This window comes from Polaromonas sp. P4_F4 (assembly GCF_056401355.1).
In genome coordinates, this window is record NZ_JBFUJO010000027.1 from 1 (window position 1) to 57,205 (window position 57,205).

Here is a 57,205-nt window from a genome sequence, read left to right on the forward strand (position 1 = left end):
GCAACTCCGGACTCGTCAGAACGTTGAAGAATTCCACCGCCTGGGTCGATCTCGCCCGGCGTCCAATGCTGCTGCAACGTTGATGCAAGACGCTTTGGGCATTACGATCCATGGTGGCTGGCCTTTGGGAAGATGGTTTGGGTGCTTCGTAAACAACCATCCTATCGACCCTTTGGTCAGCCATCTCCCTTTGCTTTCAAGCACTTACGCACGTCGCCGAAGGCCAACCTGCCAAAGTAAGTGCCATTCTCCTTAAACGCACTTGCGAAGTGGGCGGATTGGCAGCGCCGAGGGCAGGCGGTGGCCCGCAAATGCGACAATTCAATGCATGACTTCAGCCACTTCCCCCCAGGCCCTCACCCTGACCATCACCCGCCCGGACGACTGGCACCTGCATGTGCGGGACGGCGATGCATTGAGCACGGTGGTGCCGCATACCGCCGCCCAGTTTGGCCGGGCCATCATCATGCCCAACCTGCGCCCGCCGGTGACCACCGCGGCCCAGGCCGTGGCCTACCGCGAGCGCATCCAGGCGGCCGTGCCGCCGGGTGTGAGCTTCGAGCCGCTGATGACGCTGTATTTGACCGACAACCTGCCGCCCGACGAGATCAAGCGGGCCAAAGAGGCCGGCGTGGTCGCCACCAAGCTTTACCCGGCCGGCGCCACCACCAACAGCGACGCCGGCGTGACCGACCTGCGCAAGACCTACAAAACACTCGAAGCGATGCAGCGCGAAGGCCTGCTGCTGCTGGTGCATGGCGAGGTGACCTCGCCCGACATCGACCTGTTTGACCGCGAGGCGGTGTTCATCGAGACGCAGCTGATTCCGCTGCGCCGTGATTTCCCGGAACTGAAAATCGTGCTGGAGCACATCACCACGCGGGAAGCCGCGCAGTATGTGCATGACGCCGACCGTTTCACGGGGGCCACCATCACCGCGCACCATCTGCTGTACAACCGCAACGCGATTTTCACCGGCGGCATCCGGCCGCACTACTACTGCCTGCCCGTGCTCAAGCGCGAAACGCACCGCGTCGCGCTGGTCGCGGCGGCCACCAGTGGCAACAACCGGTTTTTCCTCGGCACGGACAGCGCGCCGCACCCGGCCCACCTCAAGGAGCATGCCACCGGCTGCGCCGGCTGCTACACCGCCCATGCGGCGATGGAGCTGTATGCCGAAGCCTTTGAAGCAGCCGGTGCACTGGACAAGCTCGAGGCTTTTGCCAGTTTCAACGGCGCAGACTTCTACAGCCTGCTGCGCAACCAGGGCACCATTACCTTGAAGAAAGAAAACTGGACGCCGCCCGAGAGTTATGCGTTTGGCGAGGCCGAACTCAAGCCCCTGCGCTCGGGTGAAAGCCTGCCATGGAAGCTTGACACCACCCGGAGCGAATGATGGACCACAAGCCGCGCGTTGCTCTGCTGATTGACGCCGACAATTCGCCGGCGTCCAAAATCGACCTGATCCTCAACGAGTTGTCGACCTTTGGCGAGACCAATATCCGCCGCGCTTACGGCAACTGGAAAAAGAGCGAGCTCAAGGGCTGGGAAGAAGCGCTGCATGAGCATGCCATCCGCCCGATGCAGCAGTTCGACTACAGCAAAGGCAAAAATGCCAGTGACATGGCCATGGTGATTGACGCGCTGGAGCTGCTCTACACCGACCGGCCCGATGCCTTTGGCATTGTGTCGTCCGACGCCGACTTCACGCCGCTGGTGATGCATTTGCGTGCCAAGGGTGCTGCCGTTTATGGGTTTGGCGCGCAGAAGACGCCCGAGCCTTTTGTGAATGCATGTTCGAGGTTCCTGTTCCTGGACAAGTTGCGTCCCCTGGCTGTGGGCGATGCCGCAGGCGGCGCTGCCGGAGACACCCGCGATGACGGCGAGGCGGTGACTGCGGCTCCCTTGCGTGCCACGCCGGCGCAGCTCAAGCAGGACGCCAAGCTCGTCATGCTGCTGCGCAATGCCGTGCAGGCGGCGGCCGACGACGAGGGCTGGGCGCGCGTGGGAGCGGTCGGCACCCAGATCGCCAACCAGGCCTCGTTTGACCATCGCAACTATGGTTATGCGACGCTGACCAAACTGCTGGTCGCCACGCAGCTGTTTGAAATCGCCGACGAAGGCAAGTCCACCGTGGCGGTGCGCGACAAGCGGCTGAACAAAACGGCCCGGGCCTGAGGTTGAGCCGGGTGCGGCTGCAGGGGTGAATGACCCCGCAGCTTTTCAAATCACTTTGCCCGGATTCAAAATGTTCTTCGGGTCCAGGGCCGCTTTCAGCGTGCGCATCAACGCGATTTCCTCCGGCGAGCGGGCATGGGCCAGCCAGCGGCGCTTGAGGGTGCCGATGCCGTGCTCGGCCGAGACGGTGCCGCCGTATTCGCGCACCAGCCCGTAGACAACCTCTTCTACGGCGTCCTTGGGCTGCGCAGCCACGCCGGGCTGGTAGGCGACGATGTGCACATTGCCGTCGCCGATGTGGCCATAAAACACCGCTTCGCAGCCCGGCACTTGCTCGCTGAGCACGGCCTTGCATCGTTTGGCGTAAGTGTCCATGGCTGCCACCGGCAGGCCGATGTCGAACGCCAGGTGGCCGGGCCAGAGCTGGTGGAATTCCGCGCAGGCATCGCGCACGCCCCAAAAAGCCTTTTCATCGGCGAGCGACTGCGACACCACCGCATTGGGCACGGTGCCTGACTCCAGCAGCCGCTCCAGCCACGCTTCGAAGCGCGGGCCGTCGATGGCCGGGTCGGTGCCCAGCGCCTCCACCAGCACATAGGCGCCGTAGCGGCGGCCGTCGCCCGCGAACGGATTGCGCACGCCCTTGACGCGTTCGGTGGCCATGTCCCAGTAGTCGGGCCACATGACTTCAAAGGCGGAGAGCATCGGGCCGAGCTCGCCGCGTGCTGCTGCCAGCAGCTTGAGCACGGTGCCGTAGTCCTCTGCCGCGCACAGCGCCACCATGGTGGAGGCCGGTTTGGGGAACAGGCGCAGGACGATGCGCGTGATGATGCCCAGCGTGCCTTCGCTGCCGATGAACAGGTGCTTCAGGTCGAAGCCCGCGTTGTTCTTGATCATCTTGTTCAGGCTGGTCATGACGGTGCCGTCGGCCAGCACCGCTTCCAGCCCGAGCACCATGTCCCGGGCCATGCCGTAGCGGATCACCCGGTTGCCGCCGGCGTTGGTCGACAGGTTGCCGCCAATGGCGCAGGAGCCGCGCGCACCCAGGTCCAGCGGGCAAAAGAAGCCGGCGGCCGCGGCGGCCTGTTGCACCACCTCCAGCGGTGTGCCGGCCAGCATCGTCATGGTGGCGGAATTGGGGTCGATCTCCTCGATGCCGGCCAGGCGCTCCAGCGACAGCGCGACCTCATGGGCGCCGGCGCGCGCTCCGCCGCACAGCCCGGTGAGGCCGCCCTGCGGCACCACGGCAACGCCGTGCGCGTGGCAGATGCGCAGGGCGGTGGCGACGCCCGCCGTGTCGGCGGGGCGAACCACGGCCAGCGGCTGCGTGGCGCTCATCCCGCTGTAGTCATTGCGGTTTCGGGCGGGCACGGCGTCCGCGGTGAATACGCAGGCCTCGCCCAGCTGGTTGCGGATCTCCTGCAAGGCTTGTTCGATTGCGTTGGGGGTGGCGACAGTGGCGGCAGTGACGTTAGTGGACATAAGAATCGACCAAAATTAAATGATGTATGTAAGGTACCGGGTACTGTACACTATTGTGGCGAGGCCGGTATAAGAGCCTTCATTTCCGGCATTCCGATAACTTTCAGACCCTCAATGGAGACAGCCATGATCTTTAAGCGCAGAGCCATGATCGCCACGGTAGCGGCCTCGGCCCTTTTTCTCAGCCCTGAACTGTGGGCGCAGGCCCAGCCCATCAAAATTTTCAACGTGGTCGAGCTCTCCGGCACCGGGGCAACGGCGGGCACCATGTTCAAGTCCGGCATTGAACTGGCGGTCAAAGACGTCAATGCCTCCGGCGGCATCCTGGGACGCAAGCTTGAGGTGACCAACATGGACACCCAGACCAATCCCGGCATTGCCAAGGCGCTGGTGGTGCGCGCCATTGATGACGGCGCGTTTGCCATCTTCGGCCCTGTCTTCAGCGGCTCCATCCTGATCAGCCAGACCGAGACGCGGCGTGCCGAGGTGCCCAATTTCACGGCCGCTGCCGGGGCCCTGGTGACCCAGCAGGGCAGTCCCTACATCTTTCGCACCGGCCTGACGCAGGTCAACAGCATGCCCAAGGCCGCGCGCTACATCGCGCGAAACCTGAAGGTCAAAAAAATCGCCGTGCTGTTCGTCAACAACGACTTCGGCAAACCCGGGCGTGATGCCATCGTCAGTGCCCTGAAAACCCATGGAGTGGAGGTAGTGGCGGACATTTCCACCGAAGCAGGCCAGCTCGATTTCTCCGCGCCCATCATCAAGGTGAAGCAGGCCGGCGCCGAGGCGGTGTTTGTCTACCTGAACGAAGAAGAGTCGGCGCGGGCGGTGCGCGAACTGCGCAAGCAGGGCTGGGACAAGCCGATCGTGGGCGACGTGACGCTGCTGAGCCAGAAGGTGATCGACCTGGCGGGCGACGCGGCCAACGGCGTGGTCGGGCACTCCGAAATGTCGGCCGACGCTCCCATCGCAGGGGTGAAGATGGTGCGCGACAAGTTTGTGAAGGAATACAACTTCATTCCCGACCACAACGGCATCAAGGGCTACCAGGGTGTTTACATGCTCAAGGCCGCGATCCAGAAGGTGGGCAAGTTCGACCGCGTGGCAGTGGCCAAACAACTGCACGGCATGACCATCAAGGTGGCGGACGAACCCGGCGTGCTGATGGATGTCACCTTCGATGACAAGGGCGACATCGACCGCGAGAGCTTCCTCATCGAGATCAAGGGCGGCAAACCCGTGGTCAAGGAAGTCCTGCCGCCCTTGGGCAAGAACTGAAAATTTGTAGCTACTCAGTCCTTCCGTCTTGAACGGCGACGTTTCCCTGTTTTACTCCTTCCCGCCTTTGGGGGAAGGTTGGGATGGGGGCCGCGACCGATGCAAAAGGCTGCAGCCTTTTATACGCCGCTGGCCCTCACCCCAACCCTCTCCCAAAGGGCGAGGGAGCAAGAAAAGCGTATCGCATGCATTGAGCTGAGGAGTTCCTGAAATTTAAGGAAAAAGTGGCTGTGGCGCTTATTCAGACTGCAGGAGGTGCTTCAGTTTTAACCGCATGGCCTGCCGCTCTGGCAGTGCAAGCTCTACCGGAACGTCCGCGTTGAGGATGAAGGGCTGGCCCCAGGCCGGGCCGCCTTTCGTCTTCGGCACGACGTGCACATGCAGGTGGTTGGCCTTGTCGCCATACAGCGCGTAGTTCACCTTGTCGCAGGCGCTGACTTGCGCCACCGCGGCTGCCACCCGGGCGACCTCGCGCATGAAAATGCGCAGGTTTTCGTCCTCCAGCTCGAACAGTTCCCGCGCGTGCTGTTTCAGCAGCACGACGCAGCGGCCCCTGTGCGTCTGGTCCCTGAACAGGAAAACCCGCGAACGGTCCAGGTCGGCGACATGGAACATCACGTCCTCAAGTTCCGCCACCGTCGCCGTGCAGTAGCGGCAGGCGGGGTCGAAAGGTGGCGTCACCCCGCTCGGCCGCGTGCCTGTCTCAGGCGCCAAACCGGTCATCCAGGTCCTTGTGGAAATCCAGGTCGACCAGCGTGCTGAATTCGGCATAACTCACCATGGCGCGCTCGCTCGCCTTCGGTGTGCCGGAGCGCTGCAGTTCGGCGAGCGCATCCGAGACGGCTTTCACCGCGGTGAAAAGCGCCGTCACCGCATAAAACACCACGGAAAAACCCATGTCCTGCAGGTCTTTGGCCGTCAGCGCGGTGGTTTCATTGCCATCGACGATGGAGACGACCTTGGGTCCCTGGACCGCCCTGGCGATGGCTTCGACTTCGGCGATTTTTTTGATGCCGTCGACAAAGACCAGGTCCACGCCGGCCTCCTGGTACCCATGGGCGCGCCGGATGGCTTCATCCATGCCGGCCGCGGGCAGGGCATCGGTGCGGCCGATGATGAGCAGCTCATCCTTGCCGCGCGCCTCGATGGCGCATTTCAGCCGCAGCACGTTTTCCTGCGCGTCCATCAGCCGGATGCCGGCCATCTGGCCGCAGCGCTTGGGCGCGACCTGGTCTTCCAGGTGAATGGCGGCCACGCCGGCCTGGATGTACTCGCGTACCGTGCGGTGGATGTTGGACGGCCCGCCGTAGCCGGTGTCGGCATCGGCAATGATGGGGATGTCAACCACCCGGGCCATGTCGCGCGCGTGGCTGGTCATCTCGGTCTGGCTCAGCAGGCCGATGTCGGGCGTGCCCAGGCGGCTGGCGGTTGCGCCGAAACCCGTCATGTAGATGGCCGGAAAGCCCGCCTTCTGGATCATGCGTGCGGTGATGGCATCGGGTGCGCCCGGCGCCATCACGATGTTGCCGGTCTTGAGCAGTTGCTGGAGTTGTTGGGCGGGTGTCATGGTGTCTTTAAAAAGGAGGCGGGAGGTGGCTCAGGTGGATCAGGTGCCCGCGACGTTCAGCTTGAGGGGCGCGGGGGCGGCTTTCAGTGCCGCAGCACTGGCCAGGCGAAAGGCTTCGACCGTCCTGCCCACATGGCTCTGGATCAGTTGCTCCAGCCGGTCAAAGTCGCCGTCGTCGATGTACTGGATCATCTCGCGGTGCTCCTGCAGCGACACCTTGCGCGCATCGGAAAACTGCTTGGCCATGTTGGTGCGCAGGGCGGCGATCTTGCTGGAAACGAGTGCGTAGGCATTGACCACATAGGCGTTGCCGCAATGCGTGAACAGCGCTTCGTGAAAAGCCGAGTCGCAGTGGCCATAGCCGATCTCGTCGTCGGCTTCGCTGGCGACCTCCATCTGCGCAAAAACCGCTTCCAGCGCGGCGATGGTGGCCTGCCGGTTCACGGCGCGGGAGCGCTTGGCGGCGTGCAGCTCCAGGGTGGCGCGGAAGTCGCAGATGGCGCGTACGTCATCTTCATCCGGCTGGAAGACGAAGCTGCCGCGTTTGGAGCGGATGTCCACCAGCCCGGTGGTTTGCAGCAGCGTCAGTGCATCGCGCACGGGCGTGCGGCTGACGCCAAACGATTCGGCCAGGGTTTCTTCCGAAATCATCTGGCCCAGGGCAAACTCTCCGTCAATAATCGCCTGCCGCACGCGCTGCGCAACAATCTCCGTCAGCGACTTCGGCATCTCTATTTCGAATTTTTTAGCCATGAACCCTCGAATCCTGAAAAAGGCGCGTCACATTGCCGCAGCACCCCGCATTGTAATTTTTATTGAGCGTAAGGTTCTGTATGCAAGATGCGGAAAGGGCTATTGTCGGTACAGGGAGCCAAGCGCCATGGCGGTGCTGCGGGCGTTGCGGCATATTGCGGAGCCCCCATGCCTGACGCCGTGAGCCCGCTGGCGGCCATCGACTGGTCCCAACCCTGGTTTGCGCCCCTGCGCCGTGCGGGCGAGGCGGCCGGTGCGCTGGCGCTGCAGGGCGCCGGTGTTGCGCAAGCCCTCAATGCCGTGGCCCAGACGCACGGCGCGGCGGCTGCGAATGCGAATGTCATCCGGGCGGGCGATGGGGAACATTGCCCCGTGCGCTTTGTGCCGCAGGGCGATTTGCCGCCCGGCGAGGCCTACGAGCGCTATATCTTCAACACACGCGATTGCCCGACACGCGACGGACTGCATGACTTCTTCAATGGCCTGTGCTGGTTGCAGTTTCCCGAGACCAAGACCCGGCTCAACCAACTGCAGGCGGCCGAGATTGAGGCGGCAGGCATCCGGCCGGTGCGCGGCCCGGTGCGCGATGCGCTGACGCTGTTTGATGAAAACGCCGCCTTCCTGCTGGCGCCGCAAGCCCTGTGGGATGCCTTGGTCGCCCGGGACTGGCAGCAACTCTTCATCGGCTTGCGCCCGCTGTGGGCTGACACGCAGCTGGTGCTTTTTGGCCATGCCTTGCTCGAAAAGCTGGTATATCCGCGAAAACCGATCACGGCCCATGTGTATCGGGCGCAACCAGCTATTGATTCAATAGCAGAGCTGGATGCTTGGGTGGCTGCTGATTTGAGCGCCGACAAGCTGGCCGGCAAGCCCTTTGCACCCTTGCCGGTACTGGGCGTGCCGGGCTGGTGGCCGGAAAACGAGAACTTTTCCTTTTATGATGACTCCCTTGTATTCCGTCCACGCAGGTAGAAACAACACATAAAAAATCCTGCGCCGGCAGCCGGCCCGAACGGCTTGATTTGGGAGGAAACCCCCCAACTTGTCCGGAACGCAACTCTCACGGCAGCATGGCTGCTGCCCTTGCCCCTGGTTATCGACCCCCCACGGAGAATTCATGAAACGCATCTTTTTGTTTATCCTGACCAACATTGCCGTCGTGGCCGTGCTGGGCATTGTGGCCAGCCTGCTCGGCGTCAACCGCTTCCTCACGGCCAATGGCCTGAACCTCTCGGCGCTGCTCGGCTTTGCGCTGATCATGGGTTTCGGCGGCGCGATCATTTCACTGCTGATCAGCAAGCCCGTGGCCAAGTGGAGCGCCGGTGTGCGCATCATCAACGATGCCCAGAACGCCGACGAGGCCTGGATTGTCGAGACCGTCCGCAGATTGGCTGACAAGGCGCAGATCGGCATGCCCGAAGTGGGCATTTTCGAAGGCGCGCCCAACGCATTTGCCACCGGCGCGTTCAAGAACTCCTCGCTGGTGGCGGTGTCCACCGGTTTGCTGCAGGGCATGACCCGCGAAGAAATCGAAGCCGTGATCGGCCATGAGATCGCCCACGTCGCCAATGGCGACATGGTCACCATGACGCTGATCCAGGGCGTGATGAACACCTTTGTGGTGTTCCTGTCGCGCGTCATCGGCTATGCGGTGGACAGCTTTTTGCGCCGCGGCAGCGACAGCAACTCCGGCCCCGGCATTGGCTACTACGTCAGCACCATCGTGCTGGACATCGTGCTGGGTTTTGCCGCCGCCATCGTGGTGGCCTGGTTCTCGCGCCAGCGCGAGTTCCGAGCGGATGCGGGTTCCGCCCAGCTGCTGGGCCGCAAGCAGCCCATGATGAATGCGCTGGCCCGCCTCGGCGGCATGCAGCCCGGCGAGTTGCCCAAGGCCGTGGAAGCCATGGGCATCACCGGCGGCATCGGCAAATGGTTCGCGACGCATCCGCCGATTGAAGAGCGCATCGCCGCGCTGCAGAACGCGCAAGGCTGAGCGCCGAGCGGTTCGGCTGAGCGGTTCAAGATTCCGCAACAAGAAAGCCGGTGCATGCACCGGCTTTTTTCATGGCATTGACCCGTGATGGCGCTATGCCGCCTGGCCGCCCCGGTCCCGGCGCGCGCCGTCCAGGGCCTGGCTGACTTCCGCCAGGTCCATACCGTACATGTCGGCGAACTGCTCTACCGTGCGCCCGCTGGCTTCGAAGGCCTTCATCAGGGCCTCGCGCTTCGCGGCCTGGCGTCCCAGTTCGCTGAAGGCATCGTCCAGCAGCGCGTTGGACGCTTCATCCTGCGTCTGCACGCGCAGCGAATAGTCTTCCCGGCTCAGGCCCGAGGCCTCGATGGCCTGCATCAGCCGCAGGCGCAGCGCGGGCCGCAAGTCCTCGCGCGAGCGTGCCTGGCGCCGCCGGAACACTTCGAGAATGGCATGGTGCACATGCTCGGGCGCCACGGGCTCGACAGGCTCGCCCTGCAGGTCATGGCGCGGAAGACCCGCCGCCACGCTTTCGAGGTAGCGCGTTGACCGCGCATGCAGGCCCAGCGCGACTTTCAGCTCGTCGCGGTTGAATGCATCAGGGTGCTGGGCGAGCAGTTCCTGGAACACGCCAAGCTTGAGCGGCAGGAACTGCGCCCCGAACATCTTCGGATATAGCTCGAAAAGTTTTTCCAGCGCCGGGTGCACCTGGCGGGTCCGCGGCGGCGTGCTGGGCTGCTTGCCGGGCTGCCTGCCGCGCGCCCGGCCAGCGGCCCTTGGAGGGCGTGTGGAGGTGGCGGGTGTATCCGGGCTGGCCGGGGTCGCCGCAGGAGCCACTGTAGAGGAGGCAGGAGGGGTATTGGTGTCGGTGTCGGTCATCAATGAGTTCTGTGAAGTCTTGGGCTTGGGCGCGGGGCAAAGCTTCACCCCCTTCCATGCGCATCATGGCGATACAGGCGATTGTCGCGGATAACCCGGGCCACCTGAACCGGGTTACCGGACTGCGTTACCGCCAACCTCTGGCCCGTCGAGTCAGGCCTGGGTTTGCGCCAGCAGGCGTGAGCGGGCGGCGATGAAGGCCGCGGCGGCCGTCTCGCGCAGCGGATGGCGGCTGCCCTGGCGGGTTTGCTGAACGCCGCCGACCCAGACTGCATCAAGTGCGGACGTGCGGTGGCTGGCGAATACGTGAGCCGACAGCATGTCGGACGCGCTCAGCTCGCACAAGGCCGGGTGCTGGGCGTCCAGCGCCGCAAAATCGGCGCGCTGGCCGGGTACCAGGCCGGCAGCGCCACGCGGCAAAGCGCGCCCCGAGGCCCGGGTGCCGCCCTGCACGGCCTGCAGCGTCATCGCGGTGGCGACTTGCGGTTGCTGCGCGGTGGCCAGCACATTGCGCTGGCGACCCTGCAGGCGCTGACCGTATTCAAGCAGCATCAGCTCTTCCGCCGCGTTGACGCAGGCGTTGCTGTCCGAGCCCACGCCCCAGGCGCCCCCGGCGGCGCGCCAGCGCGGCAGGTCAAAAATGCCGTCCCCCAGATTGGCTTCGGTGGTGGGGCACAGGCCGGCCACGGCGCCGGTGCGGGCGGCGCGCTCATATTCGGCGTCGGTCATGTGCGTGGCGTGCACCAGGCACCAGCGTGCATCGACGGCGGCATGGTCCAGCAGCCACTCCACCGGGCGCTGGCCGCTCCAGGCCAGGCAGGCATCCACCTCGGCCGTTTGCTCGGCAATATGGATGTGGATGGGCGCGGTGGGGTCGATGGCGTCCAGCCCGGCCAGGGCCTCGCGCAGGCTGTGGGGCGGCACGGCACGCAGAGAGTGCGGCGCCAGTCCCAGGCGCGCGCCCTGCACCTCGCAACAAGGCTGCAGGCGCTCCAGCAGGCGCAGCATCGAGTCGGTAGACCGGATGAAGCGGCGTTGCCCCGCATTCGGCGGCGTGCCGCCAAAACCGCTGGTCTGGTAGAGCACGGGCAGCAGCGTGATGCCGATGCCGGCGCGCTCTGCGGCACGCAACAGGCATTGGGCCAGCGTGGCGTCGTCGGCATAGGGCCGGCCGTCCAGGTCGTGGTGCACGTAGTGGAATTCGCACACCGAGGTGTAGCCGGCCTCCAGCATCTCGATGTAAAGCCAGGTGGCGATGTCTTCCAGCAGTTCGGGCGTGACCTGCGCGGCGAAGCGGTACATCAGCGTGCGCCAGCTCCAGAAGCTGTCCTGCGCCTCGGCGCGAAACTCCGTCAGGCCGCCAAAGGCCCGCTGGAAGGCGTGGCAATGCAGGTTGGGCATGCCAGGGATGAGGGGGCCGGCGGCCCGGGGCGTGCTGCGCGGGGCGCTGCTGTCCGGCGTGACGGCCAGCAGCTGGCCGGCGGCGTTCCATTCCAGCAGCACGTTGCGCGCCCAGCCGTCGGGCAGCAGTGCATCGGTGGCAAACAGGCTGCCCGTGGCTTGCGCATGGGAAGTCGGGGCGGCGAGGGGGGCGATGTCGCTCATGGGGTGGTCTCGGCGTTGGGGGCGGTCTGAAGCCCGTCGAGCACCACGCGCCCCTGCCGCACGATGGTGCGTGGCGCCTGCTGGCCCAGCCAGTAGGCCAGCTCGGCGCTGTCATTCAGCCGCCACAGCACGAAGTTGGCGGGCCGGCCCACGCCGAGCGCACCGTGTGTGTCCTGCAGTCCGAGCGCACGGGCTGCGTGGCGCGTGATGCCGGCCAGCGCTTCCGGCACGGTCAGGCGAAACAGTGTGCAGGCCATGTTGGCCATCAGCAGCAGGCTGAGTGCGGGCGAAGTGCCGGGGTTGTGGTCGGTCGAGACGGCCATGGGCACACCGGCTTCGCGCAGCGCGGCGATTGGCGGCAGTTGGGTGTCGCGCAGCGTGTAGTAGGCGCCGGGCAGCAGCACGGCCACCGTGCCGGCCGCGCGCATGGCGTCGATGCCGGCCTGCGACAGGTGTTCGATGTGGTCGCACGACAGCGCGCCGTAACGCGCGGCGAGCGCGGCGCCGCCCATGTCGGAGAGCTGTTCGGCATGCAGCTTGACCGGCAGGCTTAAGCGCTGCGCGGCCTGGAACACCTGCTCGGTCTCGGCCAGTGAAAACGCGATGCGTTCGCAAAATACGTCCACTGCATCGACCAGGCCCTCGGCGGCGAGCGCGGGCAGCATCTCGCGGCAGACCAGGTCGATGTAGTCCTGGCTGCGGCCCGCATACTCGGGCGGCAGGGCATGCGCGCCGAGGAAGGTGGTGCGCACCGTCACGCCATAGTGATCGCCAAGGCGCCGTGCCACGCGCAGCTGCTTGCGCTCGTGTTCGAGGGCGAGACCGTAGCCGGACTTGATTTCGATGGCGCACACGCCATCGGCCAGCAGTTGTTCCAGGCGCGGCGCGGCCTGCGCATAGAGCATGTCTTCATCGGCCGCACGGGTGGCGCGCACGCTGGAGACAATGCCGCCTCCGGCCCGGGAAATCTCCTCGTAGCTGGCGCCGGCCAGGCGCATCGCGAACTCGTTGGCGCGCTGGCCACCGTACACCAGATGGGTATGGCAATCGACCAGGCCGGGCGTCACCAGCGCGCCGCCGCCGTCAAAACGCGGCAGCGCGCTGAACCCGGCGGGCAGCGCAGTGCTGGCGCCGATCCAGCGGATATGGCCTTGCGCGACGACGATGGCGGCCTCGGTGTCTGTCGCCAGGTCGTTGCCGTCGGCCAAGGAGCCGGGCATCAGGCGCAAATGCTCCCAGATGCCGTCGGCACAAGGGTGGGGGGCTGTGGTCATGGGGTTCACCAGCGGGTTGTTGAAACGGGCTATGGAAACGTACTTTGAAAATCGACTTGCTATGAAATAAATAGCTGCTTGTTGGACCGATATCTCGTCTGGAGGCTATTTTGATGCCTGTGGCCGGTCGTGTTCAAGGCTGCTGTACCGGCAGCAGCCGCACCACAACCAATGCCGCATCGTGTGTCTGCGGCGTCGCCTGCCAGCCCTGCATCGTGCTGGTCCACCAGACGCCCGTGCCGGCCTCACATGTCAAAGAGGGTTCGACTTCTGTTTGCAAGTGCCACGGCCCAAGCAGTGCCAGCAGCAGGCCGCGCCCGGCCGGGTCGATGTTGCCGGCCGCGTGCAGCACCTGTACCTCGGCCCGCAGCTTGCCGCGCCGGGTCATGACGTTGAAATCGGTGGAGGGGCCACCCAGCAGATCGCAGTCCAGGGCCACATCGCCGGCAAAGGCAAAGGGCAGCAGCGGCGTGTCCAGCCGGTGGTCCACGCCCGACGCGCGGGCGTGCAGGCGCACACCTGCGCCCTCCAGCAGCATGATCACGCGGTCCACGCCGGGAAAGGCCGAGAACGGCCCGGCCGCGGCGATGGTGGCGATGCTGACGCGCCAGTCGAAGCCGTCCATGCCGGTGCCCGGCGGCCGGCAGACGATTTCGCGTGTGGTGCCGCCGCCGTTCTTCCACGGCATGGGCTTCAGGTCGTCGATGGCGAAGCGCTGCAGCACGGTCATGAGCTTATTTCACCATTGGCAGGTGCAGCCCCTGCTTCTTCGCGGTGGCAATGGCGATCTCGTAACCCGCATCGGCATGGCGCATCACGCCCGAGCCGCAGTCGTTGACCAGCACGCGCGCCAGCCGCTCGGCGGCAGCATCGGTGCCATCGGCCACGATGACCATGCCCGCGTGCTGCGAGTAACCCATGCCCACGCCGCCGCCGTGGTGCAGGCTGACCCAGGTGGCGCCGCCCGAGGCGTTGAGCAGTGCGTTGAGCAGCGGCCAGTCGGACACGGCATCGGTGCCGTCCTTCATGGCCTCGGTCTCGCGGTTCGGGCTGGCGACCGAGCCGGTGTCCAGGTGGTCGCGGCCAATCACGATCGGGGCCTTGAGCTCGCCGTTTTTCACCATCTCGTTGAAGGCCAGGCCCGCAATGTGGCGTTCACCCAGGCCGAGCCAGCAGATGCGCGCGGGCAGGCCCTGGAAGGCGATGCGCTCGCGCGCCATGTCGAGCCAGCGGTGCGTGTGCTTGTTCTCGGGGAACAGCTCCTTGATCTTGGCGTCGGTCTTGTAGATGTCTTCCGGGTCGCCGGAGAGCGCGACCCAGCGGAACGGGCCCTTGCCTTCGCAGAACAACGGGCGGATGTAGGCGGGCACGAAGCCGGGGAAATCAAAGGCGTTTTTCACGCCCTGGTCGAACGCGACCTGGCGGATGTTGTTGCCGTAGTCCACGGTCGGGATGCCCATGGCCTGGAAGTCCAGCATGGCCTGCACATGGACGGCGCAGCTGCGGGCGGCTTCGTCCGTCAGGCGCTTGTGTTGCGCCGGATCCTGCTGCGCGGCCTTCCACTGCGCCACGCTCCAGCCGCTGGGCAGGTAGCCGTTGATCAGGTCGTGGGCCGAAGTCTGGTCAGTGACCAAGTCAGGCTTGATGGCGCCGGCCCTGGCGCGTTTCACCAACTCGGGCAGCACGTCGGCGGCATTGCCCAGCAGGGCGATGGACACGGCCTCCTGGCGCTCAGTGTGGTGCTTGATCAGCGCCAGCGCGTCGTCGATGTCCCTGGCCTGCTTGTCCACGTAGCGGGTGCGCAGGCGGAAGTCGATGCTGCTTTGCTGGCACTCGATGTTGAGCGACACCGCGCCGGCGAGCGTGGCCGCCAGCGGCTGCGCGCCGCCCATGCCGCCCAGGCCCGCGGTCAGGATCCATTTGCCAGCGAGGCTGTTGTTGTAGTGCTGACGGCCGGCTTCGACGAAGGTCTCGAAGGTGCCCTGCACGATGCCCTGGCTGCCGATGTAGATCCAGCTGCCGGCCGTCATCTGGCCATACATGAACAGGCCCTTGCGGTCGAGCTCGTTGAAGTGTTCCCAGTTGGCCCACTTGGGCACCAGGTTGGAGTTGGCGATCAGGACGCGGGGCGCGTTGGCGTGGGTTTTGAACACGCCGACCGGTTTGCCCGATTGCACCAGCAGGGATTCATCGTCGCCCAGCTCTTTCAACGTGGCCAGGATTTGGTCGAAGCAGGCCCAGTCGCGTGCGGCGCGACCGATGCCGCCATAGACCACCAGGCTTTGCGGGTTCTCGGCAACCTCGGGGTCGAGGTTGTTCTGGATCATGCGAAAGGCTGCTTCGGTGAGCCAGCTTTTGCAATGAAGCTGGCTGCCGCGCGGTGCGCGGATCACACGGGTAGGGTCGACGCGCGGGTCGGCAAGGGCGTCGCTTTGGACATCGGTTGGGGCGATGAAGGAATCCGTGGCGTTCATGGCGATCTCCTGGGATAAAACGGTTGGAATGAGGCTCAGGTCGGGGTTGGGTTCAGGGCCGGGCTCAGGCCGCAGTGGCGTGGCTGGGCAGGATCTGTTGCAGGGCGGCGGGCCAGTCGCTGTGCAAGGCCCACTGGCGCATGGCTTCGACGTCGGTCGCGAGGAAGCGGTCCTGGTCGAGGAAGGCCACCTTTTCGCGGATGCGGGCGAACTCGGCTTCGATCAGCGGGGAGCTTTTTAAGCCACGCTTGAGTTCTATGCCTTGAGCAGCGCCCATGGCTTCGATGCCGACGACGACGGCGGTGTTGTTCACCATCTCGCCCAGGCGGCGTGCGGCAAAGGTCGCCATCGACACATGATCCTCCTGGTTGGCCGAGGTGGGCAGGCTGTCCACGCTGGCCGGGTGCGCCAGGGACTTGTTTTCCGAAGCCAGCGCCGCAGCGGTGACCTGGGCAATCATGAAGCCGGAGTTGACGCCGCCATCGCGCACCAGGAAGGGCGGCAGGCCGGACAGGCCGGTGTCGAGCAGCAGCGCCAGGCGGCGCTCGGCAATCGCGCCGATCTCGGCCACGGCCAGCGCGATGATGTCGGCGGCAAAGGCCACCGGCTCGGCGTGGAAGTTGCCGCCGGAGATCACGTCGCCATTGTCGAAGACCAGCGGGTTGTCGGAGGCGGCATTGGCCTCGATCTGCAGCACCCTGGCGGCGTGCTGCAGGTTGTCCAGGCAGGCGCCCATGACCTGGGGCACGCAGCGGATCGAATACGGGTCCTGCACACGGCCGCAGTCGGGGTGCGACGGCACGATCTCGCTACCTTCGAGCAGGCTGCGCACCGCCGCGGCCACGGCCATTTGGCCGGGCTGGCCGCGCGCGGCATGCACCCGCGCGTCAAACGGCTTGATCGAGCCCTGCACGGCCTCCAGCGACAACGCGCCGGACACCAGGCCCGCGGCAAATACCTGTTCGGCGCCGAACAGGCCGGCCAGCGCCAGGGCGGTGGAGACCTGGGTGCCGTTGAGCAGTGCCAGGCCTTCCTTGGGGCCGAGCACAAACGGCGCCACGCCGATGCGGCGCATGGCCTGGGCGCCGGAAATGACTTCGCCATCGGCGGTGGTGGCCTGGCCTTCGCCGATCAGCACGCAGGCCAGGTGCGCCAGCGGCGCCAGGTCGCCGGAGGCGCCCACGGAACCCTTGGCCGGGATGCGCGGCATCACGCCCGCGTTGGCCAGTGCCAGCAAGGCGTCCACCAGCTCGGGCCGCACGCCGGAGTGGCCGCGCGCCAGGCTCACCGCCTTGGTGGCGAGGATCACGCGCACCACGGCGGCCGGCAGCGGCTCGCCGGTGCCCACGCTGTGCGACAGCACCAGGTTGCGCTGCAGTTCGACCAGGCGGCCGGGTGCAATCTTGGTGCTGGCCAGTTTGCCGAAGCCAGTGTTGATGCCGTAGACGACCTGGTCTTCATCGACGATGCGTTGCACGGTGGCCTGGGCGGCCAGCAGGCCGGCACGGGCCTCGGGCGCCAGGGCCAGCTGCACGCCACCGGCGTGAATGCTGCGCAACAGGGCCAGGCTGACGCGGCCGGGTTGCAGGATGTGGGGGGATGTTGTCATTGTCTAGTCCTGTATATACAAGTTGTCGGAATCGATGATAAAGAAGTTTTTATTCGTTTGTTTACTTGCTGGCTGGCTCGCCGGGGTAGCCCGTCGCGTCAGCCGGTGACGGCATTGCCGTCGGTGCGGAAACGGCTGCCCAGGCGGTAACGCATGCCCGGGTGCAGGCAGCGCACCAGGGTGATGGGGTCCTCCCGCATCCAGGTGCGGCGGGTCAGCAGCAGGCAGGGCTGACCGGCGTCCATCTGCAGCAGCGCGGCCTGTTCGCGCGTGGGCAGCACGGCATCGACCACATGTTCCATTTGGTCGAACAGCACCGTGCGCACCAGAAAGTCCGAAGGCTGCTCCAGCGTGAAATCCTGCTGCCCGAAAGCGGGCGCCATGCGCGGGTTGACATAGCGGTCTTCCAGCTGCATGGGCACGTCGTCTTCCAGGTGCACGCAGACCGAGTGAAACACCGACTCGCCGGTGTGCAGGCCCAGCGAGGAGGCGATATCGAGTGAGGCCGAGACGCGCTCCACCGTGATGACCCGGCACTGGTAGTCGTGGCCGCGGCGCCGGATGTCATCGGACAGGCGCGCGATCTGCAGCAGGTTGGCTTGCGGCTTGTCGTCGGCCACGAAGCTGCCCACCCCGGCAATGCGCTTGATGCGGCCCTGCTCCACCAGTTCGCGCAAGGCCCGGTTGACGGTCATGCGCGACAGGCCGAACTGCACCACCAACTCGTGCTCGGAAGGCAGGCGGTCGCCAGCCTTCCAGGTGCCGTCCTGGATCTTGCGCGACACAAAGTCCTTGACCTGCTGGTAGCGCGCGACATTGGGCGACAACTGGTCGGCCCTGGCCGGGGTGCCGATTTTGGAGTCAGCTTCGCGCGCTGGTTTTGGCAGGAGGTGCAGATTGGAATTCATGGTGTCAGGGTCGGTAGGTGGCGCGGGTCAATGCATATCAATGTTCGGCTGATGCCATCGACTCCGCGCGGATTTCTTCGGTCAGGCGCGCCTTGAGTTCCATGAACTCCGGCGAGGTCTTGATCGTATAGTGCCGCGGGTGCGGCAGGTTCACCGCAATGTCGGACTTGATGCGTCCGGGGCGCGCGCTGAACACCGCCACCCGGTTGGCCATGAAGATCGCTTCGTCGATGTCGTGGGTGACGAACAGCACCGTCTTGCGCGCCGACTCCCAGATACCCAGCAGCAACTCCTGCATCAGCACGCGGGTCTGGTTGTCGAGTGCGCCAAAGGGCTCGTCGAGCAGCAGGATTTTTGGGTCGTTGGCCAGCGCCCGTGCAATTGCCGTGCGCTGCTGCATGCCGCCGGAGAGCTGCTTGGGAAAGTGGTTTTCAAAGCCGCGCAGGCCCACCTTGGCCATGAAGTAGGCGCTGCGGTCCTTCTGATCGGCTTCGTTCATGCCGCGCTCGCGCAGGCCAAAGCGAATGTTCTGTGCGACGGTCAGCCACGGAAACAACGTGTAGCTCTGAAACACCATGCCGCGGTCGGCGCCCGGACCTTCGACCGGGCGGCCGTCGAGGATGGCCCGGCCCGTGCTGGGCCGCTCCAGCCCGGCGACGATGCGTAGCAGCGTGGACTTGCCGCAGCCCGAGGGGCCGAGGATGGTGACGAAGTCGTTGTCGTTCACTTCGAAGTCGACCGGCAACAGCGCCTGCGTGCGCTGACCTTTGGCGGTTTCGAAAACGCGCGACACCCCTTGAATGGACAGTTGACTCATCAGATAGAACTCCAGGCAAACAGGCGGCGGTTCAGCGCCTTGAAGGCAAAGTCGGACACCAGGCCAATCAGCCCGATGATGATGATGCCGAAGATGATCTGCCCGGTATTGAGCAGGGCCTGGCTGTCGGTGATCATGTGGCCAATGCCGCTGGACGAGCCGATCAGCTCCGCCACGATCACATAGGTCCAGGCCCAGCCCAGCACCAGGCGCAGCGTTTCGGCAATGCCGGGTGCCGCGCCGGGAATCAGCACGCGGTTGATGATGCCGCGGTCGGAGGCGCCCAGCGTGTAGGCCGCTTCCACCAGGTCGCGCCGCGCGCCGCCTACGGTAACCGCCACCATCAGCACGATCTGGAACACCGAGCCGATGAAGATCACCAGGATTTTCTGCGTTTCACCAATGCCGGCCCACAGGATCAGCAGCGGGATGAAGGCCGACGCGGGCAGGTAGCGGCAGAACGACACGAAGGGCTCGAAAAAGGCCTCGACCCCCTTGTAGGTGCCCATCGCAATGCCCAGCGGCACGGCGATCAGGCTGGCCAGGATGAAGCCGCCGAAGACCCTCCACACCGTCATGCCGATGTCGTGGATGAAGTTGAGCTCGGTGAACAGCAGCCAGCCTTCCCTGGCCATCGTCACGGGACTGGCGAGGAAGGTGGGCGACACAAAGCCGCCCAGCGTGAAGATCGCCCAGGCCAGCACGAACAGCACAAAGAAGCCCAGGCCCAGCAGCCAGCGCGAGTTGGTGCCCACAGGCTCCAGCGGCGCCAGCCATTGGCTGCGCTGGCGCACCGGTGCTTCGGGCAGGTGAGGCGGTGCCTGGATATGTTCCATGACGTGTTCCATGGCGTTACTTGATGAAGCTGGCGTCAAAGGTGACCGCGAGGTTCTCGGGCGCCTTGCGGATCACGCCGGACTCCAGCAGGATCTTTTCGGCGTCTTTCATGAATGCGGTGATCTCGCCGGCGAAGAACTTCTGGTTGGCCGCCTTGTCCTGCCAGCGCAGGTAGGCTGCCGACTTGGCAAACTGCTCGCCGGTCTGCTTGACGGCCGAGCCCATCAATTCATTGGACTTGACGGGGTCGGCCTTGATCATGGCCAGCGCCTCGAAATAGGAGTTGGTGAGCGCCTGCGCGGCTTTGGGATTGGCCTTGAGCCAGGTCGGTGCGCAGCCCACCGTGTCCATCACCATGGGGTAGTCCAGCGTGGTGGCCAGGATCTTGCCGGCGGCCGGGTTGTCGCGCACGGTGGAGAGGTAGGGCTCGTAGGTCATGGCCGCGTCGTTCTGGCCTGCGACAAAGGCCTGGGCAGACGCCTGCGGCGACAAGGTGGTGGTCTTCACGTCCTTGATCGTCATGCCGTTTTTGTTCAGCATCCAGGCCAGGCCGAAGTAGGGTGCGGTGCCCGGAGCGTCCACGCCGATGGTCTTGCCCTTCAGGTCGGCAAAGCTCTTGATATCGTTACGCACGGCCAAGCCGTCGGCGCCATAGGATTTGTCCATCTGGAAGATCTGCACGATGGGCACGCCGTTGGCGTTCCAGGCCACATGGGTTTCCACGGTGGTGGCTGCGCACTGGATGGCCCCGGCGGCCAGCGCCAGGTGGCGGTCTTTCTGCGGAATGAACTTGATTTCCACATCCAGGCCGTTTTTCTTGAAGATGCCGGCCTTGTCAGCCAGCGACAGCGGGGCAAACCCCGTCCAGCCAGACATGCCCAGCGTCAGCTTGGTTTCCTGTGCTCCGGCGGCTGAGGCCATGCCGGCCGCGCAAGCGCCTGCCGCCAGCAGCGAAGCCAATTTCTTGACGGTTGTCTTACCCATTGCGTACTCCTGTTTGATTCAGAAAATCGGTTGATCCCAAGATCCCTGCACAGCAAAGTCCGGGCAGGGAGAATTTTGCCAACATGGAACAACCTGTATATACAGGTAAACCCTAACTCTAGGTGAATCGCCATGAGCGAGTCCGAAAAATGCACTGTATTTGGGATTTTTCCCCTGAAAATGGTGAAATTACACCCCGCTCTGGGCGTGATATGCTGTCTATACAGGTATTCTATGTTGACGGAGAGGGCAGAGCAAATTCGGGGCCAGCTGGAAAGGCCCTGTGTATCCCGGCGACTATGTTTTGCGCGCGCGATGCCCGCCTATCGCGTATTGACGAAGCAGGAGGGCCCGTCTGAAATCAGCGCACCATCATCGCTCGCGCCGTGCCGTGCCGGGCGACCGGGTTGTAGCCCAGGCGGGCAGCCTGCTGATCAGGCGCTCAGGAGGTTGCGCGCCACGGCCTCGGCCACCTTGATGCCATCCACGCCCGCCGACAGGATGCCGCCGGCGTAACTGGCGCCCTCACCGGCAGGGTAGAGGCCGCGCACATTGAGGCTTTGCAGGTCTTCGCCGCGGCTGATCTTGATCGGTGAGGAGGTGCGCGTCTCCACGCCGGTCAGCACGGCGTCATGCGTGTCAAAGCCCTTGATCTTGCGGCCAAAGGCGGGAAAGGCTTCGCGCATGGCTTCAATCGCGTAGCCGGGCAAGGCTGACGACAGATCACCGACGGTCACGCCGGGCTTGTACGAGGGCATGATGCTGCCCAGCGCGGTGGATGGTCGGCCCGCCACAAAGTCGCCGACCAGCTGGGCCGGCGCCTGGTAATTGCTGCCGCCCAGCACATAGGCATGCGACTCCAGCCGGCGCTGCAGGTCGATGCCGGCCAGCGCATCGCCCGGGTAATCGCGCGGGTCTATGCCCACCACGATGCCGGCGTTGGCATTGCGCTCGTTGCGCGAATACTGGCTCATGCCGTTGGTCACTACGCGTCCGGGCTCCGAGGTGGCGGCCACCACCGTGCCGCCCGGGCACATGCAAAAGCTGTAGACCGAGCGGCCATTGCTGGCGTGGTGCACCAGCTTGTATTCGGCCGCGCCCAGAGCAGGGTGGCCGGCATGCCGGCCCCAGCGTGCGCGGTCGATGATGCCCTGAGGGTGCTCCACGCGAAAGCCGATGGAAAAGGGTTTGGCCTCGATGTACACGCCGCGGGCGTGCAGCATGGCAAAGGTGTCGCGCGAGCTGTGGCCCAGCGCCATCACGACGTGGTCGGCGCGCAGCTCGTGGCTTTCGCCCGTGGCCTGGTTCTGCACCGTGAGGCCGCGGATGTGCTTGCCGCCGGGGCCGGCCTCGATCAGCACGTCCGTTACCCGCTGCTCAAAGCGTATTTCGCCGCCCAGCGCGATGATCTGCTCGCGCATGTTTTCCACCACCTTGACCAGTTTGAAGGTGCCAATGTGGGGATGGGCTTCGTAGAGGATGTCGGCAGGCGCCCCGGCCTTGACAAATTCGTTCATGACCTTGCGGCCGAGGTGCCGCGGGTCCTTGATCTGGCTGTAAAGCTTGCCGTCGGAAAACGTACCCGCGCCGCCTTCGCCAAATTGCACGTTGGACTCCGGATTCAGCACGTTCTTGCGCCACAGGCCCCAGGTGTCCTTGGTGCGCTGGCGCACGGTTTTGCCGCGTTCGAGCACGATGGGCTTGAAGCCCATCTGCGCCAGCAGCAGGGCCGCAAAGATGCCGCACGGGCCAAAGCCGATCACCACCGGGCGCAGCGGCAGGCCTTCCGGTGCCGTTCCCACCGGGTGGTAGGCCATGTCGGGTGAGGGCAGGATGTGCGGGTTGCCGGCAAACTTCGCAAGCAGAGCAGCCTCGACCGGCGACGGGCCGCCCCTAGCCGGGAGGGCCCCCTCGGGGGGCAGCGAGGACACGTCAGTGCCGAGCGTGGGGGCCAACTCCACATCGACGATGTACACCTGCAGCAGCTCCGCCTTGCGGGCGTCAAAGCTGCGCTTGTGGACCTGGACAGCCGCGATATCGGGGGCGGCGATGCCCAGCGTACGGGCGATCAGGGCAGGCAGGGCGTCTTCCGCGTGGTCCAGCGGAAGTTTGAGTTCAGTCAGGCGAATCATCAGGGGCTCGTGTTGATCAAGCAGCCCCTATTTTAAAGGGTCCCCGTCATACGCCGCGCTGGCGGATAACGGATAATAGGTCCCGTGAAGCCTGCCAGACCGCCGCTGGTGCAATCTGGGAAACCAGGCACTGGAGGAACGTCCGGACTGCACAGGACAGCGTAGGAGGTAATACCTCTCCACCGTGAGGTGAGGATCAGAGCAACAGAGACGAGTCGTTTTTGGGTAACTCAAAAGCGGGTGAAACGGGCAATCTCTACGCGCAGCAATACCAAGTAGGCCAGCGTTGATGTAGCTCCGCAGAGCTGGCGGGTAGGTAGCACCGAGCCGGGTGGGCGACCCCCGGCCCAGATTAATGGCGGTCACACCGGGTTTGCCGCAAGGCAAATCCGGCGCACAGAATCCGGCTTATCGGCGGGCTTCACACTTATAAAAAAACGGGCCCCGTACGCCGAAGCGAACGGGGCCCGTTCTGCTTGCGGTTCGCTTATTTCGACGCTGCGGGTGCAGGGGCCGCAGCAGCAGCAACAGCCGGTGCCGCGCCAAAATACTGGGTGTAAATCTTGTTGTAGGTGCCGTCGGTCTTGATGTCGGCCAGGCCCTTGTTGAGTTTTTCCAGCAAGTCGGCGTTGCCTTTTTTCACTGCCAGACCGTATTGTTCGGCCGCGAAGCTGGCGTCGCTAATGGTCTTGAACTTGACGCCCTGGTTGTTGTTGACGTAGTGCACCACCACGCCGTTATCAGCCACTACGGCGTCCACGCCGCCGGCTTCCAGCTCTTTCAGGGCCAGGGGGGTGGACTCGAAACGTTTGATGTTGGCGCTTCCCTTGCCTTGCAGCTTGGTGACCACCTCGTCGCCGGTGGTGCCGTTTTGCACGCCCACCTTGAGTTTTTTCAGGTGGCTGAAGTCGGCGATTTTGGAGTCTTTCTTCACCGCAATCAGTTGTTGCGCGTCAAAGTAAGGTGACGAAAAATCCATGGTCTGCTTGCGCTCGGGGGTGATCGTGATCGCCGAAACCAGCAAGTCGCGATCGCCCTGGTTCAGCGAGTTGAAGATGCCTTCCCAGGGCGTGTTCACAAATTTCACCTCGATGCCGGCTTTTTGCGCCACTGCCTTGACCACGTCGATATCAAAACCAACGATCTCGCCTTTTTCGTTCTGTGATTCGAAAGGGGCATAGGCGGCATCGGTGCCGACTACATAGGCCCGGGCTGCCGGTGCCGGAGCCGAGGCGGCGGGTGCTGGCGCGGTGGCTGTCGGTGCCGGCGGCTCCTGCTTGCCGCAGGCCACCAGCACCAGGCTGGCCAGCAGGGTGCCGGCAGTTTGCAGGAAATATCGTGTCGTGATGAAAGGCATGAAGACCTCGTTGGGTTGAGTTGATGGGGCCTGCAGGCCAGGTCAAAAAAGTATAAACCGGCCATCCCCCGGGTTTACCCCCTGCGCCTTGCGGCACCCCCCGCTGTCAGGTCCGCTGCCAGGTCTCGCGCTGTCAGATCTCGTCAATGCTGGTGAACAGCGCGGGCTGGGCCTGTGCACTGGCGGCTTCCAGCGAGAAGCGTTCCCGTGTGTTGATGTAGAAGCTGGCACCAAAGCGCGCCACCGGAAAGTAGTTTTGCAAGCGGACGCGCCACAGATCGGTGTCAATGAGTCCGTCGCGGGCATGCAGCCAGTGCACCTGTCCGATGAAGATCTGCCGGCTGGGCGTCTCCAGCAGCTCGTACAGCGTGCACTCAAAGGCCGCGGGCGCCTCCGCGATGCGCGGCGGCTTCACATGCCGTGAGGGCGCCGTGCTGAGGCCCACCTCGGCCAGCTCGCTGACATCGGCCGGAAAGCGCTCGCCGCAGCGGTGCATCTGCCCGGCCATGGCTTCATCGGTCAGGTGCACGACGAACTCGCCGGTGCGCACGATGTTGGCCGCCGTGTGCTTGAGCTGGCCGTCCTGCAGCCGGTTGATGCTGACCATCACGATGGGCGGCTCTTCACCGAGCATGTTGAACATGCTGAAGGGCGCTGCATTGACGACGCCGTCCTCGCTGAGTGTGGTGATCAGCGCAATCGGCCGCGGCACGATCAGGCTGGCCATGAGCTTGTAGCGCTGGTATTCGGTGATGGCTGAGAAATCAATGTCCATGGTCAGTTCTTTGTCGGTTGGCTTGCGATGGCGGATGGGTCCGGGCCGCGCACCGGGCGGTGCGGCGGGTGGTTTAGCGGGCGGTATAGTGGCAGGGCCGCCAGCGTGAAGCGCAGCATGTCAGGCCAGTCCCAGCATCTGGGCCAGGTTTTTTTCGGCCTGGGGTTTGTCCAGGCAGATGCGGCGTTCCAGGTCGAGCAGGTGCTCGTTCATGACGCGCACCGCCTTGGCGGGTTCCCCGTTTTCCAGGTAGTCCACGATGCGCGCGTGTTCGTCATGCTCGCAGGCGGCGTTGCCGGGCGGCTCGTACAACGCGACGATCAGCGAGCAGCGGGACACCAGTTCATGCAGGTAGCCGTGCAGCACCGCGTTGCCCGACAGTTCGGCCAGCCGCAGGTGGAAGGCGCTTGCCAGGCGCGCCCAGGCCGGCTGGTCCGCGCGGTGCAATGCTGCATGCTCGTCGCGCAACTGTTTGCGCAACAGCAAAATCTCGGCCTTGGTGACGCGCTGTGCCACCAGCGGCACGATGGCGGCCTCGAGCAGGCGCCGCGCCTGGAAGATCTGGCGCGTTTCTTCGGGCGTGGGCGCGGCCACCACCGCGCCGCGGTTCGGGCGCAGGTCGACGATGTGATCATGCGCCAGCCGCTGCAACACCTTGCGCACCGTGGCGCGGTTCACCGAGAACAGCTCGCACAGCGCCTGCTCCGGCAGCTTGGTGCCCGGCGCGATGCGCTGGTTCATCACACTCTCAAACACCGAGTGGTAGATGCGGCTTTCCGTTTCCGACAGGCCGGGCAGCAGGGGGACGGAGGCGCCAGCTGGCATGCCGGTGGCGGGCACGGGCGCGCGTTTTCTGGCGGTACTCATGCGTCTGCTCCGGGGAAAACTTCGTTCATGTGGGCGCAGATGGCGCCGGGCGTGGTGAACCAGATGCGGCCCTCATCGCGCAGGCGCGCCAGATGTTCCAGCGCCCCGCGCAGATGGCGCAGGCGGTAGGGCTGGCCAACGATGTAGGGGTGCAGGGCGATGCCCATCACCAGCGGCTGGCGGCTGGATTGCTCCAGCATTTCATCCACGTTGTCGATCACCATCTGCGCGAAATCCTTGCCGTCCATCTGGCGCGCGATGATCATCGGAATGTCATTGAGCTCCTGCGGGTAGGGAATGGACCACAGCGGCCCGCCGCGTGTGCGCAGGGGCACCGGCTGGTCGTCGTGGCACCAGTTCAGGGTGTAGCGGTAGCCGGTTTGCGCCAGCAGGTGCGGTGTTGCCCGGCTTTCGGAGATCCAGGGCGACAGCCAGCCGGCAGGCGCCGTACCACTGCACTGGGCGATGCGCGCCCTGCACGCCGCGAGCAATTCACGCTCCTGCGGCTCGGCCATGTCGGCCTGGCGCTCGGCATTGGTGTGGCCGTGGCCAATGAGTTCATCGCCGCGGGCCGCGAATGCGGCGACCAGTTCGGGGCAGTGGTCGTACAGCGCGGTGTTGATGAGCGTGCCGGTCGGCAGGCCCAGCGCGTCAAACAGCTCCAGGCAGCGCCACGCGCCCACCCGGTTCCCGTACTCGCGCCAGGCGTAGTTCAGCACGTCGGGCTGCGGCGAGGCCGGGCCCAGGTTGGCGCCCAGGCCCTCGCCAAATGCGAAATGCTCCAGATTAAAGCCCAGATAGACCGCGAGGCGCCGCCCCTGCGGCCAGTGGTAGTCCGGCCGGTGATGGATGCCCTGGAAGTCGAACAGACCGTGTCCGGGAAGCAGGCGGGTCGCCATGTCGCTGGCGGATGCCGGGCTCATCGGGACAGGCCCCTGAGGCAGGAGTCCAGGCTCTCATGCGGCTGGGTGCGGGCTGTTGCATGGATGGTATGCCTGGCTGTCTGGTTTTGGTGCGGACGCATGAGGTGCCGGGAAGGGTGAATCAATGGACTGGCTTGAGCAGTTTTTGTGTCAAGATGGCTTATAAATTGTCAACAATATTAACAATAAATTGTACCTAAAATCGACCGGATGGGTGTTGACCATTTTGACGACGTGGTACGACGCTTGCGTTGGCGAAGGGAGTTTTTTCGATCGAGCCCTTTCTTTTTCAGGAGAAACGCCAGGTCCTTGTTTCGACGTTCATTCACCGGCCTGCTCTTGGGCGGCGAGCAGCAGATCGCTGACCGTGGCGCGCGGCCTGATGAGCCAGCCGGTGGTGTTGCTGTCGGACGAACCTTTGCTGGGCCTGGCACCCAAGGTCATGGAAGAGCTGTTTGCCGCGCTGGACGCCCTGCGCTAGGGTCCATGGCCGCGCTGATGGTTGACCAGATGGCCGCGCTGGACCTGTCGCTGGCCGACCGTGCCTATGTGCAGGAGGCGGGGCGTGTGGTGGCGCGGGGTGCGGCGCAGTCGCCGATGGCTCGCTGCTGGTCAAGGCCTACCTGGGTGGTGCGGCCTGGACCTGGTTGTAAAGGGTGTTAAAGCGGGCCAGCCAGCCCCAGTTCGCGCACCCGCTCGATATGCGCCAGCAGGGAGCGCTTGGCCACCGGCCAGATACGTGCATCGACGTCGTCGTAGGCCTGGGCGACCCAGTCGTCCAGGGTTCCCTCGGGCTGCGCCTGCATCACGCCGATGATCTTGGCCTCGCGCTTGAGGCGGTGCGCCTTGAGCTGGGCAATGGCGGCTTTTGCGTGCCCCAGCACATAACCGTGGGCCGGGGCGATGAATTCAATCTGGTGCTGATCGCAGGCGCTGCTCAGCAAATCCAGGGAGTCGAGATAGGCGCTCATGTTGCCGTCCGGCGGGTCCACCACCGTGGTGCTGCCGTTCAGGATGTGGTCTCCGCTGAACAGGATGCCGTCTTCCAGCAGCACGAGGCACACATGGTTGGCGGCATGGCCGGGGGTGTGCAGCACTTTCAGGGTATGCGTTATGTCGCCCTCGGGCCCAGGCGCCACCAGCGCGAGCAACTCCTGATGCTCCAGCGCCCGGTCCGGCGTGAACGCGCTGTGGGCGCGCGCGGTGGGCTCGGAGGGCAAGCCGAGGATGGCGGGCCGGGTGTTGCACAGGGCTTGCAGGGGTTTCGCGCCCGGGGAGTGGTCGGGGTGCGAATGGGTGCACACAATCATGCGGATGTCGCCGCCGGCCGCCCGGTACAGCCGGTCCAGGTGATCCGCATCGGCCGGTCCCGGATCAATCGCGATGTAGCCAGTGGCGGGCTCGCCGACGAGGTAGCTGTTGGTGCCCGGGCCGGTCATCACGCCGGGGTTGGGTGCGGTCAGGCGCATCAGGTTTCTCAACAGCATCACGGGCTGCGCGGTTTGCCAGTCCAGCATGTGTACGATCTGCCCGTCGGGAGAGGTGAGCGCCAGCTCGCCATAGGGCGCTTCGTGTTCCATGTACCGCGCCTCCTTGCCGGCCAGCAAGCCGGCGCGCGGGCAGGATGTCCACAGCGGCGTCTCCAGCGCGCAGGCCTGGAGCACCGCATCGACATCGGGGTAATGCTGCAGCCTTTCCAGCGTGCGCAGGGTCGGGAAGATCATGAAGAAGCCGCCGGCATGGTGCCGGGCCAGTGCCTCGGCGGGGCGCACCCAGACCGGTTCGAACTGCTCGGTTTCGTCTGCCACCGGGCTCTGGCCCTCCGGCATGCGCGCCACCAGAAAGGGCACATCGAAGCGGCGCGGCAAATCGCGGTCGGTCACCCAGTGGGCCAGCACAAACACCTGGTCACCGGCCAGCGTGAGACCGCGCTGGCCGCACTGGGCGGCAAACGGGGCCTTGCGGTCCAGCGCCGCGATGTCGGCCGTGCTGGCGTAGCGGCCGTCGGCATGGCGCGCCAGCAGCACGCCCAGTTCTTCAAAGCTCTCCCGGATGGCGGCAATCGCCTGCGTCAGGTGCAGGTCACTCTGGCCGGGCCGCCGCGTGGACTGGCCATGCGCCTGGGCATCCGCCGCATCAATGCCGCCGCCCGGAAACACATAGGCGCCGGGGGCAAAGCTGGCGGTCATCGAGCGCCGTGTCATCAGCACTTCCAGGCCCTGCGCTGTGTCGCGCAGCAACAGCACCGTGGCCGCCGGGCGGGTGGGGACGGGGTCCCGCTGGGGGTAAAGGAGTTGGGAGGGTCTGGTCATGGCCTGATTTTGCAGTGAAAGAGAGGGCGGCGCTGTCCCGCCAGCTTACATAGGGTCCGGCCAGCGGCGTTCGACAATTGGAATTGAAATTGGAATTCGAATTGGTAGCGTGCTAAGTGTTAACCGCAATGGCGCGGCGGCGGGGCGATGCCGATACTGGCACCCATTCAATTTGCAGGCTTCAACCATGACGCATCCCATTTTCAGGACCGCACTGGCGCTGGCCGCCACCATGCTGTGTGCCTGCAGCCTCAGCGCCTTTGCGCAGACCACCCCGGCTGGCGCAGGGCAAGCCTGGCCGTCCCGGCAGCCCATCAAGTTCGTGGCGGTGTTTCCGCCCGGCGGCTCGGTCGATCAGGTGGCGCGCATTCTGGCGCAGCCGCTGTCGCAGCAACTGGGCCAGAGCATCATTGTGGAAAACAAGGGCGGCGCGTCGGGCTCCATCGGTACCGCGGCCGTGGCCGCAGCCCCGGCGGATGGTTACACCTTTGCGGTGGTGTTCGACACCCACGGCGTCAACCCCAGCCTGATTCCCGGTTTGCCGTTTGACACGCGCAAGGATCTGGCGCCGGTCTCGCTGATTGGCACCTCGGCCATGGTGCTGGCGACTTTTTCAGCGTCCGAATACAAGACCTTTGGCGATGTGGTGGCAGCGGCCAAGGCCAAAAAGAATGTGAACTACGGCAGCATCGGCTCGGGCAGTCTCGGCCACCTGGCGATGGCGCTGCTGAGCAAAAGCGGCAACATCGACTGGCAGCATGTGCCCTACAAGGGCGGCGGCCCGCTGATGTCCGATGCGGTGGCCGGCCATGTGCCCTTGTCCATTGGCTCGGTGTTTGTGACCAAACCGCACATTGACAGCGGCCGCCTGCGCCCGCTGGCCGTGACGACCAGCAAACGCTCGCCTGATCTCCCCAATGTACCGACCGTGGCCGAAAGCGGTTTTGCCGGGTTTGATGCGCCGGCCTGGTGGGCCATCGTGGCGCCGGCCAAAACGCCGCCCGAAGTACTCAAGCGCATGAATGAAGAAGTGAACAAGGCCTTGAAGAACCCCGAGATTGCAAAAAAACTCAGTGCACAAGGCATTGACATCGTCGGCGGCTCACCGGAGTCGGCCCGTGTCTTCATTGACAAGCAGATCGACATCTGGGCCAAGGTTGTCAAGGAGAATGGGATCAAAGCGGATTAGGTTGGCCCCCACGGTCGCTCACTGCGTGTAGCTCCCTGCCCCCCGAGGGGGCCGCTGCGCCTGCGGCCCGGCAAAGCCGGTTCCGCGGCCCCTGCTGGGTGGGGAACCTCCCCCGGTCGCTGGGTGTAGCTCTCTGCCCTCCAGGGGCCCTTCGCTTTTCAGTGTGTGCGCGGCCTGGTATCTCGCTGTGACCCGGCTCATTCCTCCGGCGACACGCCCAGCGCCACCAGAAAACGCGCCACCATGTTGTAGGTGGCAATCGCGCTGGTCAGTTCGACCAGTTCGGTGTTATCAAAATGCTCGCGCAGTGCCGCGAACACCTGGTCGCTGACCTTGACGTCCAGCGTCATCTGCGCGGCGTACTGGATCACCAGTTGCTCCACTGTACCCAGCGCCGGGTGCGCCGTGGTTTGGCGCGCATCGTTTTTGACCAGGGCCTGGAGTGCGTCCAGCTCGGACTGGCTGCCGCCGGCGGCCAGGAAGTCCGGTGCATGGTGACGGTATTCGTAGTCGGCACCGGTCAGCAGTGCCACGGTGCAAATGCCCAGTTCGCGGAGCTTGCGGCTGGTCGGCAGCCCGGTGCGCACCGCACCCAGATAGATATTCCAGGCCCGCGCCAACGGCTCGCTCCACAGCAGCGCCTTGTCGAGGTTGATCATGGTACCGCCCCGGCGCGCCAGGATGGCGTCCACCAGGTCCTGTGGCTGGGCCTTGAGGCTGGGAGTCCATTCGGGAATGCGCATGCTTGTCTTTCTGCCGGGTTGATGGATCGAGGAACGGCGCCGCAAAGCGGTGAAGCGGTGAGGTGGCAAAGCGCAGCGTCGGCGGATAATGTGGCGATGCTAATCCGTTTTACAAAAATGCAGGGTGCGGGCAACGATTTTGTGATGCTCGACGAGACCCGCGAGCGCCTGAACCTGTCGCCCGGACAGTACCGTTTTCTGGCCGACCGGCACTTCGGTGTTGGCGCCGACCAGATCCTGTCGGTGCGGCCTTCCCCGGCGGAGGGCATTGATTTTGAATATGTGATCCACAACGCCGATGGCGGTGAAGTCGAGCAGTGCGGCAATGGCGCGCGCTGCTTTGTGCGTTTTGTGCGCGAGCGGGGGCTCACCACCAAGGACGTCGTAAAAGTCAAAACCCTGAGCGGCGTGATCGAGCCGCGCATGCAGGCCGATGGCCGCGTGACGGTGGACATGGGTGCGCCGGTGTTTGAGCTGGCGCGCATTCCCTTCGATGCCGCGGGCTTGACGGCGCAGCCCTCTGGTTCGTGGGAAAAATGGCCTCTGGCCCTTGAAGAGAAGGCACTTTCTGCTTCTGTTTTTATAGCGGCACTGTCCATGGGCAATCCCCACGCGGTGCAGCTCGTCGATGACGTGGATACGGCGCCGGTGCTGGAGACCGGCCCCTTGATCGAGCGTCACGTGCGCTTTCCCAAACGCGTCAATGCGGGCTTCATGCAGGTCGTCTCGCGCAGCCGCATCCGCCTTCGGGTGTACGAGCGCGGCGCCGGCGAGACCCTGGCCTGCGGCACCGGTGCCTGTGCGGCGGTCGTGGCCGGCATACGCTGGGGGCTGCTCGATGCGCGCGTGGATGTGCAGACGCGCGGCGGCCAGCTGACGATTGAATGGGCGGGCGGCCTGGATTCCCCGGTCATGATGACCGGCCCGGCCACCACGGTGTTCGAGTCCGAGATTGAAGTTCCCGAGTTATAAAGCCACCCCCGTCCAGGCTCACTGCGTGTAGCCTGTTCCCCCCTCAGGGGGCGGAGAAATTGGCTCACCCCCGTCCAAGCTCACTGCGTGTAGCTTGTTCCCCCCTCTAGGGGGCGGCGCCTGCGGTCTGGCAAAGCCGGTTCCGCGGCCCCCACTCGTGTGTCCACTGAACTCTTCAACCCAGCATGAGCCGCAGGACCGGCTTTGCCGGGCCGCAGGCGGGCGGCCCCCCCCGGGGGCAAGGAGTTACACGCAGTGAATGACTGTGGGGGCTTCAGTCTGAGCCGTGGAACCGGCTTTGCCGGGCCACAGGCGGGCGGCCCCCTCGGGGGGCAGGGAGTTACACGAAGTGAACGACCGTGGGGGCCTATTTCTCGGCTATTTCCCTACAATGCCGACATGAATCCAACTGAACATCCCATCACCGAAGACGACATTGCCAATTTCCTGGCCAACACGCCCGACTTTTTCGAGCGTCACGCGGAACTGCTGGCATCGGTGCAGCTCTCCAGTGGTCACGGCAACCGTGCCGTCAGCCTGCAGGAGCGCCAGGCTGGCATGTTGCGCGACAAGATCAAGGGCCTGGAGACCAAGGTGGTCGAGATGATTCGCCACGGCCAGGACAATGTGCTGATCGCCGACAAGATGCAGCGCTGGACCCGCAAGCTGCTGCAGACGGCGCAGGCGCGCGAGCTGCCCGGCACCATGGTGGAAGGCATCACCACCGAGTTCCAGATTCCGCAGGCCGCCATCAAGGTCTGGGGCGTGAACGGCATTTTCTCGGACGAAAGCTTTGCGACTGGCGTGAGCGAGGATGCCCAGACCTTCGCCTCCTCATTGACCACGCCTTACTGCGGTGTCAATTCCGGTTTTGAATCCGTCAACTGGCTGCCCGAGCCTGCGATGGCGCTGTCGATTGCCCTGATTCCGCTGCGCGCGGCTACCGGCGCCCAGGCGTCGGGCCTGCTGGTGCTGGCCTCGCCCGATCCCGAGCGCTTTCACAGCGGCATGGGCACCGACTTCCTGGAACGCCTGGGCGAACTGGCCGGTGCCGCGCTCTCGCGTTTGCGGGCGCAGCAGACCAGCACCGCCTGAACACAACCCATGACGCAGACGCCGCCAATTGCGTCCGGAGTTCCTGAATCCAGGCCTGAGGCCGCGCCCGTGGCGTCGCATCCGCTGGTGGAGCGTTACCTCGAGCATGTGCGCGTTGAAAAACGCCTGGCGATGCGCACCGTGGAACTCTACGCGCTGGACCTGCAAAAGCTGGAGGCCAACGTCCGCCAGGCCGGTGTCGCGCTGACCGATGTGCACAACACCCACATGCGGCGCTGGGTCGCGCAGATGCATGGCGCGGGGCGCAGCGGTCGCGGGATTGCGCTGATTTTGTCGGGCTGGCGCGGTTTTTATACCTGGCTGGGCCGTGAAGGCCTGGTGGCGGCCAACCCGGTGCAGGATGTGCGCTCGCCCAAAGTCGCCAAGCCCCTGCCGAAGGCCTTGAGCGTGGATGAGGCGGTGCAGCTGGCCAGTTACCAGTCCCATGATGAGGACGATCCGCACCTGGAAGCGCGAGACCAGTGCATCACGGAGCTGCTGTACGGCTGCGGGTTGCGTATTGGCGAACTGGTGGGGCTGGACGTGCGGGCCAGCGGCCAGGCACGGGGCTGGATCGACATGGAGGCGGCTGAAGCCCATGTGTTGGGCAAGGGATCGAAGCGGCGCAGCGTGCCGGTCGGCCGTCAGGCCCTGCAGGCGCTCAACAGCTGGCTCGCCTTGCGTAGCGACTGGGCCGGCGAGGGCATCGCCGGCGTGGGGTCAGACGGCGAGGCGCTTTTCATCAACCGGCGCGGCGCGCGGCTGACACCACAGCATATCCGCCTGCGCCTGAAGCGGCGTTCGCTCAAGGCCGGGCTGGCAACCCCCGTGCATCCGCACATGCTGCGCCACTCGTTTGCCAGCCATGTGCTGCAGTCCAGCGGTGATTTGCGCGCGGTGCAGGAGTTGCTGGGCCACGCCAACATCACGACGACGCAGGTTTACACGCGGCTTGATTTCCAGCATCTGGCCAAGGTCTATGACGCCGCCCATCCGCGCGCCACATCGGCCGGCGTGGCTTCGCGGGCTGCCCCGCTGCCCGCAACAGCTCCCGCCCCGGCGGTGGTGAAGGTCAAGTCCAAACCGTGAACCAGGGGAGGGGGCGGGCCCGACAAGCCATGAGCCCCCGAGCTCCCTGAACTGCCCGCGCCCCTGCCGTGATTTGCCCCCTTGCGAGGTCAGGCGACTTTGGCGACTTTGCGGCTGTAGGCTTGCCGCACAGGCATCGCTGGCGGCGTTTCACCCAGCAGGAAAACCGCACGCTTGCTTTGCGCGGGCGCCGCGGCCAGCCGCTCCTGCAACTGGGTCAGCAGGCCCTGCGCGTACGAGCCCTGGGAAGGCACGATGGCGTAAGCCACGTGAACCTGGGCCACGCAGTTCACATGCAGCCCCTTGTAGGGCATAAGGCAACGCGCGACGATGCGCTGGGCGAGAATGGCGGCGTCTTCCGGGCTGATGGGGCCTTCCACCAGCATGCCGAAGCGCTGCTCCGAAAGCCGCGCCGCGCTGTCAATTTCGCGGGAGGCGGACAGCAGCCGCTCGGCAACGCGCAGTGGCAGCTCATCGGCCGCCGTGCGTCCGAAATCTTCCTGAATCTGCGCGCCGTTGATCACGTCAATCAGCATCACGGCGCTCTGGTGCTGCAGCCGCTCGGAGCGCGCAATCATGCGGATCAGTCTTTCACCAAACACATGGTTATTGATCAGGCCGGTCGCCGGGTCGACCCGGTCCAGGCCCTGGATGCGGCGGGTATTTTCGCGTCGGTGCTGGCTGCGCAACATCAGCAGCACCATGACGATCGGCAGGTGCAGGGCCACGCCCAGCTGCATGCCGTGCTGCGTGAAAAAGCCTATGGGCACCAGATCGGCATTGCGCGCCACGCTCCAGCCGGCGGCAGTAATCACGGGCAGGTAGGCGAGCATCAGCCAGGGCGCAAACCGGTCCCCACGCCGCCAGGCCCAGGCCATGACCAGCATGCCACTGAACTCCAGCAGCAAAAGAGTAGGGATGAACAAGTCCATGCGCGATGCGGCTGGCACCAGCGACAGCACCACCGCGACCGCCATGCCCAGCGCCGCCTGGCCGACCATCAGCCAGTGCAGCCGGGGCAAGCGCTCGGGCAGCGCCACGGTCGCCGAGATGAAAAGCAGCGTGGTCGAGGCCGTCAGCATGGGCAGGACCGACGTGGACACATCGTTCCACCAGGGCCAGTGGGGCCACAGGTGCAGGCCGCCTATGCCGGTCAGGGTGGCTTGCGTGAGGCCCATCAGCGTGACGCACAGTGCGTACAAGCCGTAGGCCGTGTCACGCAGCGAGATGGCGCTCAGCAGGGAGACAAGTGCAGCCAGACCCGTCAGTCCGAAGAAGATGCCGAGGATCAGCGAGATGCGCTGCTCGGAGTAGCTCAGGCGTCCTTCGCTGATGAATCGCAGGGGGGCGCTCAGGGCGTGTCCGTTTTCCAGGCGCAGCAGGTACTTGGTGGGCACTTCTGCAGACAGGGCAATTGGCAGCAGCGGATGGCGGTGCGGCACCGGCCATTTGTTCACGGCCACGAGATCGCCCGCCCGCTGTTCGTTCCACTTGCCGGCGCTGTCCAGTGTGTAGAGCGAGGCGCGGTTGACGGACGGGTAGGGCACTTCAAGGTACCAGCGCTCGGCGTCCGGTGCGGGCGGCACGTTGAAGCGGATCCACAGGGGAGAGTCGCTGGTCACCGGATAGATGGCCTCCCCGTTTGTCGGCCGCCAGGGAATCTCGGGGGTATTGAAGACTTGTTCCGGCGTGAACCGGCCGCTGGTGTCTATCCAGTAGTCACCCCAGTCGGCCAGGGGAACCGGCTGGGTCTGCGTGTCCAGGTCGAGTACGGTGCGCGGGTGCGCGTCCACGGAGGTCAGCGCCAGCAGCGATCCCGCCAGCAGGCTCAATGCCAGAGCCGCCAGCCGGGCCCGAACAGCCGGGGTGAAAAGACGGCTTGCGAAGCCCGGGAGTGGCTTGCAATTCCTTAATTGTTCTGAAAAGTAATTAAAAATCATTAACCGGCGATTGTCGCAAATTTTCCCGACAACGACATCCCCTGAATTGAGGGGAAAGTGCAGAAAGTGCGTGCAGCGTGGTTTTCGGACCTGCGGCCCGCCGCGGTGGGTCGCAGGGCTCCCCCTTCAAGCCGCGACAATAGCGTCATGAAAATAATTCGACTGAAGGAAGGCAAAGAGCGGTCTTTGCTGCGCCGCCACCCGTGGATTTTTGACGGAGCCATCGCCAAAGGCGGCGGCGATGCTGGTGAAACAGTCAGGGTGGAAAGCCATGACGGGCAGTTCCTGGGCTGGGCTGCCTTCAGTCCGAGTTCCAAAATCCGGGCGCGGGTCTGGAGTTTTGACGAAAACCAGCGCATAGACGCTTCTTTTTTTGTAGCGCGTATTGCTGAAGCCATCAAGGCCAGAGACTTGTTCGACATTCAAAGTGATGGCCGGCGCCTGGTCCATGGGGAGTCTGATGGCTTGCCCGGTCTGGTCGTGGACCGTTATGCCGACACACTGGTGGCGCAGTTCTCCAGTTGCGGTACCGAGCGCTGGAAAAGCGTGATTGTGGATGCCCTGCTGGCGCAAACCGGCCTGACGCGCCTGTATGAGCGATCAGATGCCAGCGTGCGCTCGCTTGAAGGCCTGCCGGAGGCGACGGGATGGCTGACTCCATCAGCGTCCCCGGGCGACACCGAAATCATCATCACCGAACATGACTGGAAACTGAGCCTGGATGTGGCGCAGGGCCACAAAACCGGCTTTTACCTCGACCAGCGCGACAGCCGGCACAAGTTTGCCGCGTACACGCGGCGCCGGCAGTTTGAGCGGGTGCTCAACTGCTACTGCTATACCGGCGGTTTTACCGTGGCCGCTTTGGCGGGCGGCGCGAAGCATGTGACATCCATCGACTCGTCCGGGCCAGCCCTGGACCGTGCCAAGGCCAATGTGGCCCTGAACGGTTTTGAGGCCAGCCGGACCACCATGCTGGATGCCGATGTGAACGCTTCGCTGCGCCAGTACCAGAAAGAAGGCCGAACCTTTGACGCCATCGTGCTCGACCCGCCCAAGTTTGCGCCCACGGTGACCCATGCCGAGCGCGCGGCGCGGGCTTACAAAGACATCAACCGGCTGGCGCTGGCCATCCTGGAGCCTGGTGGCGTGCTGTTCACCTATTCCTGCTCCGGTGGCATCAGTGCAGACCTGTTTCACAAGATCGTCGCCTCGGCCGGCACCGATGCGGGTGTGGACGCCTTTATTTCCGAGCGCATGGGCGGCGCGCCCGACCACCCCATGACGGTGGCGTTTCCGGAGGGTGAATACCTCAAGGGGCTGGTGCTGGTCAAAAAGCCTAGCCTGGCCGTTTGACCGGTCCGGCAATGGATCATTCAGCTTGCTGCCCTCGTGCCCTCGTGCCCTTATTCCCATGTGCCCATGTGACAGGAGCGTAGTTTGCTACTAATATAGTAGCAATTGGCAATGCAGGGAGCCGCATTCCGGCTCGCGCGAATGCCCCGGGGGAGGCTTGACACCGCCTGTAAAGTAACTGCTGCCAAAGTGGGATTGGCCGAAGCGTTTCAGGGGCTTGAACAGACCGCTAAACTCCCCAGCTTGGTTTCTATTCCCGCTTTGCGCATTTTTTGCATTTCTCCGTTTTTTAGGCAGACACCATGAGCTTGATCCCCGTCACCATCCTCACCGGCTTCCTGGGCTCGGGCAAAACCACCTTGCTCAAGCGTGTGCTGACCGAAGCGCACGGGCAGAAAATCGCCGTCATCGAGAACGAGTTCGGCGAGGAAAACATCGACAACGAAATCCTGGTCAATGACACCAGGGAAAACATCATCCAGATGAACAACGGCTGCATTTGCTGTTCGATCCGCGAGGATTTGCGCGAAACGCTGCAGTTGCTGGCCGCCAAGAAGCGCAAAGGGCTGCTCGACTTTGATCGCGTGGTGATTGAAACCACCGGCCTGGCTGACCCGGGGCCGGTGGCCCAGACCTTTTTCATGGACGAAGAAATTGCCGAGCAGTACCTGCTGGATTCCATCCTGACCCTGGTCGATGCCAAGCACGCCCAGGCCCAGCTCGATGACCGCCAGGAAGCGCGCCGCCAGGTTGGTTTTGCCGACCAGATATTCATCAGCAAGTCCGACCTCGTGGCCGAAGGCGAGGTGAAGGCGCTAATGCATCGCCTGACGCACATGAATCCCCGCGCGCCCCAGAAGAGCGTGCATTTCGGAGAGGTGGCGATTGCGGATGTGTTTGACCTGCGCGGCTTCAATCTCAATGCCAAGCTCGATATCGATCCCGACTTCCTCACAGCCGAAGAGCACGCGGCGCATGATCATCACGACCATGAGCACGGCGAGCATTGCGACCATCCCTCACATGCACACGAAGGGGGCGAGGGTCACCACCATCACCATGACGACGACGTCAAAAGCTTTGTGTTCCGTTCAGACAAGGCCTTCAGCCCGGCCAAGCTGGAGGACTTCCTGGGCGCCGTCGTGAATATCTACGGCCCGCGCATGTTGCGATACAAGGGCGTGCTCAATATGCAGGGGACCGACCGCAAGGTGATTTTCCAGGGGGTGCATCAACTCATGGGCAGTGACCTGGGTCCAGCCTGGGCTGAGGGCGAGCAGAAAAACAGCAAGATGGTCTTCATTGGAATCGATCTGCCCAAAGATATTTTCGTGCAGGGCCTGGAGCAGTGCCTGGTTTGAGGTAGGCTGTTTTCCTGCAACTTATAAAAAGCAGGAGGGATTCATGATTGTCTCGATTCTCCAACGATTTGGTTTCAGGGTGTCACAGCATGCCGGCGAGCCGCTACAATCGCGCGCCGACCAAAATACCCGGAAAGCTGAATCGGGAGGCCAGCCAGGCAGAAAACAGGCCGCAAGCAGCGTTAAAGTAGCTCCTGTGCAAACTGGCAAGGCGGCAGACAAACCGGGCGATCTGGCAACGGGTCGTTCGGCACAAGGTAAGGCCGGACTGTCCGACAGCAGTTTGACCAGGAGACAGTCCGGGGATTCTCCCAAGGCTGCTTCCGAGAGGAGACATATTGTGAAAGCCCCAGCGAAGAAGTCCAAAGCGCCAGCCAAGGCAGTTGCCAAAGCAGCGGTGAAAGCCAAATCGGCGCCCAAGGCCGCAGCGACGGCGGTGGGCAGGGCCGTGAAAAAAGCCGTCAAACCTGCTGCCAAAGCCAAGCCGGCTTCCTCGCCCGTTGCCAAAAAGTCCGCCAAGGTGTCGTCCCCGAAAAAGTCGGCCCCTGTCGCCAGCAAAAAGGTAGTGGCCCAACCGCTAGCCAAAACCAAGGTGGCCGCCAAGCCTGCCAAATCCTCCAAACCCGTGGCCAAATCGATTACCAAGCCCGCTGCCAAAGCGCCCACCAAGCCAGTTGCCAAAGACGACACCGTCGTCAAGGTATCCGGCACCCTGAAAGCACCGCCTGTGGCCATGCCTGTTCCCCCTGCTCCGGCACCTGCCCCGCAATCGGTGCTGAGGGCCCCGCCGCCCCTGAAACCGGGGCGAAGAAGTTCCCCCCGGACGGCGACCCAATCACCCCCGCCCGCACCTATGGTGCCAACCCATGCGCCCGACGCAGCCAAAGCCAGCTACTCCATAATGACCGAACGTGTGATCGCGCCGCCCATTCAGGCGGCTGCCAAAAAAGACCCCAAGCTTGCCAACAACTGGAAGACCAAGTCCGCAGAGCAGTTGACCGACGAGGAAGTCAAGGCTATGCCGGATTCCGAGTACATGAACGAAAAGCAGATGGCATTTTTCCGCCACAAGCTGTCGGTGCTCAAGCAGGAAATCCACAACAGTGCCGGTGAAACCACAGAACACCTGCGCGAAGACACCGTTGTCGTGCCCGATCCGGCAGACCGCGCCACCATTGAAGAAGAGCATGCCCTTGAATTGCGTACCCGCGACCGCGAACGCAAGCTGCTGAAGAAGATCGAGCAGTCGATCGCCCGCATCGATTCCGGTGACTACGGCTACTGTGACGAAACCGGTGAACCGATCGGTGTGGGCCGGCTGATCGCGCGTCCCACCGCCAATTTGTCGCTGGAAGCGCAGCAGCGCCGTGAGCTCAAGCAAAAGATGTTTGGTGACTAACGGCCGGTTTGCTGGTTGAACGTTTTTAACCGTCCCGTCATGTCCAAAGAAGATACCGAATCCGGCTTGCTCTCCAAGATGGTGAAGTTCGTCCGCAATCCTGCGACGAACTGGTCGGATCTGGACTCCGCGCAGTCAGACCGGAACGAAGCCATGAGCAAGCAATTGCTCAAGGAGATGATTGAGCGCAAGCGGCGCAACGACTTTGTGCGCAAGCGCGAATTCGACATGCTGCGCAAAATGCGCAAGCGCGAAGCCATGGTGGGCGTGGGCCAGGACCCGGGCGGCCGACCGTCGTTTTTCCAGAGCAGCATGCCTTCCAGGCCAGATGACCGTGCATCCACGCTGAAAAAGATCGATGAGATCGAGGCGCAGATGTCCATGCAGTGGTGGAAAACCAAGAATGGCACTGTTCAGGGCAATTCTGCTCAAGGACCCCTTGGGGCCCGTGGCAAGCCTGCCGCGACGCAGACCTCGCTGCTGGATAACGCCCTGCCTACCGCCTACAAGGCCACGGAACCCAACGGACTGGAGTCTGCCGCCCAAAAAGCGGCAACTCCAATGTCAGCACAGGAGTTGATGCCGACCCAGCCCGATGCCTTGCTCACGGTGCCTGCAGCCTCCTCCGCACCTACCCAGCCAGCCAGCCTTCCTGCGAAGCCCCATGCCATTGGCGGCCTCGCGGGCGTTGGGGGTGATTACGACGGCAGTACATCGGGTTTTTCGCCTTCCAAGCTCACAGCGGTGGATGTGGAGGAGGACGGGGCCCGGCACGGGGTGCACGATGCGGAACTGGAAGAAGCCGCCATCCGCTTTGCCAATGGCGATGATGCCGGCGCCGAAGCGGGCCTGCTTGAGATATTGGGGCCGGGCGGTGTTCGCGCGGAGCACACTGAAACATGGCTGGCGCTGTTTGATTTGTACCGTGCCACGGGTCAGCAGGAAAAATTCGAGACGGCCGCGATCCAGTTTGTGGAGCGGTTTGACCGTTCGGCTCCGCAGTGGTTCTCCATGCCGGACATGGTGAAAAAGCTCAGTGCCCCGGCTGGCAAGGCAAGCAACGCGCCTGCTGCCGACTGGGTATGTCCTTCGGCGCTGGGCATCCAGACCGTTGCGGCCCTCAAGGCGGCCACCGCCAAGGCGCCTATGCCGTGGCGCCTGGACTGGAGCAACCTCAAAACCATTGAACTGGCTGCTCTCGGGCCTTTGACCGGGGTATTCAGTAGTTGGGCGGCACAGCCTGTTCAGCTGGGTTTTATTGGCGATGCGAAATTGCTAAACGTCCTGCAAAACGCCACACCTTCGGGCAGTCGTGATACAGCTCACAGCTGGTGGCACCTTCGCCTGGAGGCGCTGCGTGTCATGCACCGGCCTGACGACTTTGAACTCGCAGCCCTTGATTTTTGCGTGACTTACGAGGTTTCGCCGCCCGCCTGGGGCGCCGCACGTTGCAAGTACAAGCCGCTGGATACAAAAGGCGGCTCGATGGGCGGGCAGGCCATCATTGGGGAGGTGTTTCGCGACTCCACACACTCCGGCATAAGTAGTCTGGAGGGGGATACCCAGATCGACGGACAAAGCTCGGTGATGAGCCAGCAGGCGTCAGTGGAACTGTCCGGGCAAATCCAGGGCGATGCCATTGAAGTGCTGGACAAGCTGGGGGCCAAGCTGATGGGGGCAGACGTGATGCTGATCTCCTGCGCCAAGCTCATACGCGTCGATTTTTCTGCCGCAGGAACGTTGCTTAACTGGGTGTCGGCCCGCGAGACTGAAAACCGCTCCGTACAGTTCTCGGACGTCAATCGCCTGGTGGTTGCTTTTTTCAATGTGATCGGAATCACGGAACATGCCAGGGTGCTTGCTCGAGTTGACTGAGGTCCACTCATCGTGTCCCGCCCTGCGAGGGGTGCTTCTGCATCTGGGGCACTTGCGAAACGATTGTCCGCAGCCCGCGTAACCTGTCTGCCCCCTTGCTACCTCTGTCTTTGACCGGGTCCACACCCGTGCCCCGGGCCGGAAACCATATTGCTTGCGACCTGCTTGCGGCTTATATCGTTCGCTATGACCGGTCGTCATGAGTGAGTGACCTGCCGACTGTTTTCAAAAAAACAGGAACGTTGCTGATACTTACCTTTCGCACTGTCTTGACATCGCCGGGGCGTCATCAGGCATGGCCTGGGAGTCCATCCATTGGCATGCCGTCCTGCGCGTCCCTTAATGCAACACTTTCATTGGCTTTGCTAAGTGCTTAATTTAGAACACTTTTTAAATTCCATATGACTTCTGAAGATGCTTCTAAGTCCTTGATTTCATTGAAAAAATTTGTGTCAAACCTCTTGCTTGCGGAATGTTTCCTGATAAAGTGGGAAAAAGTGCAATTTAGTGGTGAAAAGTGTTCTCTAAAGGTTTGTAACGGTGTTTCAAGGTGCTTCATCTCTAGTTCTCGATACCAAGGGGCGGCTCTCTGTGCCGACCCGGCATCGCGACGTGCTGAGCGCCACTGCCTCCAGCCAGCTCACCATCACCAAACATCCGCACGGCTGCCTTATGATTTTCCCACGCAACGAATGGGAGAAATTCCGCGACCGCATCGCCTCGCTGCCCATGCAGGCCCAATGGTGGAAACGGATTTTCCTGGGTAATGCGATGGATGTGGACATGGATGCGACTGGCCGTGTATTGGTTTCGCCTGAACTTCGGCAAGCTGCCGGCATCAGCAAGGATACGGTGCTGCTCGGCATGGGTAGCTACTTCGAACTCTGGGACGCTGCGACGTATGCCGCCCAGGAGGCCGAGCAGATGAAGGGTGAAATGCCCGATGTCTTCAGAGACTTTTCATTCTGAAAGAAGACGGTGCAAGACACATGGACACATCGCACCGTCTTGTTGAACGAAGCCATAGCGGCGCTTCACATCAACCCGGACGGCCACTACATCGACGCGACTTTCGGTCGCGGCGGGCATTCGCGCCTCTTGCTGTCCCGGCTTTCGCCGCAAGGGCGTCTCACGGCCTTCGACAAGGACCTCGACGCCATCGCGGAAGCGCAAACCATCGCCGACCCGCGCTTTTCAATTCGCCACGAAGGCTTCATGCACCTGGGTCAACTGCCCGCTGCCAGCGCAGCGGGCGTGCTGATGGACCTTGGCGTGAGCTCACCCCAGATCGACAACCCGCTGCGCGGCTTTTCCTTTCGTTCGGAGGGGCCTCTGGACATGCGCATGGATACGACGCGTGGCCAGAGTGTGGCCGAGTGGCTGACAGACGCATCCATAGAAACAATGGCGGAGGTGATTCGTGAATATGGCGAAGAACGGTTTGCTCAACAGATTGCAAAGGCGATTGATCGTCGCCGACAGGAACGGGGCCCTCTTCGAACCACCGCTGAGCTGGCCGAAGTCGTGGCTGGCGCGGTCAAAACCCGCGAGCCGGGCAAGGACCCTGCAACGCGCACATTTCAGGCTCTTCGGATTTTCATCAACGCCGAGCTTGAAGAGCTGCAACAGGCGTTAGAAGCTTCGCTGAAAGTACTCCAACCGGGAGGCCGTCTGGTGGTGATCAGTTTTCATTCGCTCGAAGACCGCATCGTCAAGCAATTCATCGCCGGGCAGTCGCGCGAAGTGTTTGACCGCCGCGCCCCGTTTGCCGCGCCCAAGGCCATGAGGCTCAAGGCCCTGGGCCGCATCAAGCCCAGCGAAGAGGAGATTGCCGCCAACCCCCGTTCCCGCAGCGCCGTGATGCGGGTGGCCGAGCGCACCGAGGTGAGCGCATGAATACCGCAAAACTGCTCCTAGCCCCTCGGGGGTTGAACGACAGAGGTGAAGCGTCCCGCGAGCCGCGGCCTGCAGGGCCTCGGGAGCTACACGGAGTGAGCAAGCGTGGGGACTCTTCATCCCAGCAGGGGCCGCGGGACTGGCTTTGCCAGACCGCAGGCGCAGCGGCCCCCTCGGGGGGCAGCGCAGTACACGCAGTGACAAGCGTGGGGGCCATCAGATGCTCCGCCTGAACCTCGTCCTGCTGCTGGCCGTGTTGGCCAGTGCGCTTTATCTGGTGAGCACTCAGTACGAGTCGCGTCGCCTGTATGTGGAGCTTGAAAAGGCCACCGCCCACAGCCGGCAAATCGAAACGGATAATGAACGCCTGCAGCTTGAAAAGCGTGCCCAGGCCACGCCTCTTCGGGTTGAGAAACTCGCCAGGGATCGCCTGCAGATGCGCACGGCAACGCCGGCCATCACGCAGTATGTGACCTATCGGGATGCTGCGGTTGCCGGGGTGCCGCATGAGTAGGAGCGTTCTCTACAGCTCCAGCCCCTTGCTGGCCAGCAAGACGCCGGTCTGGCGCAGCAAATTTATTGTGGCGGCCATTGCCCTGGCTTTTGTGGGGCTGGCGGGGCGGGCCGCGTACATCCAGGTTTTCGGCAATGAATTTTTCCAGCGCCAGGGTGAAGTCCGCTTTGCCCGAACGCTGGAGTTGCCGGCCAATCGCGGCCGTATTCTCGATCGCAATGGCCTGATTTTGGCTTCCAGCGTGCCTGCTCCCAGTATCTGGGCCATCCCGGAAGACGTCGAAGCGAGCAGGGCCCAGCTTGCAGAACTCGCCAGGCTGCTGGAAATGCCGCAGGCTGATCTGAAGAAAAAACTGGGTAACGAGGACAAAACTTTTGTCTGGCTCAAGCGCCAGGTCGACGAGCCGATAGCCCAGCAAATCCATGCGATGGGCATCAAGGGGATCTATGCGCGCCGGGAATACAAGCGCAAGTACCCTGAAGGCGAGGCGGCTGCCCATGTGGTTGGGTTCACCAACGTCGAAGACAACGGCCAGGAAGGCATCGAACTCACGTTCAACAAGGAGCTCGCCGGAAAGGCGGGCTCACGGCGTGTCATCAAGGACCGGCTCGGTCGCGTGGTTGAGGGCGTTGGTGAGCAGGTGCCGCCGATCGAGGGCAAAGACATCCAGTTAAGCGTCGACAGCAAGGTGCAGTTCTTCGCTTACCAGAAGCTGCGCGACGCCGTGACCGCGCGCAAGGCCAAGGCCGGCAGCGTGGTGGTGCTTGATGCGATCACCGGCGAGGTGCTGGCGCTCGCCAACTACCCGAGCTACGTGCCTGACAAGCGGCAGAACCTCACGGGCGAGCAACTGCGCAACCGCGCGCTGACTGACACCTTCGAGCCCGGTTCAACGATGAAGCCGATCACGGTCGCCATGGCGCTGGAAGCCGGCCGGGTCAAACCGCAGACCCTCGTCGAAACCGGGCCTGGCCGCTTCAGCATCGGCGGCTTCACCATCAGCGATACCCACAACTACGGCACGCTGACCGTCGAGGGCGTGATCCAGAAGTCGAGCAACGTCGGGGCGTTGAAAATCGCGCAAAAAATGAGTCCGCACGAGATGTGGGATACCTACACCGCGCTCGGTTACGGGCAGAAGCCCCAGATCCAGTTTCCCGGCGCCGTGACAGGCCGGCTGCGACCCTGGAAAAGCTGGCGGCCTGTTGAGCAGGCGACCATGGCTTATGGCTACGGGCTCTCGGCCTCGCTGTTCCAGATGGCGCATTCCTATACCTCGTTTGCGCACGATGGGCGGATCATTCCGGTTACCATGCTCAAGAGCACTGAGCCCGCCGTCGGCGTCAGGGTGTTTTCTGCCGAGAACGCGCATGCGGTGCGAAGGATGCTCCAGATGGCTGCGGCACCGGGTGGCACCGGCCAACTGGCACAGACGGTCGGCTATTCGGTTGGCGGCAAGTCGGGCACGGCGCACAAGCAGGTCGGCAAGGGCTATGCGAGCAACAAATACCGTGCCTGGTTCACCGGCATGGCGCCTATCGAGGCACCGCGCATCATCGTCGCGGTGATGATCGACGAGCCGAGTGATGGCCAGTATTTTGGCGGCGTTGCGGCGGCGCCGGTTTTCAGTGAAGTGGTGCAGCAGACGCTGCGCATGATGGGCGTTCAGCCGGACGTGAGCGTCAAGCCGCAAATCGTGACGCAGGCTGTCGAGGAGTCGTTTTGACAACCCAGCTCCATACCCCCGAGCAGGCGGCCCGCTGGTTGCGTGAGCGCGTGACCGGCAGCCTGCGGACGGACAGCCGCATGGTGGGCGGCGGTGACGGATTCATTGCATGGCCCGGCGCTGCGACGGATGGCCGGAAGTATCTTGGTGACGCACTGGCTTCGGGCGCTCGCGCCTGCCTGGTGGAGTTGCAGGGCTTTGAGCCCCGTGGCCCGGAAGATGAAAGGGTGGCCGCTTACGCGGGACTCAAGGCGGCAACCGGCCCCATCGCCGCTGCCTATTTTGATGAGCCGAGCCGGCACCTGCAGGTCGCAGCCGTCACCGGCACCAATGGCAAGACATCGACAACATGGTGGCTGGCCCAGGCGCTGGGCAGGCTGGGGCGCAAATGCGGTGTCGTGGGAACCCTGGGCATCGGGGAGCCCGGTGCGGTGGTTTTCACGGGGTTGACCACACCTGATCCTGTGCTGCTCCAGCAGCAACTGCGCCGTTTTGTGGACGAGGGCTTCGCCGCCTGCGCCCTGGAGGCTTCCTCGATAGGGCTGGTGGAGCGGCGTCTGGATGCCACCACCATACAGGTCGCGATCTTCACCAACTTCACGCAGGACCATCTCGACTACCACCCGTCCATGCCGGCCTATTGGGAGGCCAAGAAAATGCTGTTCAGCTGGCCTGGCCTGAAGGCGGCAGTCATCAACGTGGACGATGGCAAAGGCCTTGAGTTGAGCGCTTCGCTGGCCGGCTCGGACCTGGATGTCTGGACATTGTCCTGCACAGGGCCGGCCCGGATTCATGCACAAAAAATCCACCACGGCATGAATGGCGTGAGTTTTGATGTCGTCGAAGGCGCGGAGCAGCACCGAGTGTCCAGCAAGCTGGTCGGCCAGTACAACGTGTACAACCTGCTGGGCGTCATCGCGGCCCTGCGTGCCATGGGCATACCGCTGGCCGACGCGGTGGGCGCGTGTGCCGACCTGCTGCCGGTGCCGGGGCGCATGGACACGCTGGCGGAAGAAGGCCTGCCGCTGGTCGTCATCGATTACGCGCACACGCCCGACGCCCTGGAAAAAGTACTCACAGCGCTCCAGCCGGTCGCGCGCAGCCGCGGTGGCCAGCTCTGGTGCGTCTTTGGCTGTGGCGGAGACCGCGATGCCGGCAAGCGTCCGCTGATGGCTGCGGTGGTGGAAAAAAATGCCGACAAAGTGGTGGTCACCAGCGACAACCCGCGCAGTGAGAACCCACTGGCCATCATCGACCAGGTGCTGAGGGGGTTGAATCACCGCGACGCCGTGCACGTGCAGGCAGACCGGGGTTCGGCGATTGCGCATGCGCTGAGCGTGGCGCAAGCCCATGATGTGGTGCTGCTGGCGGGCAAGGGGCATGAAAGTTATCAGGAGATCCAGGGCGTGAAGCTTCCGTTTTCCGACAGGGCGCAGGCGCAAGCCGCCCTCGCCCTGAATGCGGCGCGCGTGGCACGCCAGGCCGGGGGAGGCTCCGCATGATGACCTTGCAACAGGCGCTGGGCTGGTTGCCGTCGGCCCGGCTGGTGGGTGATGGCAGCGTGAAGCCTCTGCGCGTGCACACCGATACCCGCAGCCTGCAGGCCGGCGACCTGTTCGTGGCGCTCAAGGGCGAGCGCTTTGACGCCCATGAATTTCTGGCGCAGGCCAAGGCGCAGGGCGCCGTGGCGGCGATTGCCCACCATGGCCTGGCCGCGGCAGGTCTGCCGGGTCTGGAGGTGGCTGACTCGAAACTGGCGCTCGGCCAGCTGGCGGCCGGCTGGCGTTCGCAATTCAGCTTGCCCCTCATTGCGGTGACGGGAAGCAACGGCAAAACGACGGTGACGCAGATGATCGCGGCTATCCTGCGGGCCTGGAAATCCACGCAGGCTTTTGCCACGGAAGGCAATCTCAACAACGATATTGGGGTGCCCCTGACGTTGTTGCGCCTTCGTGCCTCCCATGAGGTGGGCGTGGTGGAGCTGGGCATGAACCATCCCGGAGAAATCGCCTACCTCGCCGCACTGGTCAGGCCCGGCGTGGCGCTGGTCAATAACGCCCAGCGCGAGCACCTTGAATTCATGGCCACGGTGGAAGCCGTCGCCCGGGAGAACGGCTCCGTCCTGCAGGCCCTCGGCACGGATGGCATTGCCGTTTTTCCTGCCGATGATGACTACACCGCTATCTGGCGCGGCCTCGCGGGGGCGCGCCGCGTGCTGACTTTTGCACAAACGGGTCCGGCCGATGTCACGGCCCAGGCGCAGTGGAGCGGCGACTGCTGGCAGGTTGCGGCCCGGACACCCTCAGGTCCGCTTGATTTTTCCCTGCATATTGCGGGCCGGCACAACGTCAAGAATGCGCTGGCCGCCATCGCCTGTGCGCTGGCCGCCGGCGTTCCCCTGCCAGCCATCGCGGCGGGTTTGCCGGAATTCGCCCCGGTCAAGGGGCGTTCCCGCGCCGTGACCGTGCGCCTGGCGAATCGTGTGGTGACATTGATCGACGACACCTACAACGCCAATCCCGACTCCATGCGCGCGGCCATCGAGGTGCTGGCCGAGTTGCCGGCGCCGCGCCTGCTGGTCATGGGCGACATGGGTGAGGTGGGCGACCAGGGCCCCCAGTTCCACGAAGAAGCCGGCCGGTATGCTCGCGCGCGGGGCATCGAGCAGCTTTTCACGCTGGGCGCCCAGTCCCAAGGGGCGGGCACCGCTTTCGGCGCGGGACGCCATTTCAACCAGATGGCTGATCTGGCCGCCGCCGTGTTGGCTGAATTGCCGCAGGCCGGCAGCGTGCTGGTGAAGGGCTCCCGCTTCATGAAGATGGAGCAGGTGGTCCAGGCCATTGCAGATAACACACAAAACTACAAGGAAGAAACATGAGCCCCCACGCTTACATGCGTTCGCTGCCGGCGGCTCGGCAGGAGGCATTTCATGCTGCTTAGCCTGGCCCAGTGGCTCCAGTCGATTTCCCCTGAATTCGGGTCGTTCAGGGTGTTTCAGTACCTGACATTCCGTGCCGTCATGGCCGCGCTCACGGCGCTGCTGATCGGCCTGCTTGCCGGGCCGTTTGTCATTCGCCGGCTGATTTCGCTGAAGATCGGCCAGCCCATCCGCGAATATGCGATGCAGACACACCTGAGCAAGAGCGGAACGCCCACCATGGGGGGCGTGCTGATCCTGATGTCCATCGGCATTTCGACCCTGCTGTGGTTTGACCTGTCCAACCGCTTCGTGTGGATTGTGCTGCTCGTCACCCTGGGATTCGGTGCCATCGGCTGGGCCGACGACTGGCGCAAGGTGGTGCTGAAAGATCCGGAAGGCATGCGATCGCGTGAAAAATACCTGTGGCAATCGCTGATTGGCCTGGTGGCGGCGCTGTACCTGGTGTTCAGCATCTCGGAGAGTTCCAACCTGCGCGTGCTGGAACTGTTTTTCAGCTGGGTGCAGTCGGGATTTGACGTCAACCTGCCGCCCAAGGCCGGTCTGCTGGTGCCCTTCGTGAAGGAAATCAGTTATCCGCTGGGTGTGTTTGGTTTTGTGATTCTGACCTACCTGGTAATCGTTGGCTCAAGCAATGCCGTCAACCTGACCGACGGCCTGGACGGGCTGGCCATCATGCCGGTAGTCATGGTGGGGTCTGCACTGGGCGTGTTCGCCTATGTGACCGGTAGCGCGGTCTACTCCAAATACCTTTTCTTTCCGCACATTCCCGGCTCCGGTGAGCTGCTGATCTTTTGCTCGGCCATGGCGGGGGCCGGGCTGGCGTTCCTGTGGTTCAACACGCACCCGGCCCAGGTGTTCATGGGGGACGTCGGCGCACTGGCGCTGGGGGCGGCGCTGGGCACCATCGCCGTCATCGTGCGCCAGGAAATTGTGCTGGCCATCATGGGCGGCATTTTTGTCGTCGAGGCCCTGTCCGTGATGATGCAGGTGACCTGGTTCAAGTACACCAAGAAGCGCTACGGCGAAGGCCGGCGCCTCTTCAAGATGGCGCCGCTGCACCACCACTTCGAGAAAAGCGGCTGGAAAGAAACGCAAGTGGTCGTCCGCTTCTGGATCATCACCATGCTGCTGTGCCTGGTCGGCCTGTCAACCTTGAAGCTCAGGTAAGGCATGAGGCATTTACAAGACCAAACCGTGCTGATCCTGGGCCTGGGCGCGTCCGGCTTGGCCATGGCGCGCTGGTGCGTCCGCCATGGGGCATTGGTGACGGTCGCTGACACACGCGATGCGCCCGCATTGCTCGCGACGCTTCGGCAGGAACTTCCCGGGGTGAAGTTTGTGAGAGGCGCTTTTACGCCGGACCTCGTGCAGGGTAGCGCCGTGCGCGCAGTCTATCGTTCGCCAGGATTGGCGCCTGCCGTGATCGCTCCTGTGGTCGATGCCGCGCGTGCCATGGGCTTGCCTGTCGGGGGTGAACTTGATCTGTTCTCTCGGGCCCTGGCCGATCTCCGCGAGGTGCTGACAACGGAGGTGGTGGAAGAAAATCCCCAGCCTCTTGAATCGCCTGAACCGGTGATTGAATCGCCATTGCCCGATGTATCCGATGTATCCGATGTAACGGATGCCGCCGGCTCGCTTGAGGGCGAAGCCGCTGTGGTGACTGATTCCTCCGGCGACTTGGAAGAGATGCCCGCGCCAGATGCTGCGGAAAGCGCGCCTGCCTCGGAAGATGCCGGCGAAGACGCTGCGTTGCCCGCTCTGCTCGCCCCCGCGCCGGCCGAACAGCCCGCTGGCTACAGGCCGGTGGTGCTGGCCATCACGGGAACCAACGGCAAAACCACGGTGACTTCCCTGGTCGGCCAACTGGTGCAACGGGCCGGAAAAACTGTTGCCGTTGCAGGCAATATCGGCCCGACGCTGCTCGATACGCTGTCTGCGCGTCTTGACGCGGACACCCTGCCGCAGGTGTGGGTGCTGGAACTGTCCAGCTTCCAGCTCGCGGATGCGCAGGACTTTGAGCCGACGGCTGCCGTGGTGTTGAATGTGACCCAGGATCATCTGGACTGGCACGGCGACATGGATGCTTACGTCGCGGCCAAGGCCCGGATATTTGGACGCAGCACCTTCATGCTGCTTAACCGTGACGATCCCCGGGTGATGGAGATGCTTCCGCCGCCCGTCAAGGTACGCCTGCGGCCTCCGCAGGTTCGCCCGCATTCGACTTTTGGCGCCGGGGAGCCCCAGCGACCCGGTGACTACGGCATCGAAACCGTCAATGGCATGGCGTGGCTGGTGCGCGCCGCGGAAGCCGATGAAACCATCAAGCGCCGCAAGGGTGAAGAAGTGGAGCTGCACATCCAGCGCCTGATGCCGCTGGATGCCCTGCGCATTCGCGGCCGCCACAACGCCACCAATGCGCTGGCGGCGCTCGGGCTGGCCGTCGCGGCCGGTTGCAGCCTTGCGCCCATGCTGCATGGTCTGCGCGAGTACCGGGGCGAGCCGCACCGCGTGGAATCCATCGCGGTGGTGAACGATGTCGAATATTTCGACGACAGCAAGGGCACCAATGTCGGCGCCACCGCGGCGGCACTGGTGGGTCTGGGGGCCGAACGCAAGCTGGTGGTGATTCTGGGCGGCGAAGGCAAGGGGCAGGATTTTTCGCCGCTGGCCGAGCCCGTGTCGCGCCATGCCCGCGCCGTGGTGCTGATCGGCAAGGACGCGCCCCTCATCCGGTCTGCCCTGCAGGCCAGCCAGGTGGCGCTGCTGGACGCCGCGTCGATGCAGGAGGCGGTGAGCCTGGCGGCCGCGCAGGCCCATACCGGTGACGCTGTCCTGATGTCGCCCGCCTGCGCCAGTTTTGACATGTTTGACAACTACGAACACCGCGCCCAGGTCTTTTGTGATGCGGTGCAGGCGCTGGCCCAGGAACAGGGGGTGGTGTTGTGACCGTGGCTGCACGCCTTTGGGGTTGGCTTTCCGGTCTCGGCGGCGTCGGCGCGGTCGCTGCGGATGTGCTGCCCGTTCGCCTCGGTCGGCAGAGCCTGTCCCGAAGCCCGGCTGCGCCTGTTCGCATGGCGGGGTTTGACCAGGCGCTGGTCTGGGTGACGGTGGCCTTGCTGATGTGGGGCTTGGTCATGGTGTATTCGGCATCGGTGGCGATGCCCGACAACCCCAAGTTTTCCCGCTATGCGCACACGCATTTCCTGCTGCGTCATGTGTTGTCACTGGTGGTGGCTTTCATCGTGGCGTATCTGGCGTTTCAGGTTCCCATGGCGACCTGGGAAAAGCTGGCTCCCTGGCTGTTTGTGCTGTCCCTGCTGCTGCTGATGCTGGTACTGCTGCCCTTTATCGGCAAGGGCGTCAATGGCGCGCGGCGCTGGATTTCAATGGGCTTCATGAATTTCCAGCCCTCGGAGCTGGCGAAGTTTGCGGTGCTGCTCTACGCCGCGGATTACATGGTTCGCAAGATGGAAGTGAAGGAGCGCTTCTTTCGCGCTGTGTTGCCCATGGCGGTGGCGATTGGCATCGTGGGCCTGCTGCTGCTGGCCGAGCCTGACATGGGCGCTTTCATGGTGATCTCGGTCATCGCGATGGGAATCCTCTTTCTCGGCGGCGTCAATGCGCGCATGTTCTTCGTGATTGCGGCCGTGGTGGTGGTCGCATTTGGCCTGATGGTGATGCTCAGCGAATGGCGCCGCGAGCGGATTTTTGCCTACCTGGATCCCTGGAGCGACAAGTACTCCATGGGCAAGGGCTACCAGCTGTCGCATTCGCTGATCGCTTTCGGGCGCGGCGAGATTTTTGGCGTGGGCCTGGGCGGCAGCATCGAGAAGCTGCACTGGCTGCCCGAGGCGCACACCGACTTCCTGATGGCCGTGATCGGCGAAGAGTTCGGCCTGCTGGGTGTGCTCGTGGTGATTGGCCTGTTCATGTGGATGACCCGCCGCATCATGCACATCGGCCGCCAGTCGATCGCACTGGACCGTCTGTTTGCCGGGCTGGTGGCACAAGGTGTCGGCATCTGGATGGGCTTCCAGACCTTCATCAACATCGGCGTGAACCTCGGTGCCTTGCCCACCAAGGGCCTGACCCTGCCGCTGATGAGCTATGGCGGCTCGGCCATTTTGATGAACCTGATTGCCTTGGCCGTGGTGTTAAGAATCGATTATGAGAATCGACTGTTGATGCGCGGAGGCCGGGCATGAGCAAGCAACACTGCGCCTTGGTGATGGCCGGCGGAACCGGGGGCCATATTTTTCCGGGCCTCGCCGTGGCCGAGGCCTTGCGCGAGCGCGGCTGGCGGGTGCACTGGCTGGGCGGCCGGGGCAATGCGGGCCACCCCAGCATGGAAAGCCAGCTGGTGCCACCACGCGGCTTCGCTTTCGAGTCAATCGATTTCTCCGGCGTGCGCGGCAAGGGCCCGGTCACCCTGGTGTTCCTGCCGCTGCGCCTGCTCAAGGCCTTTTGGCAGAGCATCCAGGTTGTGCGGCGTGTCAAGCCTGATGTGGTGGTCGGGCTGGGCGGCTACATCGCCTTTCCGGCCGGCATGATGAGCGTGCTGCTGGGCAAGCCGCTGGTGCTGCATGAACAGAACTCCGTGGCGGGCATGGTCAACAAGGTGCTGGCCGGCGTGGCCGATCGCGTCTTCACGGCCTTCCCCGGCGTGTTCAGGAAAGCCGAATGGATCGGCAACCCCCTGCGCCCCGCCTTCACCCGCCAGCCGGATCCCGCAACCCGATTTGCCGGCCGGGCAGGGCCCTTGAAGCTGCTGGTGGTCGGTGGCAGCCTCGGGGCCAGGGCCCTGAATGAGTTGGTGCCCAAAGCCCTGTCCCTGATGCCGCCAGCCCTGCGCCCCGACGTCACGCATCAAAGCGGGATCCGCCAGATCGACGAATTGCGTGCCAACTATGCAGCCGCCGGCGTGCAGGCAGAACTGACGCCCTTCATTGAGGACACGGCACAGGCATTTGCCGATGCCGACCTCATCATTTGCCGCGCTGGCGCCAGCACGGTCACTGAAATTGCCGCCGTGGGGGCTGCAGCGCTGTTTGTGCCCTTTCCTTCCGCGGTCGATGACCACCAGACGACGAATGCCCGGTTCCTGGTCGACCAGGGGGGCGGCTGGTTGCTGCAGCAGCGCGACATGAGCGCCGCCGCACTGGCCGACTTGCTACAAAAAACTGAGCGATCCGCGCTGCTTCAATGCGCGCTAAAAGCCAAAACCATGCAAAAAACTGATGCCACAACGCGCGTTGTGGCCGCTTGCGAGGAGCTTGCAAGATGAAACACGCCATTAAAAACATTCACTTCATCGGGTTGGGCGGCTCCGGCATGTCAGGCATTGCCGAAGTGCTGCACAACCTGGGCTACGTCATTTCGGGGTCTGACCTGTCGGACAGCGCCACGCTGCAGCGGCTGGCCAGGCTCGGCATCAAGACCTTTGTCGGGCATGCCGCCGACAACCTGGCCATGGTGGATGCGGTGGTGACCTCCACCGCCGTGCAGCCCGACAATCCCGAAGTGCTGGCAGCGCGCGAAAAGCGCATTCCCGTGGTGCCCCGTGCCCTGATGCTGGCCGAGCTGATGCGCCTGAAGCAGGGCATTGCGATTGCCGGCACGCATGGCAAAACCACCACCACCAGCCTGGTGGCCAGTGTGCTGGCCGAAGGCGGGCTGGACCCGACGTTTGTCATCGGCGGCCGGCTCAACAGCGCCGGCGCGAATGCCAAGCTCGGCTCGGGCGACTACATCGTGGTCGAGGCCGACGAATCGGATGCCTCCTTCCTGAACCTGCTGCCCGTGATGGCGGTCGTCACCAACATCGACGCCGACCACATGGAAACCTACGGCCACGATTTCGGCAACCTGAAGAAGGCCTTTGTCGATTTCCTGCACCGCATGCCCTTTTACGGCACGGCGATTTTGTGTACCGACGACCCCGCCGTGCGCGACATCGTCCCGCATGTCTCCTGCCCGATCACCAGCTATGGCTTCGGTGAAGACGCACAGGTGCGGGCCGTCAATGTACGGCCGGTGGGCGCGCAAATGCACTTCACGGCGCAGCGCCGCAACGGTGTCACGCTGCCCGACCTGGAGGTGGTGCTCAACCTTGCTGGCGAGCACAACGTGCTCAATGCCCTGTCGGCCATTGCGGTGGCGGTGGAGCTCAACGTGCCGGATGCGGCGGTGCAAAAAGCGCTGGCTGAATTCCGGGGCGTGGGCCGGCGCTTCCAGAGCTACGGCGATGTGCCCGCCAAAGGCGGCGGCCATTTCACGGTCATCGAGGATTACGGCCACCATCCGGTCGAGGTCGCGGCGACGCTGGCTGCTGCGCGCGGCGCCTTCCCGGGCAGACGGTTGGTGCTGGCATTCCAGCCGCACCGCTATACCCGTACGCGTGACTGCTTTGAGGACTTCGTCAGGGTCATCGGCCAGGCCGATGCCGTGCTGCTGGCCGAAGTCTATGCCGCCGGCGAGACGCCCATCGTGGCGGCTGACGGCCGCTCGCTGGCGCGCGCGCTGCGCGTGGCGGGCAAGCTGGAGCCGGTATTTGTGAGCGAGATCGACGCGATGCCGCAAGCCATCCTGGATAACGCACTGGGAGGCGATGTCGTGATGTGCATGGGTGCCGGATCGATTGGGCTCGTGCCCGGCAAATTGTTGGAACTGGAAGGTGCGCAGTGAGTAGCAACTCAGACACATCCCAGGCCGTGAGCGCCGGGACAAGCGCGGGGGCCACGTTTGGCAAGGTCGCCGTCCTCATGGGGGGCATGTCGGCCGAGCGCGAGATCTCCCTGATGTCGGGCCGTGGCGTGTTGCAGGCGTTACGTTCCCGCGGTGTGGACGCCCATGCGTTTGACCCGGCCGAGCGCGACATCAGCGAGTTGAAAAAGGACGGGTTTGCGCGCTGTTTCATCGCACTGCATGGCCGGTTCGGCGAAGACGGCACGGTGCAGGGCGCATTGGAGTTGCTGGGCATACCCTATACCGGCTCCGGCGTTATGGCATCCAGCATGGCCATTGACAAGGTGATGACCAAGCGGGTCATGCTCGCCGAAGGCCTGCCGACCCCCACCTATGTGCTGTTGCGCCGGGGCAGCTATGGCAGCGCCGACGTGAGCGCCGTCCCTGACAAGCTGGGCTTGCCGCTGATTGTCAAGCCCGCACGGGAAGGCTCATCGATCGGGTTGACCAAGGTGACCGAGCGGGCCAGCATGGCAGATGCGGTGGCGCAGGCTGAAAAGCTGGATGCCGACATCCTGTGCGAGCAGTTCATCAGTGGCGACGAGGTGACCTGCCCGGTACTGGGAACCGGCAGCGAGGCACGCGCCCTGCCTGTCATCCGCATCGTTGCGCCCGACGGCAATTACGACTACCAGAACAAATACTTCACCGACACTACGCAGTATCTGGTGCCCTGCGGCCTGCCTGAAGGCGAAGAGGCCGTCATCCAGCAGCTGGTCCTGCAGGCTTACCGCACGCTCAACTGCCGCGGCTGGGCGCGCGCCGACGTGATGATTGACAAGGCAACGCGCAAGCCCTACCTGCTTGAAATCAATACCTCGCCCGGCATGACCGGCCACTCGCTGGTGCCCATGTCGGCACGGGCGGCCGGAATTTCCTATGAGGACCTGTGCCTCGAGGTGCTGAAGACCACCGCGCTCGATCATCAAACGCAAGGGGGAGGCACCCCTTGAGCCGCACCATGCCAATGCCAGTCGCCCTGCCGGCGGACATCAAGCTGATGAACACCTTTTCGGTGCTTTTTGGCCTGGTGTTTGCGGCCATGGTGTTGGCGCTGGCCGTGGCGTGGCTGATGCGGCAGCCCCTTTTCAACCTGAACGGCATCCGCGTGCAGGGTGATCTGGCCCACAACAACGCGGTCACCCTGCGCGCCAATGTGGCGCCCAAGTTGCGCGGCAATTTTTTCACGGTGGACCTGGCCCATACGCGGACGGCCTTCGAAGCCGTACCCTGGGTTCGCCGCGCGCTGGTGCAGCGCGAGTTTCCCAACCGGCTCAAGGTGGTGCTGCAGGAGCACAAGGCCATCGCCTATTGGGGCCCGGAAGGCGAGGCCCGCCTGGTCAACAGTTTTGGCGAGGTGTTCGAAGCGAACCAGGGCGATG

Annotated in this window: 49 protein-coding genes and 1 other RNA gene (1 of these 50 cut by a window edge); 28 read left to right on the forward strand and 22 right to left on the reverse strand. The window is 63.9% G+C overall.

The genetic code is table 11. The annotated features are described in order from the left end of the window. The first annotated feature begins 328 nt into the window (after positions 1–328). Entirely contained in the window at positions 329–1,396 is a 1,068-nt protein-coding gene (gene pyrC, locus AC1DUR_RS21810) for a dihydroorotase (protein ID WP_477720523.1), read from the forward strand. Beyond that, the gene (locus AC1DUR_RS21815; RefSeq protein WP_477720524.1) at positions 1,396–2,178 is read left to right on the forward strand and encodes an NYN domain-containing protein; all 783 of its coding nucleotides are present in this window, start codon (positions 1,396–1,398) and stop codon (positions 2,176–2,178) included. The genes pyrC and AC1DUR_RS21815 overlap by 1 nt, the downstream gene beginning before the upstream one ends. Positions 2,179–2,223: 45 nt before the next feature. On the opposite strand, the gene AC1DUR_RS21820 is transcribed toward AC1DUR_RS21815, so the two are convergent. Beyond that, entirely contained in the window at positions 2,224–3,660 is a 1,437-nt protein-coding gene (locus AC1DUR_RS21820; protein WP_477720525.1) for an FAD-binding oxidoreductase, read from the reverse strand. Positions 3,661–3,786: 126 nt separating this feature from the next. Between AC1DUR_RS21820 and AC1DUR_RS21825 the strand changes: the two genes are divergently transcribed. After that, complete coding sequence (locus AC1DUR_RS21825; RefSeq protein ID WP_477720526.1) at positions 3,787–4,941, forward strand: ABC transporter substrate-binding protein; 1,155 nt, start codon at positions 3,787–3,789, stop codon at positions 4,939–4,941. Positions 4,942–5,178: 237 nt separating this feature from the next. Here the strand turns inward: AC1DUR_RS21825 and AC1DUR_RS21830 are convergent, their stop codons facing one another. From AC1DUR_RS21830 to AC1DUR_RS21840, 3 genes are read right to left on the reverse strand one after another with little or no spacing between them, the layout of a single operon-like run. Then, entirely contained in the window at positions 5,179–5,655 is a 477-nt protein-coding gene (locus AC1DUR_RS21830; protein ID WP_477720527.1) for an HIT family protein, read from the reverse strand. Beyond that, positions 5,645–6,508: an isocitrate lyase/PEP mutase family protein gene (locus tag AC1DUR_RS21835; protein ID WP_477720528.1), complete on the reverse strand. Its 864-nt coding sequence runs from the start codon at positions 6,506–6,508 to the stop codon at positions 5,645–5,647. The genes AC1DUR_RS21830 and AC1DUR_RS21835 overlap by 11 nt, the downstream gene beginning before the upstream one ends. A gap of 39 nt (positions 6,509–6,547) precedes the next feature. Then, positions 6,548–7,261 carry a GntR family transcriptional regulator gene (locus AC1DUR_RS21840; RefSeq protein WP_477720529.1) on the reverse strand — a complete coding sequence of 238 codons (714 nt, stop codon included), beginning with the start codon at positions 7,259–7,261 and terminating at the stop codon, positions 6,548–6,550. Positions 7,262–7,429: 168 nt separating this feature from the next. Between AC1DUR_RS21840 and AC1DUR_RS21845 the strand changes: the two genes are divergently transcribed. Both AC1DUR_RS21845 and htpX read left to right on the forward strand, forming a co-directional pair. Next, a complete protein-coding gene (locus tag AC1DUR_RS21845) occupies positions 7,430–8,233 on the forward strand; it encodes a DUF3025 domain-containing protein (protein ID WP_477720530.1) in 804 nt (267 codons plus the stop codon). A gap of 145 nt (positions 8,234–8,378) precedes the next feature. Further along, positions 8,379–9,254, forward strand: coding sequence for a protease HtpX (gene htpX / locus AC1DUR_RS21850; protein ID WP_477720531.1), 876 nt, complete (start codon positions 8,379–8,381; stop codon positions 9,252–9,254). Positions 9,255–9,347: 93 nt separating this feature from the next. Here htpX and AC1DUR_RS21855 read toward each other — a convergent pair whose 3' ends face one another. The 11 genes from AC1DUR_RS21855 to AC1DUR_RS21905 all read right to left on the reverse strand — a co-directional run bounded on the left by AC1DUR_RS21855 (position 9,348) and on the right by AC1DUR_RS21905 (position 22,752). After that, positions 9,348–10,112: a ProQ/FINO family protein gene (locus AC1DUR_RS21855; protein ID WP_477720532.1), complete on the reverse strand. Its 765-nt coding sequence runs from the start codon at positions 10,110–10,112 to the stop codon at positions 9,348–9,350. A 153-nt stretch (positions 10,113–10,265) separates the two neighbouring features. Beyond that, a complete protein-coding gene (locus AC1DUR_RS21860) occupies positions 10,266–11,717 on the reverse strand; it encodes a formimidoylglutamate deiminase (RefSeq protein WP_477720533.1) in 1,452 nt (483 codons plus the stop codon). Next, positions 11,714–12,991, reverse strand: a complete 1,278-nt coding sequence (gene hutI / locus AC1DUR_RS21865; protein ID WP_477720534.1) for an imidazolonepropionase — start codon at positions 12,989–12,991, stop codon at positions 11,714–11,716. The genes AC1DUR_RS21860 and hutI overlap by 4 nt, the downstream gene beginning before the upstream one ends. A gap of 133 nt (positions 12,992–13,124) precedes the next feature. Then, entirely contained in the window at positions 13,125–13,721 is a 597-nt protein-coding gene (locus tag AC1DUR_RS21870) for a HutD/Ves family protein (protein WP_477720535.1), read from the reverse strand. A 4-nt stretch (positions 13,722–13,725) separates the two neighbouring features. Further along, on the reverse strand, positions 13,726–15,465 hold the full coding sequence (hutU, locus tag AC1DUR_RS21875) for a urocanate hydratase (protein ID WP_477720536.1): 1,740 nt from the start codon (positions 15,463–15,465) through the stop codon (positions 13,726–13,728). Between the two features lie 64 nt (positions 15,466–15,529). Continuing rightward, complete coding sequence (gene hutH / locus AC1DUR_RS21880) at positions 15,530–17,074, reverse strand: histidine ammonia-lyase (protein ID WP_477720537.1); 1,545 nt, start codon at positions 17,072–17,074, stop codon at positions 15,530–15,532. Between the two features lie 98 nt (positions 17,075–17,172). Further along, complete coding sequence (gene hutC, locus AC1DUR_RS21885) at positions 17,173–17,982, reverse strand: histidine utilization repressor (RefSeq protein ID WP_477720538.1); 810 nt, start codon at positions 17,980–17,982, stop codon at positions 17,173–17,175. Between the two features lie 37 nt (positions 17,983–18,019). Next, complete coding sequence (locus AC1DUR_RS21890) at positions 18,020–18,799, reverse strand: ABC transporter ATP-binding protein (protein ID WP_477720539.1); 780 nt, start codon at positions 18,797–18,799, stop codon at positions 18,020–18,022. After that, positions 18,799–19,635, reverse strand: coding sequence for an ABC transporter permease (locus AC1DUR_RS21895; RefSeq protein WP_477720540.1), 837 nt, complete (start codon positions 19,633–19,635; stop codon positions 18,799–18,801). Before AC1DUR_RS21895 ends, AC1DUR_RS21890 begins: the two co-directional genes overlap by 1 nt. A gap of 16 nt (positions 19,636–19,651) precedes the next feature. Beyond that, positions 19,652–20,620: an ABC transporter substrate-binding protein gene (locus AC1DUR_RS21900; protein ID WP_477720541.1), complete on the reverse strand. Its 969-nt coding sequence runs from the start codon at positions 20,618–20,620 to the stop codon at positions 19,652–19,654. Positions 20,621–21,054: 434 nt separating this feature from the next. Then, positions 21,055–22,752, reverse strand: coding sequence for an NAD(P)/FAD-dependent oxidoreductase (locus AC1DUR_RS21905; RefSeq protein ID WP_477720542.1), 1,698 nt, complete (start codon positions 22,750–22,752; stop codon positions 21,055–21,057). A gap of 86 nt (positions 22,753–22,838) precedes the next feature. On the opposite strand from AC1DUR_RS21905, the gene rnpB reads away from it, so the two are divergent. Next, an RNA gene (gene rnpB, locus AC1DUR_RS21910) (RNase P RNA component class A) lies at positions 22,839–23,179 on the forward strand. Positions 23,180–23,239: 60 nt separating this feature from the next. Here rnpB and AC1DUR_RS21915 read toward each other — a convergent pair. The 4 genes from AC1DUR_RS21915 to AC1DUR_RS21930 form a co-directional block, all read right to left on the reverse strand. Next, on the reverse strand, positions 23,240–24,109 hold the full coding sequence (locus tag AC1DUR_RS21915) for a basic amino acid ABC transporter substrate-binding protein (protein ID WP_477720543.1): 870 nt from the start codon (positions 24,107–24,109) through the stop codon (positions 23,240–23,242). Between the two features lie 133 nt (positions 24,110–24,242). Beyond that, positions 24,243–24,884, reverse strand: a complete 642-nt coding sequence (locus tag AC1DUR_RS21920) for a flavin reductase family protein (RefSeq protein ID WP_477720544.1) — start codon at positions 24,882–24,884, stop codon at positions 24,243–24,245. Between the two features lie 120 nt (positions 24,885–25,004). Next, complete coding sequence (locus AC1DUR_RS21925) at positions 25,005–25,751, reverse strand: GntR family transcriptional regulator (protein ID WP_477720545.1); 747 nt, start codon at positions 25,749–25,751, stop codon at positions 25,005–25,007. Next, complete coding sequence (locus tag AC1DUR_RS21930) at positions 25,748–26,674, reverse strand: polysaccharide deacetylase family protein (RefSeq protein ID WP_477720546.1); 927 nt, start codon at positions 26,672–26,674, stop codon at positions 25,748–25,750. Before AC1DUR_RS21930 ends, AC1DUR_RS21925 begins: the two co-directional genes overlap by 4 nt. A gap of 486 nt (positions 26,675–27,160) precedes the next feature. Here AC1DUR_RS21930 and AC1DUR_RS21935 point away from each other — a divergent pair, with 486 nt between their 5' ends. Then, a complete protein-coding gene (locus tag AC1DUR_RS21935) occupies positions 27,161–27,337 on the forward strand; it encodes a hypothetical protein (RefSeq protein WP_477720547.1) in 177 nt (58 codons plus the stop codon). Here the strand turns inward: AC1DUR_RS21935 and AC1DUR_RS21940 are convergent. Beyond that, on the reverse strand, positions 27,334–28,986 hold the full coding sequence (locus AC1DUR_RS21940; protein ID WP_477720548.1) for an MBL fold metallo-hydrolase: 1,653 nt from the start codon (positions 28,984–28,986) through the stop codon (positions 27,334–27,336). The two genes, AC1DUR_RS21935 and AC1DUR_RS21940, sit on opposite strands and share 4 nt — an antisense overlap. A gap of 187 nt (positions 28,987–29,173) precedes the next feature. Here AC1DUR_RS21940 and AC1DUR_RS21945 point away from each other — a divergent pair, with 187 nt between their 5' ends. Continuing rightward, positions 29,174–30,175 carry a tripartite tricarboxylate transporter substrate binding protein gene (locus tag AC1DUR_RS21945; protein WP_477720549.1) on the forward strand — a complete coding sequence of 334 codons (1,002 nt, stop codon included), beginning with the start codon at positions 29,174–29,176 and terminating at the stop codon, positions 30,173–30,175. A gap of 197 nt (positions 30,176–30,372) precedes the next feature. Here AC1DUR_RS21945 and AC1DUR_RS21950 read toward each other — a convergent pair whose 3' ends face one another. Continuing rightward, a complete protein-coding gene (locus tag AC1DUR_RS21950) occupies positions 30,373–30,918 on the reverse strand; it encodes a carboxymuconolactone decarboxylase family protein (protein ID WP_477720550.1) in 546 nt (181 codons plus the stop codon). Between the two features lie 96 nt (positions 30,919–31,014). On the opposite strand from AC1DUR_RS21950, the gene dapF reads away from it, so the two are divergent. The 3 genes from dapF (at position 31,015) to AC1DUR_RS21965 (ending at position 34,074) form a co-directional block, all read left to right on the forward strand. Continuing rightward, the gene (gene dapF / locus AC1DUR_RS21955; protein ID WP_477720551.1) at positions 31,015–31,890 is read left to right on the forward strand and encodes a diaminopimelate epimerase; all 876 of its coding nucleotides are present in this window, start codon (positions 31,015–31,017) and stop codon (positions 31,888–31,890) included. Between the two features lie 399 nt (positions 31,891–32,289). Further along, positions 32,290–32,985: a DUF484 family protein gene (locus AC1DUR_RS21960; protein ID WP_477720552.1), complete on the forward strand. Its 696-nt coding sequence runs from the start codon at positions 32,290–32,292 to the stop codon at positions 32,983–32,985. A gap of 9 nt (positions 32,986–32,994) precedes the next feature. After that, positions 32,995–34,074, forward strand: a complete 1,080-nt coding sequence (locus AC1DUR_RS21965; RefSeq protein ID WP_477720553.1) for a tyrosine recombinase XerC — start codon at positions 32,995–32,997, stop codon at positions 34,072–34,074. Positions 34,075–34,163: 89 nt separating this feature from the next. Here AC1DUR_RS21965 and AC1DUR_RS21970 read toward each other — a convergent pair whose 3' ends face one another. Beyond that, on the reverse strand, positions 34,164–35,906 hold the full coding sequence (locus AC1DUR_RS21970) for a sensor domain-containing diguanylate cyclase (protein ID WP_477720554.1): 1,743 nt from the start codon (positions 35,904–35,906) through the stop codon (positions 34,164–34,166). A 255-nt stretch (positions 35,907–36,161) separates the two neighbouring features. Between AC1DUR_RS21970 and AC1DUR_RS21975 the strand changes: the two genes are divergently transcribed. The 17 genes from AC1DUR_RS21975 to AC1DUR_RS22055 form a co-directional block, all read left to right on the forward strand. Next, positions 36,162–37,367, forward strand: coding sequence for a class I SAM-dependent rRNA methyltransferase (locus tag AC1DUR_RS21975; protein WP_477720555.1), 1,206 nt, complete (start codon positions 36,162–36,164; stop codon positions 37,365–37,367). 302 nt (positions 37,368–37,669) lie between these two features. Continuing rightward, positions 37,670–38,728, forward strand: a complete 1,059-nt coding sequence (locus tag AC1DUR_RS21980; RefSeq protein ID WP_477720556.1) for a CobW family GTP-binding protein — start codon at positions 37,670–37,672, stop codon at positions 38,726–38,728. Between the two features lie 340 nt (positions 38,729–39,068). Beyond that, positions 39,069–40,127, forward strand: coding sequence for an RNA polymerase-binding protein DksA (gene dksA / locus AC1DUR_RS21985; protein WP_477722152.1), 1,059 nt, complete (start codon positions 39,069–39,071; stop codon positions 40,125–40,127). 39 nt (positions 40,128–40,166) lie between these two features. After that, the gene (locus tag AC1DUR_RS21990) at positions 40,167–42,002 is read left to right on the forward strand and encodes an STAS domain-containing protein (protein ID WP_477720557.1); all 1,836 of its coding nucleotides are present in this window, start codon (positions 40,167–40,169) and stop codon (positions 42,000–42,002) included. Positions 42,003–42,542: 540 nt separating this feature from the next. Continuing rightward, a complete protein-coding gene (mraZ, locus tag AC1DUR_RS21995; protein WP_477720558.1) occupies positions 42,543–42,971 on the forward strand; it encodes a division/cell wall cluster transcriptional repressor MraZ in 429 nt (142 codons plus the stop codon). Positions 42,972–42,980: 9 nt separating this feature from the next. Further along, the gene (gene rsmH, locus AC1DUR_RS22000) at positions 42,981–43,898 is read left to right on the forward strand and encodes a 16S rRNA (cytosine(1402)-N(4))-methyltransferase RsmH (RefSeq protein WP_477720559.1); all 918 of its coding nucleotides are present in this window, start codon (positions 42,981–42,983) and stop codon (positions 43,896–43,898) included. A gap of 220 nt (positions 43,899–44,118) precedes the next feature. After that, positions 44,119–44,412 (forward strand): cell division protein FtsL, encoded by a 294-nt coding sequence (gene ftsL, locus AC1DUR_RS22005; RefSeq protein WP_477720560.1) that lies wholly within the window; start codon positions 44,119–44,121, stop codon positions 44,410–44,412. Beyond that, complete coding sequence (locus AC1DUR_RS22010) at positions 44,405–46,138, forward strand: peptidoglycan D,D-transpeptidase FtsI family protein (protein WP_477720561.1); 1,734 nt, start codon at positions 44,405–44,407, stop codon at positions 46,136–46,138. Before ftsL ends, AC1DUR_RS22010 begins: the two co-directional genes overlap by 8 nt. After that, positions 46,135–47,640: a UDP-N-acetylmuramoyl-L-alanyl-D-glutamate--2,6-diaminopimelate ligase gene (locus AC1DUR_RS22015; protein WP_477722153.1), complete on the forward strand. Its 1,506-nt coding sequence runs from the start codon at positions 46,135–46,137 to the stop codon at positions 47,638–47,640. Before AC1DUR_RS22010 ends, AC1DUR_RS22015 begins: the two co-directional genes overlap by 4 nt. After that, positions 47,637–49,016: a UDP-N-acetylmuramoyl-tripeptide--D-alanyl-D-alanine ligase gene (locus AC1DUR_RS22020; RefSeq protein WP_477720563.1), complete on the forward strand. Its 1,380-nt coding sequence runs from the start codon at positions 47,637–47,639 to the stop codon at positions 49,014–49,016. The genes AC1DUR_RS22015 and AC1DUR_RS22020 overlap by 4 nt, the downstream gene beginning before the upstream one ends. A 51-nt stretch (positions 49,017–49,067) precedes the next feature. Further along, entirely contained in the window at positions 49,068–50,246 is a 1,179-nt protein-coding gene (gene mraY, locus AC1DUR_RS22025; RefSeq protein ID WP_477720564.1) for a phospho-N-acetylmuramoyl-pentapeptide-transferase, read from the forward strand. A gap of 3 nt (positions 50,247–50,249) precedes the next feature. After that, a complete protein-coding gene (gene murD / locus AC1DUR_RS22030; protein ID WP_477720565.1) occupies positions 50,250–52,025 on the forward strand; it encodes a UDP-N-acetylmuramoyl-L-alanine--D-glutamate ligase in 1,776 nt (591 codons plus the stop codon). Next, a complete protein-coding gene (ftsW, locus tag AC1DUR_RS22035) occupies positions 52,022–53,284 on the forward strand; it encodes a putative lipid II flippase FtsW (RefSeq protein ID WP_477720566.1) in 1,263 nt (420 codons plus the stop codon). The genes murD and ftsW overlap by 4 nt, the downstream gene beginning before the upstream one ends. Further along, entirely contained in the window at positions 53,281–54,363 is a 1,083-nt protein-coding gene (gene murG / locus AC1DUR_RS22040) for an undecaprenyldiphospho-muramoylpentapeptide beta-N-acetylglucosaminyltransferase (protein ID WP_477720567.1), read from the forward strand. Before ftsW ends, murG begins: the two co-directional genes overlap by 4 nt. Further along, positions 54,360–55,763, forward strand: a complete 1,404-nt coding sequence (gene murC, locus AC1DUR_RS22045; protein ID WP_477720568.1) for a UDP-N-acetylmuramate--L-alanine ligase — start codon at positions 54,360–54,362, stop codon at positions 55,761–55,763. Before murG ends, murC begins: the two co-directional genes overlap by 4 nt. Further along, entirely contained in the window at positions 55,760–56,776 is a 1,017-nt protein-coding gene (locus AC1DUR_RS22050; RefSeq protein WP_477720569.1) for a D-alanine--D-alanine ligase, read from the forward strand. Before murC ends, AC1DUR_RS22050 begins: the two co-directional genes overlap by 4 nt. Positions 56,777–56,784: 8 nt before the next feature. Continuing rightward, on the forward strand, positions 56,785–57,205 hold the 5' portion of the coding sequence (locus AC1DUR_RS22055) for a cell division protein FtsQ/DivIB (protein WP_477720570.1). Its footprint extends 371 nt past the window's final position; the window shows 421 of its 792 coding nt (coding positions 1–421); it begins with the start codon at positions 56,785–56,787; its stop codon lies beyond the right edge, outside the window.

Coding starts and splice junctions, on each gene's coding strand:
- AC1DUR_RS21855 (WP_477720532.1), bottom strand. CDS start 10,112: ATGACCGACACCGACACCAATACCCCTCCTGCCTCCTCTACAGTGGCT.
- AC1DUR_RS22020 (WP_477720563.1), top strand. CDS start 47,637: ATGATGACCTTGCAACAGGCGCTGGGCTGGTTGCCGTCGGCCCGGCTG.
- AC1DUR_RS21835 (WP_477720528.1), bottom strand. CDS start 6,508: ATGACACCCGCCCAACAACTCCAGCAACTGCTCAAGACCGGCAACATC.
- AC1DUR_RS21940 (WP_477720548.1), bottom strand. CDS start 28,986: ATGACCAGACCCTCCCAACTCCTTTACCCCCAGCGGGACCCCGTCCCC.
- dapF (WP_477720551.1), top strand. CDS start 31,015: ATGCTAATCCGTTTTACAAAAATGCAGGGTGCGGGCAACGATTTTGTG.
- AC1DUR_RS21840 (WP_477720529.1), bottom strand. CDS start 7,261: ATGGCTAAAAAATTCGAAATAGAGATGCCGAAGTCGCTGACGGAGATT.
- AC1DUR_RS21915 (WP_477720543.1), bottom strand. CDS start 24,109: ATGCCTTTCATCACGACACGATATTTCCTGCAAACTGCCGGCACCCTG.
- htpX (WP_477720531.1), top strand. CDS start 8,379: ATGAAACGCATCTTTTTGTTTATCCTGACCAACATTGCCGTCGTGGCC.
- AC1DUR_RS21845 (WP_477720530.1), top strand. CDS start 7,430: ATGCCTGACGCCGTGAGCCCGCTGGCGGCCATCGACTGGTCCCAACCC.
- AC1DUR_RS21860 (WP_477720533.1), bottom strand. CDS start 11,717: ATGAGCGACATCGCCCCCCTCGCCGCCCCGACTTCCCATGCGCAAGCC.
- murD (WP_477720565.1), top strand. CDS start 50,250: ATGAGGCATTTACAAGACCAAACCGTGCTGATCCTGGGCCTGGGCGCG.
- AC1DUR_RS21870 (WP_477720535.1), bottom strand. CDS start 13,721: ATGACCGTGCTGCAGCGCTTCGCCATCGACGACCTGAAGCCCATGCCG.
- AC1DUR_RS21930 (WP_477720546.1), bottom strand. CDS start 26,674: ATGAGCCCGGCATCCGCCAGCGACATGGCGACCCGCCTGCTTCCCGGA.
- ftsL (WP_477720560.1), top strand. CDS start 44,119: ATGCTCCGCCTGAACCTCGTCCTGCTGCTGGCCGTGTTGGCCAGTGCG.
- AC1DUR_RS21815 (WP_477720524.1), top strand. CDS start 1,396: ATGGACCACAAGCCGCGCGTTGCTCTGCTGATTGACGCCGACAATTCG.
- AC1DUR_RS21895 (WP_477720540.1), bottom strand. CDS start 19,635: ATGGAACATATCCAGGCACCGCCTCACCTGCCCGAAGCACCGGTGCGC.
- hutU (WP_477720536.1), bottom strand. CDS start 15,465: ATGAACGCCACGGATTCCTTCATCGCCCCAACCGATGTCCAAAGCGAC.
- hutI (WP_477720534.1), bottom strand. CDS start 12,991: ATGACCACAGCCCCCCACCCTTGTGCCGACGGCATCTGGGAGCATTTG.
- AC1DUR_RS21935 (WP_477720547.1), top strand. CDS start 27,161: ATGGCCGCGCTGATGGTTGACCAGATGGCCGCGCTGGACCTGTCGCTG.
- hutH (WP_477720537.1), bottom strand. CDS start 17,074: ATGACAACATCCCCCCACATCCTGCAACCCGGCCGCGTCAGCCTGGCC.
- pyrC (WP_477720523.1), top strand. CDS start 329: ATGACTTCAGCCACTTCCCCCCAGGCCCTCACCCTGACCATCACCCGC.
- AC1DUR_RS22010 (WP_477720561.1), top strand. CDS start 44,405: ATGAGTAGGAGCGTTCTCTACAGCTCCAGCCCCTTGCTGGCCAGCAAG.
- AC1DUR_RS21980 (WP_477720556.1), top strand. CDS start 37,670: ATGAGCTTGATCCCCGTCACCATCCTCACCGGCTTCCTGGGCTCGGGC.
- AC1DUR_RS21960 (WP_477720552.1), top strand. CDS start 32,290: ATGAATCCAACTGAACATCCCATCACCGAAGACGACATTGCCAATTTC.
- AC1DUR_RS21900 (WP_477720541.1), bottom strand. CDS start 20,620: ATGGGTAAGACAACCGTCAAGAAATTGGCTTCGCTGCTGGCGGCAGGC.
- AC1DUR_RS21990 (WP_477720557.1), top strand. CDS start 40,167: ATGTCCAAAGAAGATACCGAATCCGGCTTGCTCTCCAAGATGGTGAAG.
- AC1DUR_RS21965 (WP_477720553.1), top strand. CDS start 32,995: ATGACGCAGACGCCGCCAATTGCGTCCGGAGTTCCTGAATCCAGGCCT.
- AC1DUR_RS21945 (WP_477720549.1), top strand. CDS start 29,174: ATGACGCATCCCATTTTCAGGACCGCACTGGCGCTGGCCGCCACCATG.
- AC1DUR_RS21820 (WP_477720525.1), bottom strand. CDS start 3,660: ATGTCCACTAACGTCACTGCCGCCACTGTCGCCACCCCCAACGCAATC.
- AC1DUR_RS21920 (WP_477720544.1), bottom strand. CDS start 24,884: ATGGACATTGATTTCTCAGCCATCACCGAATACCAGCGCTACAAGCTC.
- mraY (WP_477720564.1), top strand. CDS start 49,068: ATGCTGCTTAGCCTGGCCCAGTGGCTCCAGTCGATTTCCCCTGAATTC.
- AC1DUR_RS21925 (WP_477720545.1), bottom strand. CDS start 25,751: ATGAGTACCGCCAGAAAACGCGCGCCCGTGCCCGCCACCGGCATGCCA.
- murG (WP_477720567.1), top strand. CDS start 53,281: ATGAGCAAGCAACACTGCGCCTTGGTGATGGCCGGCGGAACCGGGGGC.
- AC1DUR_RS21975 (WP_477720555.1), top strand. CDS start 36,162: ATGAAAATAATTCGACTGAAGGAAGGCAAAGAGCGGTCTTTGCTGCGC.
- AC1DUR_RS21825 (WP_477720526.1), top strand. CDS start 3,787: ATGATCTTTAAGCGCAGAGCCATGATCGCCACGGTAGCGGCCTCGGCC.
- murC (WP_477720568.1), top strand. CDS start 54,360: ATGAAACACGCCATTAAAAACATTCACTTCATCGGGTTGGGCGGCTCC.
- AC1DUR_RS21950 (WP_477720550.1), bottom strand. CDS start 30,918: ATGCGCATTCCCGAATGGACTCCCAGCCTCAAGGCCCAGCCACAGGAC.
- AC1DUR_RS21905 (WP_477720542.1), bottom strand. CDS start 22,752: ATGATTCGCCTGACTGAACTCAAACTTCCGCTGGACCACGCGGAAGAC.
- hutC (WP_477720538.1), bottom strand. CDS start 17,982: ATGAATTCCAATCTGCACCTCCTGCCAAAACCAGCGCGCGAAGCTGAC.
- AC1DUR_RS21890 (WP_477720539.1), bottom strand. CDS start 18,799: ATGAGTCAACTGTCCATTCAAGGGGTGTCGCGCGTTTTCGAAACCGCC.